Annotated in this window: 52 protein-coding genes (2 of these 52 running past the window's edge); 20 read left to right on the forward strand and 32 right to left on the reverse strand. The window is 72.7% G+C overall.

Annotated features, from left to right (window positions below):
- Positions 1-288: the 3' portion of a family 16 glycosylhydrolase gene (locus ACLF3M_RS22450; RefSeq protein WP_430659217.1), read on the forward strand. It extends 744 nt beyond the left edge of the window; only the last 288 of its 1,032 coding nucleotides appear in the window; its start codon lies beyond the left edge, outside the window; its stop codon occupies positions 286-288.
- A 177-nt stretch (positions 289-465) separates the two neighbouring features.
- Here the strand turns inward: ACLF3M_RS22450 and ACLF3M_RS22455 are convergent, their stop codons facing one another.
- The 10 genes from ACLF3M_RS22455 to ACLF3M_RS22500 form a co-directional block, all read right to left on the reverse strand.
- A complete protein-coding gene (locus tag ACLF3M_RS22455) occupies positions 466-873 on the reverse strand; it encodes a four-helix bundle copper-binding protein (protein WP_430659218.1) in 408 nt (135 codons plus the stop codon).
- A gap of 65 nt (positions 874-938) precedes the next feature.
- Positions 939-1,283, reverse strand: coding sequence for a P-II family nitrogen regulator (locus ACLF3M_RS22460; protein WP_430659219.1), 345 nt, complete (start codon positions 1,281-1,283; stop codon positions 939-941).
- 13 nt (positions 1,284-1,296) lie between these two features.
- A complete protein-coding gene (locus ACLF3M_RS22465; protein WP_430659220.1) occupies positions 1,297-3,624 on the reverse strand; it encodes a DUF2309 domain-containing protein in 2,328 nt (775 codons plus the stop codon).
- Positions 3,617-4,999, reverse strand: coding sequence for a proton-conducting transporter membrane subunit (locus tag ACLF3M_RS22470; protein WP_430659221.1), 1,383 nt, complete (start codon positions 4,997-4,999; stop codon positions 3,617-3,619). Before ACLF3M_RS22470 ends, ACLF3M_RS22465 begins: the two co-directional genes overlap by 8 nt.
- Positions 5,000-5,075: 76 nt before the next feature.
- Positions 5,076-5,948: a LysR family transcriptional regulator gene (locus ACLF3M_RS22475; protein WP_430659222.1), complete on the reverse strand. Its 873-nt coding sequence runs from the start codon at positions 5,946-5,948 to the stop codon at positions 5,076-5,078.
- The gene (locus ACLF3M_RS22480) at positions 5,941-7,650 is read right to left on the reverse strand and encodes a methyltransferase domain-containing protein (RefSeq protein ID WP_430659223.1); all 1,710 of its coding nucleotides are present in this window, start codon (positions 7,648-7,650) and stop codon (positions 5,941-5,943) included. Before ACLF3M_RS22480 ends, ACLF3M_RS22475 begins: the two co-directional genes overlap by 8 nt.
- On the reverse strand, positions 7,647-9,449 hold the full coding sequence (locus ACLF3M_RS22485) for an ABC transporter transmembrane domain-containing protein (RefSeq protein WP_430659224.1): 1,803 nt from the start codon (positions 9,447-9,449) through the stop codon (positions 7,647-7,649). Before ACLF3M_RS22485 ends, ACLF3M_RS22480 begins: the two co-directional genes overlap by 4 nt.
- A 43-nt stretch (positions 9,450-9,492) precedes the next feature.
- Entirely contained in the window at positions 9,493-10,812 is a 1,320-nt protein-coding gene (locus ACLF3M_RS22490; RefSeq protein WP_430659225.1) for a TRAP transporter large permease, read from the reverse strand.
- Positions 10,809-11,321, reverse strand: coding sequence for a TRAP transporter small permease (locus ACLF3M_RS22495; protein WP_430659226.1), 513 nt, complete (start codon positions 11,319-11,321; stop codon positions 10,809-10,811). The genes ACLF3M_RS22490 and ACLF3M_RS22495 overlap by 4 nt, the downstream gene beginning before the upstream one ends.
- 199 nt (positions 11,322-11,520) lie before the next feature.
- Entirely contained in the window at positions 11,521-12,513 is a 993-nt protein-coding gene (locus ACLF3M_RS22500) for a TRAP transporter substrate-binding protein (RefSeq protein ID WP_430659227.1), read from the reverse strand.
- Between the two features lie 130 nt (positions 12,514-12,643).
- Here ACLF3M_RS22500 and ACLF3M_RS22505 point away from each other — a divergent pair, with 130 nt between their 5' ends.
- Positions 12,644-13,663, forward strand: coding sequence for a Gfo/Idh/MocA family protein (locus ACLF3M_RS22505; RefSeq protein ID WP_430659228.1), 1,020 nt, complete (start codon positions 12,644-12,646; stop codon positions 13,661-13,663).
- Here ACLF3M_RS22505 and ACLF3M_RS22510 read toward each other — a convergent pair.
- Together ACLF3M_RS22510 and ACLF3M_RS22515 are read right to left on the reverse strand one after the other, a co-directional pair.
- On the reverse strand, positions 13,660-14,949 hold the full coding sequence (locus tag ACLF3M_RS22510) for an MATE family efflux transporter (protein WP_430659229.1): 1,290 nt from the start codon (positions 14,947-14,949) through the stop codon (positions 13,660-13,662). The two genes, ACLF3M_RS22505 and ACLF3M_RS22510, sit on opposite strands and share 4 nt — an antisense overlap.
- Positions 14,950-14,951: 2 nt before the next feature.
- Complete coding sequence (locus ACLF3M_RS22515; RefSeq protein ID WP_430659230.1) at positions 14,952-15,308, reverse strand: hydroxyisourate hydrolase; 357 nt, start codon at positions 15,306-15,308, stop codon at positions 14,952-14,954.
- Between the two features lie 117 nt (positions 15,309-15,425).
- On the opposite strand from ACLF3M_RS22515, the gene ACLF3M_RS22520 reads away from it, so the two are divergent.
- From ACLF3M_RS22520 to ACLF3M_RS22530, 3 genes are all read left to right on the forward strand, one after another.
- Positions 15,426-16,403 (forward strand): Bug family tripartite tricarboxylate transporter substrate binding protein, encoded by a 978-nt coding sequence (locus tag ACLF3M_RS22520; protein ID WP_430659231.1) that lies wholly within the window; start codon positions 15,426-15,428, stop codon positions 16,401-16,403.
- A 16-nt stretch (positions 16,404-16,419) separates the two neighbouring features.
- A complete protein-coding gene (locus ACLF3M_RS22525; protein ID WP_430659232.1) occupies positions 16,420-17,334 on the forward strand; it encodes a BMP family ABC transporter substrate-binding protein in 915 nt (304 codons plus the stop codon).
- A 122-nt stretch (positions 17,335-17,456) separates the two neighbouring features.
- On the forward strand, positions 17,457-17,840 hold the full coding sequence (locus ACLF3M_RS22530; protein ID WP_430659233.1) for a response regulator: 384 nt from the start codon (positions 17,457-17,459) through the stop codon (positions 17,838-17,840).
- On the opposite strand, the gene mscL is transcribed toward ACLF3M_RS22530, so the two are convergent.
- Positions 17,837-18,283, reverse strand: coding sequence for a large conductance mechanosensitive channel protein MscL (mscL, locus tag ACLF3M_RS22535; protein ID WP_430659234.1), 447 nt, complete (start codon positions 18,281-18,283; stop codon positions 17,837-17,839). The two genes, ACLF3M_RS22530 and mscL, sit on opposite strands and share 4 nt — an antisense overlap.
- 33 nt (positions 18,284-18,316) lie before the next feature.
- Positions 18,317-19,627: a M20 family metallopeptidase gene (locus ACLF3M_RS22540; RefSeq protein ID WP_430659235.1), complete on the reverse strand. Its 1,311-nt coding sequence runs from the start codon at positions 19,625-19,627 to the stop codon at positions 18,317-18,319.
- A 138-nt stretch (positions 19,628-19,765) separates the two neighbouring features.
- On the opposite strand from ACLF3M_RS22540, the gene ACLF3M_RS22545 reads away from it, so the two are divergent.
- Complete coding sequence (locus tag ACLF3M_RS22545; RefSeq protein WP_430659236.1) at positions 19,766-20,452, forward strand: glutathione S-transferase N-terminal domain-containing protein; 687 nt, start codon at positions 19,766-19,768, stop codon at positions 20,450-20,452.
- An 85-nt stretch (positions 20,453-20,537) separates the two neighbouring features.
- Positions 20,538-21,803, forward strand: coding sequence for an MgtC/SapB family protein (locus ACLF3M_RS22550; RefSeq protein WP_430659237.1), 1,266 nt, complete (start codon positions 20,538-20,540; stop codon positions 21,801-21,803).
- 1 nt (position 21,804) lies between these two features.
- Here the strand turns inward: ACLF3M_RS22550 and ACLF3M_RS22555 are convergent, their stop codons facing one another.
- Entirely contained in the window at positions 21,805-22,302 is a 498-nt protein-coding gene (locus ACLF3M_RS22555) for a cupin domain-containing protein (protein ID WP_430659238.1), read from the reverse strand.
- 58 nt (positions 22,303-22,360) lie between these two features.
- Positions 22,361-22,936, reverse strand: coding sequence for an OmpA family protein (locus ACLF3M_RS22560; protein ID WP_430659239.1), 576 nt, complete (start codon positions 22,934-22,936; stop codon positions 22,361-22,363).
- Between the two features lie 141 nt (positions 22,937-23,077).
- Here ACLF3M_RS22560 and ACLF3M_RS22565 point away from each other — a divergent pair, with 141 nt between their 5' ends.
- Both ACLF3M_RS22565 and ACLF3M_RS22570 read left to right on the forward strand, forming a co-directional pair.
- On the forward strand, positions 23,078-23,269 hold the full coding sequence (locus ACLF3M_RS22565; RefSeq protein WP_430659240.1) for a hypothetical protein: 192 nt from the start codon (positions 23,078-23,080) through the stop codon (positions 23,267-23,269).
- Positions 23,270-23,335: 66 nt separating this feature from the next.
- Positions 23,336-23,989 carry a DUF2161 domain-containing phosphodiesterase gene (locus ACLF3M_RS22570; RefSeq protein ID WP_430659241.1) on the forward strand — a complete coding sequence of 218 codons (654 nt, stop codon included), beginning with the start codon at positions 23,336-23,338 and terminating at the stop codon, positions 23,987-23,989.
- A gap of 49 nt (positions 23,990-24,038) precedes the next feature.
- Here the strand turns inward: ACLF3M_RS22570 and ACLF3M_RS22575 are convergent, their stop codons facing one another.
- Positions 24,039-25,088 (reverse strand): sugar phosphate isomerase/epimerase family protein, encoded by a 1,050-nt coding sequence (locus tag ACLF3M_RS22575; RefSeq protein ID WP_430659242.1) that lies wholly within the window; start codon positions 25,086-25,088, stop codon positions 24,039-24,041.
- A 271-nt stretch (positions 25,089-25,359) separates the two neighbouring features.
- Between ACLF3M_RS22575 and ACLF3M_RS22580 the strand changes: the two genes are divergently transcribed.
- Complete coding sequence (locus tag ACLF3M_RS22580; RefSeq protein WP_430659243.1) at positions 25,360-26,550, forward strand: polysaccharide biosynthesis/export family protein; 1,191 nt, start codon at positions 25,360-25,362, stop codon at positions 26,548-26,550.
- A gap of 9 nt (positions 26,551-26,559) precedes the next feature.
- Here ACLF3M_RS22580 and ACLF3M_RS22585 read toward each other — a convergent pair whose 3' ends face one another.
- Positions 26,560-28,002 carry a dihydroorotase gene (locus tag ACLF3M_RS22585; protein ID WP_430659244.1) on the reverse strand — a complete coding sequence of 481 codons (1,443 nt, stop codon included), beginning with the start codon at positions 28,000-28,002 and terminating at the stop codon, positions 26,560-26,562.
- Positions 27,963-28,649 carry an isochorismatase family protein gene (locus ACLF3M_RS22590; RefSeq protein ID WP_430659245.1) on the reverse strand — a complete coding sequence of 229 codons (687 nt, stop codon included), beginning with the start codon at positions 28,647-28,649 and terminating at the stop codon, positions 27,963-27,965. Before ACLF3M_RS22590 ends, ACLF3M_RS22585 begins: the two co-directional genes overlap by 40 nt.
- Before the next feature lie 315 nt (positions 28,650-28,964).
- On the opposite strand from ACLF3M_RS22590, the gene ACLF3M_RS22595 reads away from it, so the two are divergent.
- Genes ACLF3M_RS22595 through ACLF3M_RS22605 form a run of 3 tightly spaced genes read left to right on the forward strand, consistent with a single transcriptional unit; the run spans position 28,965 to position 31,826 of the window.
- Complete coding sequence (locus ACLF3M_RS22595) at positions 28,965-29,951, forward strand: TRAP transporter substrate-binding protein (protein WP_430659246.1); 987 nt, start codon at positions 28,965-28,967, stop codon at positions 29,949-29,951.
- A 7-nt stretch (positions 29,952-29,958) separates the two neighbouring features.
- A complete protein-coding gene (locus ACLF3M_RS22600; protein ID WP_430659247.1) occupies positions 29,959-30,492 on the forward strand; it encodes a TRAP transporter small permease in 534 nt (177 codons plus the stop codon).
- Between the two features lie 2 nt (positions 30,493-30,494).
- Positions 30,495-31,826: a TRAP transporter large permease gene (locus tag ACLF3M_RS22605; protein ID WP_430659248.1), complete on the forward strand. Its 1,332-nt coding sequence runs from the start codon at positions 30,495-30,497 to the stop codon at positions 31,824-31,826.
- A gap of 48 nt (positions 31,827-31,874) precedes the next feature.
- Here ACLF3M_RS22605 and ACLF3M_RS22610 read toward each other — a convergent pair whose 3' ends face one another.
- The 3 genes from ACLF3M_RS22610 to ACLF3M_RS22620 all read right to left on the reverse strand — a co-directional run bounded on the left by ACLF3M_RS22610 (position 31,875) and on the right by ACLF3M_RS22620 (position 39,200).
- Positions 31,875-32,714, reverse strand: a complete 840-nt coding sequence (locus ACLF3M_RS22610) for a peptidoglycan-binding protein (protein ID WP_430659249.1) — start codon at positions 32,712-32,714, stop codon at positions 31,875-31,877.
- A 95-nt stretch (positions 32,715-32,809) separates the two neighbouring features.
- Entirely contained in the window at positions 32,810-37,615 is a 4,806-nt protein-coding gene (locus ACLF3M_RS22615; protein ID WP_430659250.1) for a DUF4011 domain-containing protein, read from the reverse strand.
- A 10-nt stretch (positions 37,616-37,625) separates the two neighbouring features.
- On the reverse strand, positions 37,626-39,200 hold the full coding sequence (locus tag ACLF3M_RS22620; RefSeq protein WP_430659251.1) for a Na+/H+ antiporter: 1,575 nt from the start codon (positions 39,198-39,200) through the stop codon (positions 37,626-37,628).
- A 134-nt stretch (positions 39,201-39,334) separates the two neighbouring features.
- Here ACLF3M_RS22620 and ACLF3M_RS22625 point away from each other — a divergent pair, with 134 nt between their 5' ends.
- A complete protein-coding gene (locus ACLF3M_RS22625; RefSeq protein ID WP_430659252.1) occupies positions 39,335-40,282 on the forward strand; it encodes a S1C family serine protease in 948 nt (315 codons plus the stop codon).
- 7 nt (positions 40,283-40,289) lie between these two features.
- Here the strand turns inward: ACLF3M_RS22625 and ACLF3M_RS22630 are convergent, their stop codons facing one another.
- Complete coding sequence (locus ACLF3M_RS22630) at positions 40,290-41,096, reverse strand: dienelactone hydrolase family protein (protein ID WP_430659253.1); 807 nt, start codon at positions 41,094-41,096, stop codon at positions 40,290-40,292.
- 189 nt (positions 41,097-41,285) lie between these two features.
- Between ACLF3M_RS22630 and ACLF3M_RS22635 the strand changes: the two genes are divergently transcribed.
- Positions 41,286-41,690 (forward strand): hypothetical protein, encoded by a 405-nt coding sequence (locus ACLF3M_RS22635; protein ID WP_430659254.1) that lies wholly within the window; start codon positions 41,286-41,288, stop codon positions 41,688-41,690.
- Here ACLF3M_RS22635 and ACLF3M_RS22640 read toward each other — a convergent pair.
- The 6 genes from ACLF3M_RS22640 to ACLF3M_RS22665 form a co-directional block, all read right to left on the reverse strand.
- Positions 41,677-41,838: a hypothetical protein gene (locus ACLF3M_RS22640; protein WP_430659255.1), complete on the reverse strand. Its 162-nt coding sequence runs from the start codon at positions 41,836-41,838 to the stop codon at positions 41,677-41,679. The genes ACLF3M_RS22635 and ACLF3M_RS22640 overlap by 14 nt on opposite strands.
- Entirely contained in the window at positions 41,835-42,341 is a 507-nt protein-coding gene (locus ACLF3M_RS22645; RefSeq protein WP_430659256.1) for a DUF1003 domain-containing protein, read from the reverse strand. Before ACLF3M_RS22645 ends, ACLF3M_RS22640 begins: the two co-directional genes overlap by 4 nt.
- A 154-nt stretch (positions 42,342-42,495) precedes the next feature.
- Positions 42,496-43,248 carry an SDR family NAD(P)-dependent oxidoreductase gene (locus tag ACLF3M_RS22650; RefSeq protein ID WP_430659257.1) on the reverse strand — a complete coding sequence of 251 codons (753 nt, stop codon included), beginning with the start codon at positions 43,246-43,248 and terminating at the stop codon, positions 42,496-42,498.
- A 102-nt stretch (positions 43,249-43,350) separates the two neighbouring features.
- A complete protein-coding gene (locus ACLF3M_RS22655; RefSeq protein ID WP_430659258.1) occupies positions 43,351-44,859 on the reverse strand; it encodes a tripartite tricarboxylate transporter permease in 1,509 nt (502 codons plus the stop codon).
- A gap of 19 nt (positions 44,860-44,878) precedes the next feature.
- Positions 44,879-45,322 carry a tripartite tricarboxylate transporter TctB family protein gene (locus ACLF3M_RS22660; RefSeq protein ID WP_430659259.1) on the reverse strand — a complete coding sequence of 148 codons (444 nt, stop codon included), beginning with the start codon at positions 45,320-45,322 and terminating at the stop codon, positions 44,879-44,881.
- A 262-nt stretch (positions 45,323-45,584) separates the two neighbouring features.
- The gene (locus ACLF3M_RS22665) at positions 45,585-46,559 is read right to left on the reverse strand and encodes a Bug family tripartite tricarboxylate transporter substrate binding protein (RefSeq protein WP_430659260.1); all 975 of its coding nucleotides are present in this window, start codon (positions 46,557-46,559) and stop codon (positions 45,585-45,587) included.
- A 232-nt stretch (positions 46,560-46,791) separates the two neighbouring features.
- Here ACLF3M_RS22665 and ACLF3M_RS22670 point away from each other — a divergent pair, with 232 nt between their 5' ends.
- Positions 46,792-47,970: a M20 metallopeptidase family protein gene (locus tag ACLF3M_RS22670; RefSeq protein ID WP_430659261.1), complete on the forward strand. Its 1,179-nt coding sequence runs from the start codon at positions 46,792-46,794 to the stop codon at positions 47,968-47,970.
- A 237-nt stretch (positions 47,971-48,207) separates the two neighbouring features.
- A complete protein-coding gene (locus ACLF3M_RS22675; protein WP_430659262.1) occupies positions 48,208-49,191 on the forward strand; it encodes a ketopantoate reductase family protein in 984 nt (327 codons plus the stop codon).
- Here the strand turns inward: ACLF3M_RS22675 and ACLF3M_RS22680 are convergent.
- The gene (locus tag ACLF3M_RS22680) at positions 49,173-49,622 is read right to left on the reverse strand and encodes a hypothetical protein (RefSeq protein WP_430659263.1); all 450 of its coding nucleotides are present in this window, start codon (positions 49,620-49,622) and stop codon (positions 49,173-49,175) included. The genes ACLF3M_RS22675 and ACLF3M_RS22680 overlap by 19 nt on opposite strands.
- Positions 49,619-50,554 carry a hypothetical protein gene (locus tag ACLF3M_RS22685; RefSeq protein WP_430659264.1) on the reverse strand — a complete coding sequence of 312 codons (936 nt, stop codon included), beginning with the start codon at positions 50,552-50,554 and terminating at the stop codon, positions 49,619-49,621. Before ACLF3M_RS22685 ends, ACLF3M_RS22680 begins: the two co-directional genes overlap by 4 nt.
- Before the next feature lie 130 nt (positions 50,555-50,684).
- On the opposite strand from ACLF3M_RS22685, the gene ACLF3M_RS22690 reads away from it, so the two are divergent.
- Entirely contained in the window at positions 50,685-51,266 is a 582-nt protein-coding gene (locus tag ACLF3M_RS22690) for a cytochrome b (protein WP_430659265.1), read from the forward strand.
- A 55-nt stretch (positions 51,267-51,321) separates the two neighbouring features.
- Positions 51,322-53,202 (forward strand): DUF1963 domain-containing protein, encoded by a 1,881-nt coding sequence (locus ACLF3M_RS22695; protein WP_430659266.1) that lies wholly within the window; start codon positions 51,322-51,324, stop codon positions 53,200-53,202.
- 9 nt (positions 53,203-53,211) lie between these two features.
- Here the strand turns inward: ACLF3M_RS22695 and ACLF3M_RS22700 are convergent, their stop codons facing one another.
- Positions 53,212-53,436, reverse strand: coding sequence for a hypothetical protein (locus ACLF3M_RS22700; RefSeq protein ID WP_430659267.1), 225 nt, complete (start codon positions 53,434-53,436; stop codon positions 53,212-53,214).
- Positions 53,437-53,546: 110 nt separating this feature from the next.
- Between ACLF3M_RS22700 and ACLF3M_RS22705 the strand changes: the two genes are divergently transcribed.
- Positions 53,547-53,567: the start of a DUF1491 family protein gene (locus ACLF3M_RS22705; RefSeq protein WP_430659268.1), read on the forward strand. It continues 312 nt past the right edge of the window; the window shows 21 of its 333 coding nt (coding positions 1-21); the start codon lies at positions 53,547-53,549; its stop codon lies beyond the right edge, outside the window.

Genomic DNA, 53,567 nt, shown 5'->3' on the forward strand with positions numbered 1-53,567 from the left:
CCGGTGACGACCACGGACCCGACGCCCGCGCCGGCGGAGCAGGTGGACTGGAACGCGATCGCCGCGCTGGTGCAGGCTAACTACGAGGCGACGGGCCAATGGTACGTGCCGAGCACCTCGACGCCGACGACTACGACGACGACGCCCAGCACGTCCACGACGACGCAGCCCGCGCCGGTGACGGAGACGCACACCGACACGTCTTCCGCCACGGCGCCCGTGGACTGGAACGCGCTGGCCGCGCAGGCGCAGGCGAACTACGAGGCGACGGGCACCTGGTGGATCTGACCCGACCACCCCCTCCTCCGCTTGCGGGGGAGGGATGGGGAGGGGGCCGGTGCGACCCGACCTAGCCCGCGATCGCTCTGAGTGTGCACGCCGCAGGCGGGCATACGAAGAGCGTGAATCGCCGGGCCGGAGAAAGCTGGACCCGCATTGCCCTGACACCGTCAGGGCAATGCGGGTCTAGTGCCGCCGCATGCTGCCCGCCGCCTCCGCGCAGGCGCGCTCGCAGCGGCGGCACGCTTCGGCGCAAATCCGGCAATGCGCGTGGTGGCCGGCGTGCCGCTCGCATTCCTCCGCGCAGACCCGGCAGGCCGTCTCGCACGCCGCGAGCATTGCGACGATCACCCCCTCGTTCGAGCCCGTGCGGCGCGACGCGACCGACGCCGTCGCGCCGCATACATCCGCGCAGTCGAGATCCAGCCGGATGCACTGCGTGAGCTGCTGGACCATCCCCTCGCCGAGGCAGGCATCGGCGCAAGCGGTGCAGAGCTGAGCGCAGTCCAGGCATTCCTCGATGCAGCGGACCAGGGCGTCGTTGGCGTTGCCGCGCACCTGCGGGTGGGTGCGGATCATCTCCATGGCGTGCATGGGCGGGCCTCCTCGGGCTGAAATCCCCCAGGCAGGCCCAACACGACGCGATAGGCGCGGTTCGGTCAGCCGCCCTCGGCGCCGACGAAATGCTCGAGCCGCACGACCTCGGTGTCGGAGATGAACATCACCCCCGAGCCCTTCTGGAAGAGCGGCGTGAGGCCGGCGGCGATGCGCTTGATCACGGCCTCGGTCCCGACGGCCATGAACATCATCACGCTCGCCTGGTCGTTCCAGAGCAGCCGGCCTTCGTGGAAGCCGTGATGGCCCTGGCCCGCGACGTCGCGGAACAGCGTCCAGCCCGTGCAGCCCGAGCGTTCCAGCAGCTCGCGCACGAAGGCCTGGCGTTCGCCGGGCAGGATGATCTCGATCTTCTTCAGCTTGTGGAAAACGAGGGTGTCGTTGCTCATCTCTGGCGTTTCCTCAGGCGGCGATCAGATGGTGTTCAGGCGTGGCGGCCGGCGTCTCGTCACGCCAGCTGCCGTCGCGGTTGCGGCGCAGGAAGCGGCCGGTCTCGGGGTCGGCGACCAGCAGCGCGACCCAGCCGTTGCCGAACAGCGTCTGAAGGATGCGGTGCTTGGCGACCACCGCCTCGACGCGCGCCAGCGGCGCCTGCACGACCGTCATCAGCCGCAGCGGCTCATGGTACGGCACGCCGGTCGCGCTCATCACGGATTGCGCGGGGAGGCCGGTCATGAGGTCGGAGCCGTTGCCCTGCATCACGCCGAAGCCGCCGACGACGTTGTGCGTCACCTTCGACCCCGCGCCGAAGACCGCGTTGTCCACGGTGGAGAAGTAGTACTGCGTGTTGATCCACTCCGCGACGACCATCGGCGCGGTGAGGATCACCTCCAGCGCCGCGCCTTCCTTGTCGGCGCGCCAGTCATAGGAGTGCAGGAAGCAGCGGCCTTCGAGGTCGAGCCCCCGCGTGAAGGAGCGGTCGGCGACGATGAAGCCGGCGTTCCGCGCCAGCGCCCATTCCGCGCGCGGCTCCGCCCAGTCCGCGGCGCGCCGTTCCGCCGCGGCGACGGCATGTCCCGGCTTGCTGTTCGGCAGCCTCGCGAGCCGCTCCGCCGTCGCCTTCGCCCGCGCGGCCTCGAGGTCGCCGCGCAGCCGCGCAACGGTCGCGGCATCGGCGCGCGGGTCGTCCCAGATGGCCAGCCGGTCCGTCGTGGTGTCGTGCTCGGCGGCGAGGAAGACCGTCGCCGCGGGGATCGCGATGCCGCGCGCGGCCAGTCCCTGCCGCACCGCCGCGTCGTTCAGGATGGCCGCCATGATGCGCGCGTTCGGCCCGCCGCGATGGCCGCCGCAGGCGCCGCAATCCAGCCCCGCCACGAAGGGGTTGTTCACGGCCTGGCCGCCATGGCCGCAGAGCACCACGACCGGCGCGAAGCCCGTGGTCAGCCCCATGATGCGCAGCGCGCCCTCCGCCGTCGCGACCTGCTCGGCGGGGCTCAGTCCCGTCGTCACCCCGTCGTCGCAGGCGAGCGCCACCCGCGGCGTGGTCGGCGCGGGCGGCACGACGCGCTCGGCCAGGCGCTTCACCGCGCCGCCGAAGCCGCCAGGCGCAACGGTGCGCGCGACCATTGCCGCGCCGAAGGCGGCACCGGAGGCCTCCACGAAGCCGAAGGCGCCGGCCAGGCTCTCCTTCAGCGCGCGCAGCCCGCCCTTCGCACCCTTCAGCCGTTTCAGCCCGGCGAGCCGCGCCGCAGCCGCATCCTCGGCGCCCGGCGCGGCGACCTCCGGCACGACATGGCGGGGCTGCAGCAGCACGGGGCAGGAGGCATAGGCCGCGTCCTCGCCGAAGGGCCGCACGGCGACGGCGGCGCCGAAGAAGCCGGCGAAGCCCAGCGTCTCCCACGGGCCCGTCCGCTCGAGGTGCCGGCGCAGGACCTCGGACCGGACGTCGATGCAGAAGACGAGCTGAGCCTCCGGCTTCGGTGCCGCCGCGGCCGCCTTCGCGGCCAGCCTTGCGGCCAGGCCGCGCCGCCAGGTCTCCTCCCAGGCTTCCAGCCAGATCGCCGCGGCCGGGCTTTCCGCCGGCGTCGGCGCGGCGGCCGGCGCCTCCTCGAACTGGCGCGCGAGGAACAGCCGCAGCGCCAGCAGGTCGGCCAGCGTCGCCGCCGGCTTCACGCGTTCCTGCGCCCGCCACTTCACGAAGCCCGCCCAGCCCGCAAGGGCCGTCAGGTGCCGCGTCAGCAGGACGGTGCGGTATTCCTCCGGGACGTCGGCGATCAGCGCCGCGATCGCCCTCAGGGGATCGGCGTCGAGCGCCGCGGCCTCCGTGCCCTTCGGCACCTCCGCGTCGAGGGGCAGCAGGGCGCGGACGGCGCGCCACAGGCCCTTCTCGCGGCCCGGCATCGGCCAGGCGGCCTGGCCCTCGTCCAGGAAGGCGGCGAGCCAGCGGATCAGCGCGCGGTTGACGGCGGAGGGCGGGGCCGCGCGCTGCGCATTCCCGGGCACGTCGAGAGCACCGGGCGCGGCGGCTCCGGGCTGGCCGTGGCGGGCGGCGACCTCGGCCAGGATGGCGCCGTCGATGCGGCCGTCGGCGAGCGCGGCCTTCAGCACTTCGGCGGCCGGCCAGGCGCGGGCGCCGAACAGGCTCGCCGCGGTCCGGGCGGCGTGCTCGAAGGGCTGGTCCTCCAGGCCCTGCAGCGGGTTGGCCGCGATGAAGCGGGTCAGCGGCCAATAGGGCGTGACGTGACCGGCGGCGATCTCGATCTGCGCGGAGAGTCGGGCGAGCTCAGGCATGGTAGGCCTCCCGGCGGTCGGTGATGGCGGCGGCGGCGGGCTGGCTGAGGCCGAGAACTCGGACATAGAGGGCGGCGGAGCGCCGGTGCAGGCCCGCCTGCACCGCGATCCCCGCGAGCAGGAAGGCGCCGGCGACGAGGGCGTGCAGCGCGGTCAGCGGCTGCGCCGAGGCGAGGCCCGGCGTGCCGGCCAGCAGCGCCTCGATCCCGCGCACCAGCAGGCCGTAGAGCAGCCCCGCGACGCCGAGCGCGGCGGGCACGCCGAGCCAGCGCATCGCGCCCTTTGCCGGCGCGGCGAGGCTCGCCTGCGCGGCGGCGAGCGCGGCGAACATCACCAGCAGCGCGCCCGTGCCGGCGCCGAGCTTGCCGCTCGCCAGCGCGAAGCCCGCGCCGCCGAGGATCGCGGCGACCACCGCCGGCCCGATATCGGCGGCCTTCGGCGAAGCGGGCCGCGAAGCGATGGCCAGCCCCGATCCCGCGCCCAGGAAAAGCGAGGCCTTGTAGAGCCCGTGCAGCACCAGATGCGCCATGGCCGCAGCGTGGAAGCCGAGCCCGCACTGCATCAGCATGAAACCCATCTGCGCCGTGGTGGACGCCGCAAGCCCCCGCTTCACGTCGGACTGCACCAGCGCCGCGAGCTGGCCGAACAACGCGCTCGCCGCGCCGGCCGCGAAGACCAGCAGCAGGATCGCCGGCGCGGCCTCGAAGGCCGGGGCGAAGCGCGCGACGAGGATGCCGCCGGCGTTCACCAGGCCCGCATGCATGAAGGCTGAGACCGGCGTTGGCGCCGTCATGGAGCCCATCAGCCAGCGATGGAAGGGAAACAGTCCGGACTGGATCGCCGCCGCGAGCCCGAGCGCCGCGCAGCCCAGCCCGACCAAAAGGCCGTTCGCCGTGCCGGCCTCGGCCGCGATGCCCGCGATGGACAGGCTCCCCGTCGCCGCGGCGAGCAGCGCCAGCCCGACGACGAGCGCCGCGGCCCCTCGCAAGAACCAGACCCGGGCGAAATCGCCCGCCGCGCGGGCCTGCGGCCAGTCCCGGACATGCCCGATCGCATCCGCCAGCAGCCAGCCCATTGCCACCCAGAGCCCGGCGAAGAGCAGGACCGCATCGGCGGCCAGCAGCGCCAGGACGATGGCGGCCAGGGCCGAGAGACGCGCGAAGAAGGCGCCGAACCGCGCCTCGCCGGCCATGTGCCGCAGCGAAAAGGCGTGCACCACGGCGCTGACCAGCGTCGCCGCCGCGCCAAGGAACAGCGCCATCGCATCCACGCGGAACGGGCCGGCCACCCAGGGTTCCGCCCCGGCGCGGAGGCCCAGCAGGATCAGCAGCAGGCCGCAGAGCGGCCAGAGCGCGAGGGAGAGGTGTCGCGGCATTCGAACCCCGGCGTTGAAGTCCGGCGGCTTCTGCCGCCCCAGGATGAATGCGTAAATCGAATTATTTTGATCGTTCTTATCGATGATGCCGATAAGTCGGAACCCGGGCCTCGATGAAGCTGGCGAGCGCCCTTGCGGCGGGGTCGGCGCGCGGGGCGGCCAGCAGGGCGATCTCGACCTCCGGCAGGGCCGGCCAGCCGGCATCGGCGTCGAGCCCGATCAGCTCGTCCGGCACCATGGTCCGCGGCAGGACGGTGACGCCGAGCCCGGCCCTGACGGCGGCGATCGTCCCGGCAAAGGACGGGCTGGTATAGGCGATGTCCCAGGGCAGCCCGGCCTGGTCCAGCGCGCCCACCGCGCGGCGGCGATAGACGCAGGGTGCGGGCGAGAGGACCAGCGGCACGCGATCCCCCGAGCGGTCGGGCATGCTGCGGTCGCGGGCGACGAAGACGGGGCGCTCCCGCCAGAGCGGCCGCGCGCCGGGGTAGGGCTCGGCGGGGTCCTGCTTGACCACGATCAGGTCGTGCTCGCCGCGCTCCAGCGCCTCCACCAGGCGGAGCGTGAGGTCGCAGGTGACGTGCAGGCGCAGCTGCGGGTGCTTGGCCGCGAAGGACGCCAGGATCTCCGGCAGGTAGAGCGTCGCGAAATCCTCGGGCGAGGCGAAGCGCACCTCGCCCGCCACGTCGGGCTCCCGCAGCCGCGCGACCATGGCGTCCGAGAGGTCGAGGATGCGCCGCGCATCGCCGAGCAGCGCCTCGCCTTCCGCAGTCAGCGCGACGTTGCGCCGGTCGCGGTCGAAGAGCCGGACGCCGAGGATTTCCTCGAGCCGCCGGATCTGCATCGAGACCGCGGATTGCGACCGCCCGATGCGCTCCGCGGTGCGGGAGAAGCTGCGGGTTTCCGCGAGTTCCAGGAAGGCGCGCAGCAGCGCGGTGTCGAGGTCAGGCATTGCCGCGCCATTCCGGCAATTGCGTCTCCTGCCGAAGCCGCAGGCGGCGGAAATCCAGCGCGGCGAAGAGGTCGTCGAGGTCCGGCGCCCGGTCGGGCGGCAGGGGCAGGGTGCTGCGCGCTTCCTCGGCGAAGCGGGCGCGGATCGGCGCGTCGCCCTCGACATAGCCGCGCTGCCACCATTCCAGGATGCGCGGCTTCGCCTCGGTCAGCGTCGGCGCGGCGACGATCAGCCCGCTCTTGCGCCGGTTCACCGCGGCGCCGGCGGGCAGCAGGTTCCAGAGGTCGTTGCAGGCCCAGGCCGACCAGGGCAGGCAGTGGTCGATGTCGACCGAGCCCGGCCGCAGGGGCTCGCCCGTCCAGACGCATTCCAGCGCCTCGCCGCGCTTCAGCCGCGCCGCCGCGATGTCGCGCACCAGCACGGTGTCGCGGTCGGGCTCGAGCCAGCGCAGCGCGGACAGCACGGCGTCGCTGTCGAGCGTGCGTCCCGCGCGTTCGGCATAGCCGCGTGTCAGCCGCACCCATTCCGCCAGCAGCATCGGCTCGATCCAGGCCGCCATGCGCCGCAGCGCCTGCCAGACCGCGAGCGGCGCTCGGAGGTTGCCGTAGGTCCAGAAGGTCTCGGCGTTGAGGACCAGCGCATCGCCGCGCGGCATGCGGCCGTAGCTTGCGGGGAAGACGGGCGTGTCGTCGGCGAAGGTCAGGTGCCGCGCCGGCATGGTCGCGATGACCTGCGCGGCGTCCGCCAGCGCGCGCCGCAGGGCCGACGCCGTCTCGCCGCCGAAGGCCGCGCCCGGCCTCAGGTCGAAGGGCGCGAGTGGCGCCAGCGCGCGGAAGGCATCCTTCACGAAGCCCATGCCGCTGCCCACCGGCATCTGCGGCAGCCCGCGCTCCACCAGCGGCTTGAACATGCGCAGCCAGAACAGCGCGACCAGGCCGAGCGGCAGCTCGACATGGTCGTCCGCTTCCCGCGCGACGTTGGGCGAGGCATCGGCGATCCGCGCCAGGCAGCGGAGAAGCGCGAGCTTGTAGGTCGCCGACTTCTCCTGCCGCAGGATCACGCCGCGCAGCAGCGGCAGCGCGGTGCCGCCATCGTCCGGCAGGTCGAGGATCACGGTCTGCCAGCGCACATCGGGCCGACCCTGCCGGTCCTCCGCGCGCTCCGTCGCGACGCGCAGCGCCAGGCCATGATCGAGGCCCAGCCGCTCAACCTCATGCGCATCCACCGGCCACATCGGCCGGTCCTCGGGGGCCGGGCCGTGGCGCAGCGTCAGCATCATCCGCCCGCCCGGCTTCAGCAACGTGGCGAGCTTGCGCATCGCGCGCGGCCGGTCCTCGGGCGGGACATGCATCCAGACGCCACTGAGCCAGATCAGTCCGAAGCCGAGGCCGAGGCGATGGACGGAAGACAGCGCGGGCAGCCTGTCGTCCAGCCAGCGGATCGCGGGCTCGGGGTGCAGCCGCGCCGCTTCCGCGCGGAGCGTCGCCGCGGGCTCGACGGCCACGACCTCCCATCCCTTGCCGGCGAGCCAGGCGGCATCGCGCCCGCTGCCCGAACCGACATCCAGCGCCAGTCCGGGTGTGCGCGGCAGGAAGGGGATGGCGTCGCGGTGGATCTCCTCGAAGCCGAAGGCCTCGTAGGCGTCCGCGAATTCGCGGAAGCCCCTGACATAGGCCGCGATCGTGTCCCGCGCCGACGTCACGCCGCGTCGGCGAATTGCAGCGCGGCCAGGCGCGCATAGAGCCCGCCCTCCCTCACCAGGCGGTCATGCGGGCCTTCAGCGACGATGCGGCCGTCGTCGATGACCAGGATCCGGTCGGCGCGGCGCACCGTGGCCAGGCGGTGCGCCACCACCAGCGTGGTACGCCCGCGCGACAGCCGCTCCAGCGCGGCCTGCACCAGGCGCTCGCTCTCCGCGTCCAGCGCGCTCGTCGCCTCGTCCAGCAGCAGGATCGGCGCGTCCTTCAGGATGGCGCGCGCCACCGCGATGCGCTGGCGCTGCCCGCCCGACAGCGTCACCCCCCGCGTGCCGAGGCGCGTGTCGTAGCCCTCGGGCAGGGCGGCGATGAAGTCGTGGGCGGCGGCGGCCTCCGCGGCGCGGCGGATCTCGGCGTCCGTGGCGTCGGGCCGGCCGTAGCGGATGTTCTCGCGCGCGGTGGCGGCGAAGATCAGCGGGTCCTGCGGCACCAGCCCGATGCGCGCGCGCACGGCTTCCGGGTCGGCGTCGCGAACGTCCACGCCGTCCACCAGGATGCGGCCGCCCTGCGGGTCGTAGAAGCGCAGCACGAGCTGGAAGATCGTCGTCTTGCCCGCGCCGGACGGGCCCACCAGCGCGACGGTCTCGCCCGGCTCGACGCGCAGCGACACGCCGTCCAGCGCGCGGTGCTGCGGCCGCGTGGGATAGGCGAAGACCACGTCCTCGAAGGCCAGGCGGCGCTGCGGCGGGTCGGGCATGGGCACGGGGCTGGCGGGGGCGGCGATGGCGGGCTCAACCGCCAGGATCTCGAGCAGCCGGTCGGCCGCCGCGGCGGCGCGCTGGATCTCGCCCCAGAGCTCGCTGATCGTCGCACCCGCGGTCGCGGCCATGATGGCGTAGAAGACGAAGGCCGCGAGGTCGCCGCCGCTCATCCGGCCCGAGATCACCTCGAGCGCGCCGGCATAGAGCGCGGCGGTGATCGTACCGAAGCCCAGCAGGATGACGGCGAGGATCAGCAGGCTGCGGGTGGCGATGCGGCGGAGCGCGGCGGCGACGGATTCCTCGGTCTCCTCGGCGAAGCGCTCGCGCTCGGCGGCGACCTGGGTGAAGGCCTGCACGACGCGCAGGCCGTTCAGCGTCTCCTCCGCCCGCGCGGCCAGGTCGGCGACGCGTTCCTGCGCGCTGCGCGACAGCCGCCTCTCCCGCCGGCCGAACAGGACCAGCGGCACCACGATCATGGGCAGTACCACGACGACGGCGGCGGCAAGCCGGGGCGAGGTCAGCGCCATCAGCACCAGCGCGCCCGACCCCGTCAGCAGGTTGCGCAGCCCCATCGACAGCGCGGAGCCCACCAGCCCCTGCAGCAGCGCCACATCGGCCGTCATGCGCGACAGGATGTCGCCGGTGCGCATGGTGTCGAACCAGGCCGGGCTCAGCGTCAGCACGTGGTGGTGCACGCGCTTGCGCAGGTCGGCGGCGACGCGCTCGCCGAGCCAGGTGATCATGTAATAGCGGCTGGCGGTGGCGAGCCCTAGCGCGATGACGATGAAGCCCATCAGGGCGGAGGCGGCGTTCAGCGCCTCGGCGCCCCCGGCGCTGGTGCTGCGGTTGACCAGCAGCGCCAGCCCCTGCCCGATCGAGAGCGTCAGGGCTGCCGCGAGCAGCAGGGCGACGACGGCGAGGATGGTGCGCAGGAGGTAGGGGCGCAGCATCGGCAGCAGCAGCCGCAGGGAGGAGAGCGGCGCGGCGCGGGGGGAGGGGCCAGGGGACGGGCGAGCGGAGGGGCGAGGGGCGGAAGCGGTCACCTCCACAACTTGGACGCGAGCCCCGGCCTCCGCAACAGGTCCCCTATTTCAGGAAGTCCGGCTCCAGCAGGCGGGGCAGCAGCAGCGCCATGTCGGGCCAGACGATCAGCAGCGCGAGCACCGCCAGCATCGGCACCAGCATGATCATCGTGTCCTTCAGCGCGTCGGTGATCCGGATCCCCGCCACCGCGCAGGAAATCATCAGGCAGAGTCCGTAGGGCGGCGTCACCAGGCCGAAGGCCAGCGACACGATCGAGACCATCGCGAAGTGGATGGGGTGCATGCCCGCGTGCTCGGCCATGGGCTGCAGGATGGTGCCGACGATGATGATGGCCGGGATCGCGTCCAGGAAGCAGCCCACGACGAGGAAGACGAAGGCGATGAAGAAGCCCGTCGCGATCGGCCCCATGTCCCAGGCGATGACGCCGGACAGCATCGCCTCGGGAATCTTGTAGTAGGCGAGCAGCCAGCCGAAGGCCGACGCGGTGCCGACGCAGAAGAGGGTGATCGCGGACAGGCGCCCGGTCTCGGAGAAGGCCAGCCGCAGCCCCTTCAGGTCCATCTCGCGGTAGACGAGGATCGACAGCGCGCCGGCATAGAGCACGGCGATGCAGGCGGCCTCCGTCGCGGTGAACCAGCCGAAGATCTTGCCGCCGATGATGATGAAGGGCGTCATCAGCGCGGGGACGGAGACGAGGAAGGAGGCGACGAATTCCTTCAGCGTCGCGCGTTCGTAGGTGGGGTAGCGCCGGATCTTCGCATAGGCATGGACGGTGGCCATCTGGGCCAGGCCGATCAGCAGGCCCGGGATGACGCCGGCCAGGAACAGCCCGCCGATCGAGACCGTCAGCACGCCGCCCCAGACGATCATCAGGATGGACGGCGGGATGATGACAGCCAGCACCGCCGAGACCGCGGTGATCGCGACGGAGAAGCTGTCGTCGTAGCCCTCCTTCCGCTGGGCATCGATGAAGATCTTGGACTGGCTGGCCGCATCGGCGGTGGAACTGCCGGAGATGCCGGCGAAGAAGATGGACAGCACCACGTTGATCTGCGCGAGGCTGCCGGGGAGGTGCCCGACGATGGCGCGGGAGAAGCGCACCAGGCGGTCGGTGATGCCGCCGATGTTCATGAGGTTCGCGGCCAGCAGGAAGAAGGGCACCGCGATCAGGATGAAGCTGTTGAAGCCGTTGAAGGTCTCCTGCAGGAGGATCATCGGCCAGAGCCGCTCCTCGATGATCAGAGGCGGCAGGCAGGCCAGGCCGAGCGCGATGGAAACCGGCACGCGCAGCAGCAGTAGCGAGAAGAAGGCGCCGAACAGCATCCAGGCCGCCTGGCCCGAGGAAAGGATGGCGCCGCTCATGCCGCGGGCTCCTCGCCATGCACCAGGACCTGGAAGCTGTCGTACATCCGCTCGCCCTGGAACAGGATCCAGGTCGCGCCGGCGATGGGCCAGGCGATGTGGATGGTCCAGAGCGGCAGCTCCGCCAGCTCGCTGACGCGGTACCACGCGAAATCCGTGAACTCGATGCCCCACCACAGGAAGACGAAGGCGAAGACCAGGATGAAGATCCCCGCGACGATGTCTGCCGCAGCCTTGGAGCGGCCCTTGAGGTTGGGGAAGAGGTCCACGTTGAAATGCGTGCCCTCCCGGATGCCGACCATGGCGCCGATCATCACCATCCAGACCAGCAGGAAGCGGGAGAGCTCCTCGGTCCAGATGTAGCGCGGCAGGAGCTCGGTGAAGCGCGCGAAGATCTGCAGCGTGACCGGGAAGACGATGGAGGCGACCGCCAGCGTCATCAGGATGTCGAGCAGCCAGGCGTACCAAGCGGTGAAGCGGCGGAAGAGGCCGCGCGGGCCTGATGGCATTCGGGTGGTCCTTGGAGTGTCGTCACTTCCCCCACCGCGCGCCCCCCTCCCCCGCAGGCGGGGGAGGGATGGAGTGGGGGTGCCGAGGATGAGGGCGCGCTGAACGAAGCACCCCCTCCCTGACCCTCCCCCGCTTGCGGGGAAGGGAAACCAAGGAGCGGGGGAGGGAGCCGCCTGGCGGGGGCGGGAAGGCGAAACTCTACGACGTCAGCGACGCGATCCGGTTGTGGATCCCCTCCGCGTCGATCTCGCGCGCATAGGCCGCCATCACGGGCTGCACCGCCGCGTTCATCTGCGGGCGTTCCGTGAAGGGCACCTTGCGCAGCCGCCCCGCCGCGGCGAGCGCGTCGATCTTCTGCGCGTCCTCGCCGCTCTCGGTCTGGCGGCCATAGACGCCGGCCTCGCGGCCCGCGCGGCGCACCGCGTCCTGCAGCTCGCGCGGCAGGCGCTGCAGCGTCTGCACGGAGAAGCAGAGCGGGCGGATGGTGATGGCATGCTCGGTGATCAACAGGTTCGGCCCGACCTCGTAGAAGCGCATCTGCTCGACGCCCGCGGCCTCGTTCTCGCCGGCCTCGATGACGTTGTTCTGGATGGCGTTGTAGACCTCGTTGTAGGCGATGACCTGCGGCGCCATGCCGATGGCCTGGAAGGTGCGGCTCCAGATCGGGGCGCCCTGCACGCGCACGCGAAGCCCGCGCAGCTGCGCCATGGTGGTCGCCGGGCGGTTCGAGAAGATGTTGCGCACGCCGCCGCCGGCATAGCCGATCAGGATCACGCGCGCGCGCCGCTCCACCTCGTCGGCCACCGGCTTGAAGAGGTCGGCGTCGAGCACCTGGTTCCAGTGGTTCAGGTCGCGGAACAGGAAGGGCGCGTCGATATAGGGTGCGGCGCGGCTGAAGGTGGACATGTGGGCGGGGCTCACGATCGCGAAGTCCACCGCGCGGCCGGCCGACATGTACTCGAAATACTGCTTCTCGAGCCCGAGCGAGCTGTCGTTGTGCATCACGAAGTTCACGGGCCGGCCGTAGTACTGCAGCACCAGCTCCTGGAAGCGCTTCATGGTGCGGTTGAAGACGTGCTCGTCGTTGAACTGGCTCGCGCCGTGCAGGGTGATCGGCGCCTGGGCGCGGACCACGTTGGGCACGGCGAGCAGGCTGGCGCCGGCGGCGCCGAGCAGGGCACGGCGTTGCATGGACATGTCTCCCTCGATGCGGCCGGCGTTTCCCGGCCTGCGGAGGAGGAGCCTAGACCGATCCCGGCACGGTTGGGAACCACCTGGTTACGGGCTAGCCTGCCTGCCTGGATGAGGGAGGGCGCGTCGCATGATCGGCGTCGGCGTGGTCGGGCTCGGGATGGCGGCGAAGCCGCACATGCTGGCGCTGAAGGAACTGGAAGCAGCGGGGCGCATCCGCATCCTCGGCGGCTTCGCGCCGAGCGCCGCGCGGCGGGACGCCTTCGCCGGCGCCTGGAGCGCGCCAGTGTTCGACAGCCTCGACGCGCTGCTCGGGGCGCCCGGCCTCGACCTGGTGGTCGTGCTGACGCCGCCCGGCGCACATCTGCCGGTCGTCGAGGCCGCGGCGCGGGCGGGCAAGCACGTCATCGTGGAGAAGCCGCTCGAGCTCGACCTGCCGCGCGCCGAGGCGCTGGTGGCCGCGGCGGCGCGCGCGGGCGTCAGGCTCGGCGTCGTCTTCCAGCATCGCTTCCGCCCGGCCTCGCTGCGGCTGCGCCAGGCCGTCGCGTCGGGCGAGCTCGGCGCGCTGCTGTCGTGTTCCGCGACGATCCGCTGGTGGCGCGACGCCGCGTATTTCGCGCAGGCAGGGCGGGGGATGAAGGCGCGCGACGGCGGCGGCGTGCTGCTGACCCAGGCGATCCATACGCTCGACCTGCTGCTGCACCTCGCGGGCCCCGTGGCGCAGGTCGCGGGCTTCGCGCGCACCTCGCCGCTGCGCGCCATCGACACCGAGGACATCGCCGCCGCCGCGCTGCGCTTCGCCAATGGCGCGATCGGCGCGGTCGATGCGACGACGGTCGCCGAGCCCGGTTTCCCCGAGCGCATCGAGATCGCCGGCACCGGCGGCAGCGCGCTGCTGGTGGCGGAGCGGCTGGAACTGCATACCAAGGGCAGGCCGCCGGAGGTCGTGGATTTCGGCATGGCGGGCGGCGGCGGCGCCGATCCCATGGCCTTCGACCACGGCCCGCACCGCGCCATGGTGGCGGAGATGCTGGACGCGATCGAGCAGGGCCGAGCGCCCATGAATGACGGCGCTTCGGGCCTGCCGGTGATGCGCCTGATCGCGGCGATCCTGGAGAGCTCGGCGAGCGGCAAGGTGGTGACGGTCTAGCGCCACACCCCCGGCCGCACCGCGCCAGCCGAGAAGACGCCATAGGATACCAGGCCGAGCGCCACCGCCGCGAACTGGCCGTCCAGCCCGAAGGGCCCGGCCAGCAGCGCGCCGCCGCCGACCGCGATGCCGAAGCGCGAGAAGGCCGCCAGCACCGGCCCCGCCATGCGCCCCGCGCCCTGCGCCGCGAAATAGAGCGCCATGCCGAGGCCGAAGGCGGCATAGGCCGGCCCGATCAGCCCGATCGCGCGCGTCGCGATGACCGCGACCGCGGGATCGGCGGTGAAGGCCGCGACGAAGGCCTGCGGGAAGATCGTCGCCGCCAGGCCGCAGGCGCCGGCGATCGCGAAGGCGAGCCCGCCGCCCGTCCAGGCGATGCGCCGCGCCTCCGCCCAGTCGCCGGCGCCAACCGCGCGCCCGACCAGCGCGGTCAGCGCGGAACCCACGCCGAAGACGATGGGGATCATGACGAATTCCAGCCTGACCGCGATGCCGTAGCCCGCCACTACCGCCGCACCGCGCGGCGCGAGCTGCGCGGTGACCATGATCGTCGTGAGGTTGGCCAGCACCGCGAGCCCGCTCGCGACCAGCCCGACCGACAGGATCCGCCCGAACAGCGCGCGTCGCGGCCGGGCGCGGAGATCCGGCGCGAAGCCCGCCCCGCCGCGCAGCACCAGCCGCGCCATCGCGATCGCGCCGGCCCAGAAGCAGGCTGCGAAGGCGATGCCCATGCCCGCCAGGCCGAGCCCCGCGGGCTCCGCCAGCAGCCAGGCGACGGGCGGATAAGCCAGCCAGGCCAGCTGCATCACCCGCGCCGCCCGCGCATGCTGCCCGCCGCCGCGCAGCACGGAAGCCAGCGTGTTGACCATCCAGAAGGGCAGCGCGCCGGCGCCGAACAGCCAGGCGGCATAGGCGGCCGCAGCGTCCGCTGGCCCCGGGCCGCCGACCAGCGCCAGCACGGTGCGCGGCGCGAGCAGGAAGGGTAGCGCGAAGCAGGCGGAAGCGGCGGCCGCGATCATGACGGCATGCGGCACCAGCGCCGCCGCTTCTTCGCGCCGGCCGCCGCCAAGGGTGCGCGCGATGGCCGATGCGATGCCGCCGCCGATCCCGCCGCCCGACATCATCGTCATCAGCAGCGCGAAGGGCAGCACCACCGCCCAGCCCGCCAGCGCCTCGGTCCCCTGCCGTGCGGCGAGCCAGGTCTCGAAGAGCTGGGACGCGACCTGCAGGACCGACGCGCCCGCGGTCGGCGCCGCGAGGGCGAGGATCGCCCGGAGACGACGCACCCTCAAGCGCCGCGCCAGACCGACAGGCCGAAGGGCGTGAACTTGATCGGCAGGTGGTAGTGCTGCGCGACGTCGAAGACCCGGAAGCGGAAGGGCACGACGTCCAGGAAGGGCGGCGCCGTCACGCCCGTCGCGGCGTGGAACTCGCCGACATGCATCAGCACCTCGTGCTCCCCTTCCTCGACCCCGGCGCCGCCGGCGACGGGGTGGTCCAGCGTGCCGTTCGCGCCGATGTGGCCCTCGGCGATGGTGATGCGCTCGCCGTTCGGCATGACGCGGTCGATGCGCACCGCCAGCCCCTCCGCGACCCGGCCGCGCGCCACGTCAACCGCATGCACCGAGATGCCGCCTGCCGGCATGAAGACCCCCGAGGAACGGTCGCGCCATCCTGCCCCGGCCGTCCGGCCTCGGCCAGGGCGCGCATGACAGCGGCGCAAGGCTTGCGTTGGTGTCGCAATCGTCTTGGGAGACATCGCATGCGCCGTCGCCACCTGCCGCTTCTCGCGGCAGCTTCCGCCCTGGCCTTGGGCAGGCCCGCCCTGGCCCAGGATGGCTGGCCGAGCCGCCCCATCCGGATCGTGGTCACCTTCCCGCCGGGCGGGTCATCCGACATCGTCGCCCGCGTGCTGGCCGACGTGCTGTCCCAGCGCCTGCCGCAGCGCGTGATCGTGGACAACCGCCCGGGTGCCGGCGGCACGCTCGCCGCGGCCCATGTCGCGCAGCAGCCGCCCGACGGCTACACATGGCTGCTCTCCAACACGGCGCCGATCGTGCTCTCGCCGCCGATCTACCCCAATGTCGGCTACGACCCCGTCACCAGCTTCACCCACATCGCCTATCTCGGCTCCGCCACCACCGTGATCGTGGTCAATGCGCGCGTCGTGCCGGCGACCGACATGCCGGGCCTGATCGCCTGGATCAAGGCGCAGCGGGTCCCGCCGGGCTACGGCACCTCCGGCGCCGGTTCCGTCGGCCACATCTTCGGCGAGCAGTTCCAGGCCCGCACCGGCACGACGCTGACCCACGTCCCCTATCGTGGCAGCGCGCCGATGCAGGCCGACCTGCTCGGCGGCGCCATACCGTTGTCCTTCGACACCCTGCCGCAGAACATCGAGCACATCCGCGAAGGCCGGCTGCGCGCCATCGCCGTCACCTCCGACCGGCGGCAGCGCACCGCGCCGGAGATCCCGACCACGGCCGAGGTCGGCTATCCCGGCCTGCTCGCCGACAACTGGGTCGCGATCTCCGCCCCCGCGCGGCTGCCGCCCGCGATCAGCCAACGGATCTTCACGGAAGTCAGCGCCGCGCTGGAACTGCCGATCGTGAAGCAGCGCATGGACGAGCACGGCTTTGACATGCGCGCCATGACCCAGCCCCAGTTCAGCGCGATGGTGGAGGAGCAGGTGCGGGTGATCGGCGGCGCCGTCCGGGCGCTCGGCATCACCGCGCAATAGGGCCGCGCTCTCCCGCATGGCTCGCACGCCTCGCGTCGTCGCGGTCTTCTTCGGCCGCCGTGGCGCGGGCAGCTTCAACGCCGCCGGCGTCACCGGCCTGTCGCGCGCGGCGGAGCGCGGCGGCTTCGTCCCCGACGCGGTGTGGGAACCCGATCCCGCCCGCCGCGCGGAGACCATCGCTGCGGCCGCCGCGCGCGCCGACCTGATCATCGCCCATGGCGGCCAGGGCGAGGCCGGCGTGCAACAGGTCGCGCCGCGCTTCCCCTCGGTCGCCTTCGCGGTCACGCAGGGGCGCATCGCCGGCCCCAACATCGCCTGCTTCGAGGTGCTGCAGGAGCAATCCGCCTTCCTCGCCGGCGCGCTGGCGGGATGGTGGACCCGCAGCGGCACCGTCGCGCATCTCTCGGGCGAGCGGGTGCCGCCGGGGCTGCGCGGCCGCGCCGGATTCGCGGCCGGCCTAGCGCATGCCCGGCCCGGCGCGACGCTGCTGACCGGCTTCTGCGGCGACCAGCACGATCCTGGCCTTGCCGGAAGCTGGACCGCGGCGCAGTCCGCTGCCGGGGCGGATCTGCAATTCGCCATGCTCGATGGCGGGCGGCCCGGCGCCGTCGCGGCCTGCAGGGCACACGGCCTGCGCGCGATCGGCAATGTGCGGGACTGGACGGTCGAGGACGACGTCTTCCTCGCCTCCGCCGTCGCCGACAACGGCGTGGCGCTGGAAGCCGCGATCGCCGGCTTCCTCGGCGGCCGCTTCGAGGACCGGCGCATCGGGCTCGAGGAACCCGCCGCGGTGCGGCTTGCGCTGGCGCGCGACGTGGACCCCGCCCTGGCCAATCGGCTCGACGCGCTGCGCGACGCCATCAGGTCGCGCGCGATCGTCGTGCCCGAGGCGTATGACGGGCCGGAATGGCGCCCCGCCGCCGCAGCCTGACGGGTCGCGGCCGATTTCCACGACACTGTGAAAGAGTGTTGCGGATTGCGTACGATGACTTCACACTTGCTGCGCCTCCGCCGGGCTTGCCGACCGGCGATGGGCTGCGGGGACAGGGCGGGGTGCGGCCTCTGGACGTGCTTGTGCTTGGCGAGGAGGCGGAGGTCGCCGGCGAGATAGCCGACGGCCTGGCGCTGGACGGGGTCGCCTGTCATGTCGCGGGCAGCGCGGCCGAGGCGCTGGCGCTGGTCGCGAAGGCCGCAGGCGCGATCGGCGTGGTGGTCACCGACATCCGGCTGCCCGGCAAGGATGGGCACGCGCTGGCCGAGCGGCTGGCCGGCCTGCCGGCGGAGCGGTCGGTCGAGCTCGTCTTCGTCACCGGCCCTGCCGAGCCCGCGGAGATCGGCGGCGCGGTGCTCCGCAGGCCCTTCCGCTGGGCCGAGATCAAGGCCGTGCTCGGCGCCGCGATGCGCCGCGCGGCGGCGAGGCGGGAGGAACTCGGCTAGATCCTCGGCCGCGCCTTCAGCTCGTCGCGGATCTCGGCCAGCAACGCCTCGGTCGGCGTCGGGGCCTTCACCGCCTCCTCCCGCACGCGCAGCTTCGTCAGCACCTTCAGCAGCCAGAAGATGGCCAGCGCCACGATCAGGAACTTGATGATCGCGTTGATGAAGACGCCGATCGCCAGCACCGAGGCGCCGCCCTGCCGCGTCGCCTCCAGCGACGGCCGGCGCTCCCCGCTCAGCACGATGAAGAGGTTGGAGAAGTCGATGCCGCCGATCAGCAGGCCGATGATCGGGTTGATCAGGTCCTCCACCAGGCTGCCGACGATGGTGGTGAAGGCGGCGCCGATCACGATGCCGACCGCGAGGTCGATCACGTTGCCCCGCATGACGAAGGCCTTGAACTCGCGCAGCCAGGCCGGCTCCTTGATCGGGATCGGCGACTCCATGGGCTCCTCCGGCTTCGTTCCGATGTCGGCAGACTATTCGGCAGGCGCCGCGCCGCACCAGAGGGCGATCAGCAGCGCGACCACCGCGACGCCGCGCCGGTAATCCGCGGCGTCCACCCATTCGTCGCGCCCCCCGTTCTGCGTGAGGTCGCCGCAGAGCGGCCCGAGCCCGACGCAGGGGATGCCGGACTGCACCATGGGATTGCGGATGTCCGACGAGGTGTGCAGCGGGTTGATCTCCGGGGCGGCGCCGGTGCCGGTCCGCACGGCCTCGCTCGTCACCGTCCAGAGCGGGTGGTCGAGAGCGACCTCCGCCCCCGTCACGCCGGAGACGAAGTCAAGCCGGGGCGGCGTGTCCTTCAGGAACGGATCGGCGGCGGCGGCCTCGGCGATCGCGGCCTCGACCTCGGCCTGCACGTCGCTCAGCCTCTCGCCCGGCGGGAAGGCGAGCGCGCAGGACAGCTGCACCGCCGGCGCGACGCGGCTCGCCCGCCCATCTCCGAGCGTGCGGATGTCGCCGATCAGCAGGTTGGTGGACCGCCCGATCGCGGCATCCAGCGCGGGGTGGTGGACCCGCGCGCCGCGGCGGTCATCCAGCGCCCGCAGCGCGGCCACGACGAGCATCGCCTTCTCCACGGGATTGACCGCGACATGGGCGAAGGCGGCGTGGCCGGGCTCGTTGGTCGCGGGGAGCCGGCCCGGAACCGTCACCTTGAAGATGAGCTGTCCCGCGGCCAGCGCCTTCACCTCCCGCATGCCGACGCCGCTTTCGGCGGGATGCAGGTAGACCGCCGCATCGGCCGTCACGCCGCCATGAAGCAGCGCATGCACGCCGCGGGCATGACGCTTCGACGGCGTGCTGGCAAGGATGACGTCGCCCTTCGGCTTCAGGCCCGCCGCGCGCAGCACGGCGATGGCCTGCACCATGGTCGCGACCCCCGCGAGGTCGTCGGCGACGCCCCAGCCATGGATACGCCCGCCCTCCACCTCGCCGGACAGCGGGTCGTGGCGCCAGCCATGCTGCGCCTGGAAGGGCTCGCCATCGGGATGGGCGAAGAAGATCACGCTGCGCCCGCCTCCCGTGCCGGGCATCCGCGCCAGCACCGCCACACGCTCCTCCGTCGCCATCGCCGAGTCGGAGGCGAATTCGTCGCGCAGCCTGATATCCGCGGGGCGGTAGCGCCGGCGCTCCACCGCGCAGCCCAGCGCCGCGCAGGCCTCGGCGACGCGGGCCTGCACGGCGTCCTCGCCCTCGGCCTGCAGGCGGATCAGGTCGCGCAGGAAGCCCAGCGCGGCGTCGCCGCCCACCTCCGCCGCGCGCTGCACGAGCGCCACCTGGTCCATGCCCCGTCCCTTCCCGGCCTCGGCGGGATGGTCGGGCCCGTCACGGCATCCGTCAACGCGCGGCTTGCCGAACCACCCGCCGCACCGTCATGCTGCGCCCGGGCAGGCAACCGCCGGAGGAGCGGTCGGACGCGCGCGATGCGGCTGGTCATCGGGGCCAAATGGTCCTCGACATGGACGATGCGGGGCTGGCTGGCGTGCAGGCTCTCGGGCCTGCCGTTCCGGACGGAGACGCTGTTCCTCTCGCGCCCCGACAGCAAGGCGAGGCTGGCCGAGGCCTCGCCCACCGGGCTGATCCCGGTGCTGGAGCATGACGGCTTCCTCGTCACCGACACCATGGCGATCGCGGAGTACCTGTGGGAGCTCGCGCCGGGCTGCGACATCTGGCCCGCGGATCGCCGCGCGCGCACCGTCGCGCGGATGTCGGCGTCCGAGATGCACGCGCATTTCGCGGAGCTGCGCGCGGCGCTGCCGATGAACCTGGTCAAGCGCTGGCCGATCGCCAACGGCATCCCCTCCAACGTCAAGCTGCTGGGACGGCCGGGGGTGGAGGCGCAGGTCGCCCGCGTGCAGAAAAGCTGGCGGCAGACGCGCGCGGCCTGGGGGCAGGGCGGGCCTTATCTCTTCGGCGCGCGCTTCTGCTTCGCCGATGCGATGTGGGCGCCGATGGCCAGCCGCTTCCGCACCTATTCCGTGGCACTCGCCCCCGACGCGCAGGCCTATGCCGAGGCCGTGCTGTCGCACCCCTTCGTCGCGGAATGGGTCGCGGGGGCGGAGGCGGAGGCGCGGGAGATCGGCTGGGACGCCTGCGCGGCCTGGCCGTGATTTCGGTGCCTCGGGCGCCGGCGCGCCTCCGGCGCCTGGCGTTCGCGGCCCCGGCCGGCGTCGGCCGCCTCTCCGGACGCGTTGAATGGGAACCGACCCCGAGACCCTGATCCGTCGCCTCGCCGTGGCGCTGGCGATCGGCCTGCTGGTGGGCGCCGAGCGCCACTGGCGCGAGCGCGACGAGGCCGCGGGCAGCCGCACCATGGGCGTGCGCACCTTCGGCCTGATCGGGCTGTTCGGCGGCGTCATGGCGGCACTCGGCGCGGAGCTCGACGGCATCGGCACCGCGCTGATGGTCGCGGGCGGTTTGGGCGCGCTGGTCGCGACCGTCCTGCCCTTCGCGCTGCGCGAGGCCGCCGCCGCCGGCAGCGTCGGCGCCACCACCCCGGTCGCGGCGCTGGCGACCTATGCGCTCGGCGCGCTCGCCGTGCTGGGGGCGCCTCAGGCCGCGGGCGCCGCGGCGGTGGCGATGACCGCGGTGCTCGCCGCGCGGGAATCCCTGCACGAGCTCATGGCGCGCATCACCTGGGCGGAGCTGCGATCGGCCATCGTGCTGCTGTCCATGACGCTGCTCGTGCTGCCGCTGGTGCCCGACGCGCCGGTCGCCTGGCTTGCCGGCGTCAACCCGCACGAGGTCTGGATGCTGGCCATCCTGCTCGCCGGCGTGTCCTTCGCGGGCTATCTCGCGGAGAGGCTCGCCGGCGCGGGGAAGGGGCTGCTGCTGGCGGGGGCCGCGGGTGGGCTGGTCTCCTCCACGGCGGTCACGCTCGGCAATGCCGGCGCGGCAGCGCAGGGCGGGTCCGCGGTGCCGCTTGCGGCAGGCGCGCTGGTGGCGGGCGCGGTCGCCTGCCTGCGCACGCTGGTGCTGGTCTTCATCGTCTCGCCCGACACCGCCTGGCGGCTGGCGGCGGCGCTGCTGGCGGCGGCCGCGGCGATGGGCATCGCCGCCACCTTGCTCGCCCGGCGCGGCATGACCGCGCTGGAGGACGGACGACGGCCCGACAATCCCTTCGAGCTGAAATCCGTGCTGCGCATGGCGCTGCTGCTGGGCGGCGTGGGCGCGGTGGCGAAGCTCGCCGCCACGCATTTCGGCCAGGCCGCCGTGGTCGCCGTCGCGGCGCTGACGGGGCTGGCGGATGTGGATGCGATCGCGCTGTCCGTGCCGCTGCTGGCGCCGGCCACGGTCACCACGTCGCTCGCCGCGACCGCGGTCGCGGTCGCCGTCGCGTCGAACATCGTCGCCAAGGCGGGTTACGCCGCCGCGCTGGGCCGCAGGGCCTATGCGGTGCCGTATTGCGCGGGCTCCGCCGCCGCGCTGGCCGCCGGCGGCGTGGCACTGTTCCTGGTCTGACTCAGAACCCGCCCTTGCGGTGGATCGGGTCGATCCACAGAACCTTCTCCGGCTTCTCCACGGGCTCGATGTCGAGGTTCACCACCACCGCCTCGTTGTCCGACCGCACGAGCACGCATTCCAGCGTCTCGTCCGTGGAGGCATTGATCTCCTGGTGCGGGACATAGGGGGGGACGAAGATGAAGTCGCCGGGGCCGGCCTCGGCGACGAATTCCAGCTTCTCGCCCCAGCGCATGCGTGCCCGGCCGCGGACGACGTAGATCACGCTCTCCAGCGCGCCGTGGTGATGCGCGCCGGTCTTGGCGTCGGGGTGGATGTGCACCGTGCCCGCCCAGATCCTCTGCGCGCCGACCCGCGCGGCGTTGATCGCCGCCGCGCGGTTCATCCCCGGCGTCTGCGCGGTGTTGGCGTCGAGGCTGTCGCCGGGGATGACGCGCACGCCGCTGTGCTTCCAGCCGTCGGGCGGGACGGAATGATGCTCATGGCCATCATGCGGCATGGCGAGTTCTCCTGCTGCGCCGTGGCAGGGAAGGCCGGCGCGGCGCGCGAGGCAAGCCTCAGCGCTGCAGCAGAACGTCCACCCGGCGGTTGCGCTGCCGGCCTTCGGGGTTGTCGCGGCCCTCGATCGTGTTGGGCGCAACCGGGTCGGATTCGCCGCGGCCGCTGGCCTGCATCGGCGGCAGGCCCTGCTCATGCGCCTCGAGCCACTGCTCCACGCTGCGCGCGCGGCGTTCCGACAGCGCCTGGTTGTAGCTGTCCGAGCCCACGGAATCCGTGTGACCGACGATGGAGACGCTGCTCGGCTTCCTCTCCCGGATGATCGCGGCGACGCGGTTCAGCGCCTCGGCGGCCTCGGGGCGCAGCTCCGCCTTGTCGAAGTCGAAGAGCACGTCGTTGCGGAGCGTCAGCCGCGTCACGCGCGGGCCTTCCTCGACGACGACGACATTGGCGCCCTGCACCTCCACGGCCTGGCCGGGCGCGACGGTGCCGATCGGCACGCCGCCCTGCTCGATCACCGCGGGACGGGGCGGCGCCTGGCGTTCGATGGTGACGGCGCCGGTCGCGGCCTCCTGCGCGGCGGCGAGGCCGGGCGCGAGCAGCAGCGCGGCGACGGCGAGGCGGTGGCGGGGCATCTCGGTCTCCTCCGTTGCGGGACGGAGACAACGCACAAGGGCCCGTCCGGTCCCGTCACGAGAAAATCACCAGAGGCGAAGGACACGCCGGGGTCTGTCGATGGTTATGGCCCCGCATCGCATCGAGGAGAGGAGCAGAAGATGTCACGCGTCCTTCGCAGCCTGACCATGGCCGCCGTGCTGGCCGCCGCCGGCGGATTGGCCTCCGCCTGCACCTATGTCGAGCGCGAGCGTCCGCCGCAGCAGGCGACCGTCGTCGTGCCGCAGCAGCAGCCCGCGACCACCTATGTCGCGCCGGCCCAGCCGACCGTGACGGTCCGCCCGGGCTACTGAGCGCCGGCGCGCCGCGCCTATCGCGGCATTGACGGCCGCCGTGCCGCGCCGGCATCCCGGCGCGGCATGGCGCGTTTTCGCGAATCGTCGCTCTACGCCGCGGTGAAGGCGCATCTCCTCGGACTCGGGCTCGATCCCAAGGGCGAGGTGATGGGCTGCGACGTCGTCGCGATCCGGGCGGGCGATCCGCCCTTCCTGGTGATTGCGGAGATGAAGGCGGGCTTCACGCTGGAACTCGTGCTGCAGGGCGTGGACCGCGCGCCCTGCTGCGACGAGGTCTGGCTGGCGGTGCGGATGACGCGCAGCGGGCGCGACCGAGACCGCCGCGCGCACCGCCTCTGCCGCATGCTGGGATTCGGGCTGCTGGCGGTGACGGTCTCGACCGGCCGCGTTGAGGTACTGGCCGAGCCCGCGCCGTACCGCCCGCGCCGCAACCTGCCGCGCCGGGCCGGGCTGCTGAAGGAACACCGGCGCCGCCAGGGCGATCCCACCCCTGGCGGCGGCAACCGCCGTCCCGTGATGACCGCCTATCGCCAGGCCGCGCTGCGCTGCGCCGAGGCGCTGCGCGACGGCCCGCGTCGCCCGCGCGAGGTGAAGGCGCTGGAACCCGACGCGCCGGCGATCCTGCTGCGCAACGTCTATGGCTGGTTCGAGCGCGTCGAGCGCGGCGTCTACGACCTGACGGCGAAGGGCCGCGCCGCGCTGGCCGGCCCGGCCTGAGCGCGCCGCGCCGCACGGCGCCGCCTGCCGGCGAAGCCTCCGATCGCGGTCACGGGTCGATCCCGAGGATGCGCCGCGCCGTCGCCCGGTCCATCCCCTGGCGCAGGGCGGCGTCGAAGGGCGCCGGCGTCGTGGCGATCATGTGCCGCCGGATGAAGGGCGCGCCTTCCGCCGCGCCGTCCTCCTTCCGCTTCAGCCAGCACTCCCACTCCAGCACGCACCACCCGTCGTAGCCGGCGGCGGCGAGGCGGGAGAACACGCCCCTGAAATCCACCTGCCCGTCGCCTGGCGAGCGGAAGCGCCCGGGCCGCTGCGCCCAGTCCTGAAAGCCGCCATGGACGCCGCTGCGCGGGCTCGTCACGAACTCCGCGTCCTTCACGTGGAAGGCGGCGATGCGATCGGCGTAGAGCTCGATGAAGCCGAGATAGTCCATGTGCTGCAGCAGCATGTGGCTGGGATCGAACAGGATGCGCGCGCGCCGGTGTCCGTCCACCAGGCCGAGGAAGCGGTCGAAGGTCACGCCGTCATGCAGGTCCTCGCCGGGATGCAGCTCGAAGCAGAGATCGACGCCATGCGCCTCGGCATGGTCCAGCAGCGGCCGCCAGCGCCGCGCGAGTTCCTCGAAGGCCGCGGCGATCAGCGCCGGCGGGGCAGGGGGCCAGGGGTAGGCGTAGGGCCAGGCGAAGGCGCCGGAAAAGGTCGCGACGCGACGTAGGCCGAGCCGCGCCGCGGCCTCGATCGCCAGCCGAAGCTGGTGTTCCGCCCAGGCCCGATGCGAGGCGGGATCGCCGCGCAGCGCCGCCGGCGCGAAGACGTCGTTCAGCGCCGCGAAGGCCGGGTTCACCGCCAGCAGCTGCCCCGCGCGATGCGCCGCCAGCTCCGTGACCTCGACGCCGAGCGCCGCGAGCCCTGCGATGTAGTCGCGGCAATACGCGTCGTCGGCCGCGGCGCGTTCCAGCTCGATCAGGCGGGGATCGTGCACCGGCACCTGCACCCCCACATACCCATGCCCGGCGAGCCAGCCGACGACGCCGTGCAGGCTGTCGAAGGGCGCCGTGTCGCCCATGAACTGGCTCAGCATCACCGCGGGTCCGCGCATGATCCGTCCCCTTTCCCGCGGCCAGCATGGCGCGGGGGAGGTCGGCAGGGCTACCCGTCCGGTGGAGGCGCCTGGTTCATGTGGCGCGGCTACGCCGTGCCGAATGAATCCGGCCCATTGCCGGCTTCGGCTTTGACCGAATCGAAGTGGATGGTGACAAGTGGTTGACTGCGATATGCAGACCAGGGCGGGACGCCTGGCAGGGGCCAGGCGTCTGTCGCCCGGCAAGCGAGCGTGAGTCTTCCCCCGGACCACCGCCCGGACCGAGGCCGTGACGTCTAGAAGATCCCTGCTGGTCCTGGCGCCGACGGCGCTGCTCGCGGCGGGCTGCGCGAATTTCCTGCCCTCGGCCGGACCGCGCTTCAACCAGTTGCCGGAAAGCGCCGGCGTGCGCGCCATCGAGGCCGATGGCGGCCAGCGCGTCTGGTACGCCTATGTCCCGCTGACGCCGAACGTGGTCTCCCGCCTCGAAGCCGAGGAGAGGCCGATGGTGTTCGGCCGCCAGACCGTTGCGGAGCGCGCCTTCGACCCGCGCATCGGCATCGGCGACACGCTGCACATCACGGTCTTCGAGGCGTCGTCGGGCGGGCTCTTCATCCCGCCCCAGGCCGGCGCGCGGCCCGGCAACTTCATCCAGCTGCCGCCCCAGCAGGTCGGCCGCGGCGGCACCATCACCGTGCCCTATGCCGGCGCGGTGCGGGCCGAGGGGCTGACCCCGGCCGAGCTCTCCAAGCGGCTGGAGGATCGCCTGGCCGGCCGCGCGCTGGAGCCGCAGGTCATCGTCCAGCTCGGCGACCGGCGGTCCAACCTCGTCAGCGTCATGGGCGACGTCTACACCTCGCTCCAGTTCCCGCTCGATCCCGCGGGCGAGCGGCTGCTGAACGCGCTCTCGCGCGCCGGCGGCCCGCGCTTCCCGGCCTACGAGACGGTGATCACGCTGCAGCGCGGGCGGCTCGTGGACCGCGCGCTGCTGTCGGACATCGCGGGCCGGCCGGAGCAGAACATCCAGCTGCGCGCCGGCGACGTCGTCTTCGTCAGCCGGGAGCCGCGCTACTTCCTCGCGCTCGGCGCGACGGGGCCGATGGCCTCCCTCAGCCCGGTGAACCGGCGCATGCCGTTCGAGGATACGCGGCTGAACCTCGGCGATGCGATCGCGCGGGCGGGCGGGCTGCAGGACGACCGCGCCGACTCCCGCGCCGTCTTCGTCTTCCGCAACGAGCGCGCGCGGGTGCTGGCGGCGATCGGGCTGCAGGTGCCGCCGGGCAACGAGGAGCTGCTGACGGTCTACCAGGCCGACATGTCGGAGCCGAGCGGCCTCTTCCTCGCCAATGCCTTCCCGATGCGCAACCGCGACACGATGTTCGTCTCGGCGGCGGCGGCGACGGACGTGCAGAAGGTCGTGAACCTGCTGCTGCCCTTCGCCAACACGGGCATCGCGATCGGGGCGGTGAGCAACCGTTGAACGAGGCGGCTACGCGGCTCCGGCGTGGAGAAGCCGGCGTTGGACGTAGCGCCCGGTGCCGATCGCGTCGTCCTGCAGCGTGCCGTCGCGCAGCGCGAAGCGGCCGCGAACCAGCGTGTGGACGACGCGCCCCGTCAGTTCCTGTCCTTCATAGATCGAATAGCCCGCGGAGGAGACCACGCCGTCCCGCGTCACCGTCCAGCGCGCGGCGGGGTCCACGATGGCGAGATCGGCATCCAGCCCCGGCGCGATCGCGCCCTTGTCGTTCAGCCCCATGATCCCTGCCGGGTTTGTCGCAGTCAGCGCGGCGATGCGCGCCAGGCTCAGCCCGCGCTTCGCATGCCCCTCGCTCAGCAGCACCGGCAGCATCGTCTCCATCCCCGGGCAGCCCGGCGAAGCCGTCCAGATCCCGCCCTCCTTGGACGAGACGTCGCGATGCACATGGTCCGTCGCGACGGTGTCCACGCTGCCGTCCAGCAACCCGCGCCATAGCGCTTCCCGGTCGGACGCTTCGCGCAGCGGCGGGTTGATCTTGCCAATCACGCCGCCTTCCCACCCGATGTCATGCGTGAGGTAATGCGGGCAGGTCTCCACGAAGACCCGGGCGCCGGCGGCGCGCTGGCGCAGCGCCGCGTCCAGCGCCTCGGCCGAGGAGGTGTGCACGACATAGAGCGGCGCGCCGGTGATCCGTGCGACGTAGGCCGCGCGCTGCACGGCGTCGGCCTCGACGAAGGGCGGGCGCGTGGCGTTCCAGGCCGACAGGCCGCCCTTGCCCTCGGGGTCGGCCTTCATGACGCGGTCGCGCAGCACCCAGGCCATCTCGATGGTCTCGGGATGCGGGCAGACCATGCCGCCATGCGCGGCCGCGGCCTCGCAGAGCCGCAGCAGGAAGCCGTCGTCGATGTCGGGCAGGCCGAGCCGCTTCCCCTCGCCGCCGCGGTTGTTCATGAAGATCTTGAAGCTCGGCGCGCCCCGCTCGCGCGCCAGCATCGGCACTTCCGCCAGCTGCGCCTCGGTCGAGACGATGGGGTGGTAGCCGAAGTCGATCCGCGATCCCGCCTGCGTGACCTCGATCACCCCGTCCAGGATCTCCGCGAAAGGCTCGGTGGCCATCAGATACGGGACGAAGCAGGTGATCCCGCCCGCAGCCGCCGCGGCGCTCTCCCGATCCGCATCTCCGGGCACGCGCGGGCGGGAGATGTCCTTGCCGTGGCCGAGATGCAGATGCGCGTCGATCGCGCCGGGCAGCACGGTCAGCCCCTTCAGCGCCACGCGCTCCGCTGCCGGCACATCCGTGCCCGGCGCCAGGATGGCTGCGATCCTGCCGCCCGCGGTCGCGATGTCGCAGGCGACCGGCGCCGCCTGGCCCGGCAGCACGGCCCGGCCGCCGGCCAGCAGCAGGTCCATCATCGTCAGGCCGCCGCGCGCAGCGCGCCGAGCGCCGCCAGGCATTCCTCCGATGTCATGACATCGGCGTATTTCGACGCCATGTCGAAGAGGTTCACGGCGTGCGAGACCCTGCTGCGGTCGTAGACCGCGTCATGGGGCACCACGACCTTGAAGTTGTAGGCGAAGCCATCCACGACCGATCCGCGCACGCAGCCGCTGGTCGTACAGCCCGTCACCACCAGCGTGTCGGCGCCGAGGTCGATCAGGTAGCTCGCCAGCGGCGTGCCGAAGAAGGCCGAGGGGTGCTTCTTCGGCAGCAGGATCTCCGTCTCCTGCGGCTTCACTTCCTCCACAAAGTCGTAGCCGTTGCGCGCGACGGTCATCAGCGCCGGCACCTTCTGCGCGAGCCGCCCCTGGTCGAAGCTCTCCTTCGGCGAGACATGGGGATAGAGCACCGGCCAGCCGCGCGCGCGGAAGGTCGCAAGCAGCCTGCGGATGTTGCCGACGGCCTGCCAGCCCCACTCCCCGCAGGAGGTCGGGAATTCCCGGATCGCCTCGTCGAACGGCATCGGCCTTGTGCCGACCGTGCGGTACTGGACGTCGATGATCAGCAGCGCCGGGCGCCTGCCGAGGCCGGAGGCGCGGCCGAAGCCGGCGGCGTTGTAGGCGCGCTGCTCCTCCTCGGGAATGATGCCGTCCCAGGGCTTCATGGCGGCGTCTCCGCTGCGGTGGGTGGAAAGACTAGCAGCGGCGCCTGCCGGCACACAACTGGTATCCCAGTTGCCCTCGCCCGGCGCTGCGGCGCGGCACCTTCGATTCGCCTGACAGGGCAGGGGGCCGGCGTGGCGATGCCCGGTCCCGGCGGCCGGATGAACCCCCGGCGCATCTCCTCGGCCACGATGCCAGCGCCACCGTCCGCCCGCCAAGCCGCCATCCCTGCCGCGCTGCCAGGGTGACCCCCTTGCCGCGGCGGCGCGTCGCGGCGATTGTCGGATCCGGGAGAGTTTCACCTCGGGAGAATCAGCATGCCGACCCGTCGCCAGGTCCTGGGCGCGACCGCCGCCCTTGCCGCCGCCGCCATCATCCGCCCCGCCTTCGCGCAGGCCAATCGCTGGCAGTGCGCCACCGCCTATCCCGACGGCAACTTCCACACCCGCAACATCCGCACCATGATCGACGAGATCCAGGCGGCGACGAACAACGCGCTCCAGATCCAGCTGCATTCCGGCGCGTCCCTGCTGCCCATGCCGCAGATCAAGCGCGGCGTGCAGACCGGCCAGGTGCAGGTCGGCGAGATCCTGCTGACCGCCTATTCCAACGAGGACGTCTTCTTCGACGCCGACGCCATCCCGCAACTCGTCACCAACTTCGCCGAGGCCAAGAAGCTCGCCGATTTGCAGAAGCCCTATATCGAGGCGCGGCTGGCGCGGCAGGGCATGAGCCTGCTCTACATGGTGCCCTGGCCGCCCGCGGGCCTCTACGCGCAGCAGCCCATCCCGACGATCGAGGGCCTGCGCGGCCTGCGCTTCCGCACCTTCTCCCCGGCCACCAACCGCTTCGCCACCATCGTCGGCGCGCAGCCGACGCTGGTGCAGGCCGCGGAGCTCGCCCAGGCCTTCGCCACCGGCGTCGTGCAGGCGCAGATCACCTCCGCCCAGACCGGCGTCGACACCTCGGCCTGGGACTATGCGCGGGTCTTCACGCCGCTCGGCTTCTCCATGACGAAGAACGCCGTGATGGTGTCCCGCCGCGCCCTGGACGCCCTGCCGGCCGCGCAGCAGCAGGCGGTGCGCGAGGCCGCCGCGAAGGCCGAGACCCGCGGCTACCAGCTGGCCGAGGAAGCGCAGCGCAGCACGGAAGCGACGCTGGGCAGTCGCGGCATGCAGATCGCCCCGCCGACGCCGGAGTTCCTGGAGGGGCTTCGCCGCGTCAGCCGGCAGATGACCGACGAATGGGTGCAGCGCGCCGGCGAGGACGGGGCGAAGCTCATCGAGGCCTATCGCCGCGCCTGAGGGCCGCGTGATCCGACGCGCGCTGGACGCGCTCTATCTGCTCGGCGGCATCGCGGGGGGCGTCTCGCTCGCCGCGATCGCCGGCATCATCGCGGCCCAGGTGATCGGGCGGCAGTTCGGCCTGGTCTTCGCGGGCGCGGACGATCTCACGGCCTTCGCGGTGGCGGGCTCGGCGCTGCTGCCGCTGGCCTATGCCTTCCGCCACGGCGCGCATATCCGGGTGGACCTGATCATCGGCCATCTGCGGGGCAGCGCGCGTTTCTTCATGGAGGCGCTGGCGCTGGCGCTCACCGCCGGGCTCTGCGGCTTCATGGCCTGGGCGATGGCCGACCTCGCCTATGATTCCTGGCAGTTCGAGGACGTGGCCCAGGGCACCGTGCCCTGGATTCTGTGGTACCCGCAGGCCGCCTGCGCCGCCGGCTGCATCCTGTTCGCGGTCGCGTTGCTGGACGACCTGGCGGTCCACCTGGCCGGCGGCACGCCGTCCTACCGCCGCGCGGCGGAGGCTTCGGCGCTGCAGCGCGCGACCGAGGAGATCTGACGATGGAACTCGCCCAGACCGAGGCGGGTCTCATCCTGCTCGGCGCGCTCTTCGCGATCCTCGCGCTCGGCGTCTGGATCGGGCTCGGCCTTCTCGCGACAGGGCTGGTCGGCATCGTCGTGATGCCGATGCTGCTGCCGGGCATGGCGGCGTTCCCGGCGGAGAAGGTGGCGGCGAGCGCGATCTGGGCCTCCGTTGCGTCCTGGACGCTGGCCGCGCTGCCGCTCTTCATCTGGATGGGCGAGATCCTGTTCCGGACGCGGTTGAGCGAGGACATGTTCAAAGGGCTCGCCCCCTGGGTGCAGCGCCTGCCGGGGCGGCTGATGCATGTCAACGTCATCGGCTGCGGCATCTTCGCCGCGGTTTCCGGCAGCAGCGCCGCGACGGCCGCGACCATCGGCAAGATGTCGCTGCCTGCGCTGCTCGCGCGCGGCTATCACGCGCCGATGGCGATCGGTAGCCTGGCCGGCGCGGGCACGCTCGGCCTGCTCATCCCGCCCTCGATCGTAATGATCGTCTACGGCGTCGCGGCCGAGGTCTCGATCGTGCGGCTCTTCATCGCGGGCGTGCTCCCCGGGATCATGCTCATGGCGCTGTTCAGCGGCTACATCGCGGTGTGGTCGCTGCTGAACCCTGCGCTGACGCCGCCCGCGGATCCGCCCATGCCGTTCGGGGAGAAGCTGAAGGCCTCGGGCCAGTTGATCCCCGTGGTGCTGCTGATCGCCTTCGTAATGGGCAGCATCTATTTCGGCTGGGCCACGGCGACGGAGGCCGCGGTGTTCGGCGTGGTCGGCGCGCTGATCCTCTCTGCCTGGGGCGGCACGCTGAACTGGACCAGCTTCACCGACAGCCTCATGGGCGCGGTGCGGACGTCGTGCATGATCAACCTGATCCTGGCAGGGGCGGCCTTCCTGACCAAGGCGATGGCCTATTCCGGCATCCCCGCCGCGATGGCGGCGTGGGTCGGCGCGCAGGGCTTCAGCCCCTTCGCCATTATCCTGGTGCTGACCCTGATCTACCTGGTGCTGGGCTGCTTCATCGACGGGATCAGCATGATCGTCCTGACGGTCTCCGTCGTGCTGCCGATCATCGCGCAGACCGGCTTCGACCTCATCTGGTTCGGCATCTTCATCGTGCTTGTGGTCGAGCTCGCGCAGATCACGCCGCCCGTGGGATTCAACCTCTTCGTGCTGCAGGGATTGACGGGCAAGGACATCCTGACCGTGACGCGCAACACGATGCCCTTCTTCTTCCTGATGTTGGCCGCCGTCGCGCTGGTCACGGTATTCCCGGCGATCGTGACCTTCCTGCCGAACACCATGTTCGGGACCTAGGCACGGAAAAGGGGGGGGCGGTCGCCCGCCCCCCCCGTTTTCATCCGCTCAGCGGCCGCCGCTGTTGCGGTCGTTCTGGTTGCCGCTGAAGTTCGGGTTCGGCGAGTTGCTGCTGGTGTTCGGCGGCGCCACGCCGGGGCTGGCCGGCGTCGTCACGCGCGGCTGGCCTTGCGCGTTGAGCGGCGCGCCCGAATTGGACGACCCCGTCAGTCCGTCGGTCGATCCCGTCGCCGGGCCGGGGCTGGTGCCGCGCGCCACGCCCTGGGTGGTCGTGCCCGGGACCGTCGTGCCCTGCGTGCCCGTCACCGGCGCCTGCGCCGTCGTGCTGCCGCCGCCCATGTAGGCGCGGTCGGAGGACGTCCCGCGGCTCCCGCCGCCCGCCGCCGCGCCGCCGGCCGTCCCGGCGCCGAGGCTGCTCAGCATCTGCCGGTCCGGCGTGCCGGTCGCGGCCATGTTGTTGCGGCGCTGGTAGTCCATCACGGCTTCGCGCGTGCGCGGGCCGTACACGCCGTCCGCCGGGCCGACGTCGTAGCCCTGCGCGTTCAGCGCCTGCTGCAGGCGACGCGTCTCGCCGTTCGAGGCGCTCGCGGTGCCGCGGCTGCGTGCGCCGCTGCTGCGGCTGTCGCCGGGGACGCGAACCTCAGGGTTGTCCCACGGCGGACGGCCGAGGTTCACCTGGTCCGGCGTCGTCGTCGCGCCGGTGATCGCGCCCGCGGCGCCGCCGATGCCCGCGCCCGCCAGCGCGCCAACCGGGCCGCCGACCGATCCGATCACCGCACCCGTGCCTGCGCCCGCAGCTGCGCCGCCCGTCGTCCGATCCTGCGGATTGGTGCCGCATGCCGCCACGATCAACCCCAGCGCCAATGCGCCCGGAAGTCTTGCGTTCATGATGTCGCTCCTCGCCTCGGGACCACTTGCGGGTCCGATGGGCGGGCAACGCCCTCCCCGCAGGGTTGGTTGCGCGCGGGGGACGGAGCGCCGAATCAAGTCCGCAGAAGGATTGTTCCCGACCCGACGAGGGAAGCGACGCGCGCCGAGATCGCGGGCGCCGCATTCGCGTCCAGTCCCAGCATGCGCACGGCGCCCGCCGCGAGTTCCTGCTCGGTCGAGAAGGGCGCGGCCGCCAGCAGCGCGCGGCACGCCGCCTCCACCTCGGCCGGCGCGATCATCGCGGGACGGCGCAGATGCGGCGCGGCGGCGCGGCGGTCGCGCGGGACGACCGGCGCGGCGCCTTCCGCGCTCCAGAACCCGTCGCGCTGCGACACGCCCTGCAACTGCCCGGCCAGCCGCAGCGCCTGCTGGATCGCTGCGCGGTCCGCGGCGCCGAGTGAGGGCTTGCCCCACAGGATGCGCATGCGTTCCGCGATGGCCTCCGCCGTGACGGGCTGCTCCGTCGCGACGATCGCGGCGATGATCCCGGAGAGCGTCGCGAAGGGCACGGCGGGGATGCCGGACTCCTTCGGGACCTCCAGCACCGCCTCGGCATACGGCTTGGCGAGGCCGGGATCGGGTTCGGCACGCGCGGGAGAAGGCGGCGTCGGCATCGGCGGCGCCGGCGCGACCGGTGCGGCCTCGGCCGGCGGCGGCGGTGGCGGCGGTGGCGGCGCCGCGACGGGTCGCGTCTCGACCGGTGCCGGCGGCATCGGCGGGGGCGGCGGCTCGGGCTCGGCACGGCGCGCCTCGACCGGTGCCGGGGGTGGTGGCGGTGCGGGCGGCGGCGGTTCGGGCTCGGCGGGGCGCGCCTCGACCGGTGCAGGGGATGGCGGCGGCGGTGCCGGCGGCTCGGGCTCAGCGGGGCGCGCCTCGACCGGTGCCGGGGGTGGCGGCGGCGGCGGTGCGGGCGGCGGCGGCTCGGGCTCGGCGGTTTGCGCGGCGAACAGCGCGTCGCGCAGCCGCGTGCGCTCCGTCTCCGGCCGCTGCAGCCAGGCCAGCGACCAGGCGCGGTGCAGCTTCCACCCCATCATGCCGAGCGCCGCGGCGCGGCCGCGTTCGCGGTCGCGCGCAGCGCGCACGCCGGCCCAGTCCCCGGCATCGGCCTCCACGCCGAGCACGAAATCCGTCCCCTCCCGCGCCGCGACGTCGAGGAAGAGGCCGGAGATGCCGACCCGCGCGACGGCTTCGCGGCCCGCCGCCGCGATGTCGGCCGCGATGACGCGCGACAGCGGCGCGGCGGGCTCCGCCCCCTCCACGCGCCGCATCTCGCCCGCCGCCGCGACGCGCAGGAAGGTCTTCAGCGCCGCGACGCCGCGCCCCGCCGCGCGGTCGAGGTCGATGTCGTCCGCGGTCAGGCCGCTGAACACGACGCAGCGCTTCTTCGCGCGCGTGATCAGCACGTTCAGCCGCCGCTCCCCGCCATCGGCCGAGAGCGGGCCGAAGCGCATCGCGACCTTGCCGTCGGCGCCGCGCGCATAGCCCACGCTGATCATGATGGCGTCGCGCTCGTCGCCCTGCACGTTCTCCAGGTTCTTGACGAAGAAGGGCTCGTCCGGATTGGCGGCGAAGAAGGCGTCGCAGGACGGATCCTCGCGCCGCAGCTTCTCGAGCGCATCCAGGATCGCGTCGCGCTGGCGGATGCTGAACGCCGCCACGCCGAGCGTGTCGCGCGGCGTCTCCCTGGCATGGCGCATCACGGCCTGTGCCACCGCCTGCGCCTCGGCCTCGTTGACGCCGGCGCCTTCCTTCCATTCGCCGTCCACGCGCACCAGGTTCAGCCCGAGCGTGGCGGAACGCGCGCGCGGCGAGGGCAGTACCATCAGCCGGTTCTCGTAGAACTCGGCGTTCGAGGTCGCGATCAGGCTCTCGTGCCGGCTGCGGTAGTGCCAGCGCAGCATCACGTTCGGCACGCCGCGGGCATTGGCCAGGCCGAGGATGGATTCGACCTCCCGCGCCGCGACCGGCCCCTCGTCGAAGGCCTCCCCGGCGTCGTCCTCGCCGGTCAGGCGCTGGAAGAAGCGGGTGGGCGGCATCTGGCGGTCGTCGCCGACGACGACGACCTGCCGGCAGCGCGCGATCGCGCCGAGCGCGTCCACGGGCTCGATCTGCGACGCCTCGTCCATCACCAGCAGGTCGAAGCTCAGCGCCGGGCGCAGCCCGCCCGGCGGCGCCAGGAACTGCGCGACCGACATCGGCGACATCATGAAGACCGGCTTCGCCGCCTGGATCGCCGGCCCCGCGCGGTTCAGCAACTCGCGCACCGGCAGATGGCCGCGCTTCTTCTCGAACTCGCCCTTCAGGACGTCGTAGCCCGGCATGCCCGCGCGCACGCGGGCCAGCGCCTGGCCATGCGTCCAGGCCGCCTCCTTCCGCGCCAGCTCGATCCGTGCGCGGTCGGCCTCGGCGAAATCGGCGACAAGGCGGGAGAATTCCGCGCCGTCGAAAGCCGCGAGCTCCGGCCGCGCGCGCATCGCCGCCTTCATCAGCGCCTCGTCGAGCGCGTAGTCGAAGGCCGCGATCGCCCCCTCCGGCGCCAGCCTGCCATCCGCCAGCCGCTCCGCGAGGGGCGCGAGGTCGGGGCCGGCTTCCCGCACCGCACGCTGCCAGCCCAGCCATGACGCCAGCCCGTCCGGCGCGGCCGCCCAGTCCACCAGCCGAGACGACAGCTCCGCGAAGGGCGCGTCGGCGATGCCGGTCAGCGCCGACAATTCCTCGAACGCCGTAATCGCCGCGCGCAGCGGGTCCTCGTCCAGCGCGACGCGCTTCTGCAGCGCCACGAAGCCGTCGGGATGCGCGTCGCGCCAGGCCAGCAGGCCGGCAAGCGCGGCGGGATTGCCGATCCAGAGCTTGCCGAAGGCCGCGCGGCCGAGCGCATCCTGCGCGGCCAGCAGCCGCTGCGCTTCCTGCGCGGCGATGGCGAGATCCATCGCCGGCAACGGGTCCGCGGCATCCGTGACCTGCGCCGCCTTCGCCCGCGCCGAGCGCACCGAGGGCGACAGGAAGCCCAGGATCCCGCCCCCCTGCGCCAGCGCGGCGCGCGCCTCCGCCAGGCCCTCGACATCGAAGGCGCCGGGCTTGATCTCGCGGTTCTGCTTCGCCGCGGCGACCCGCGTCGCCGCCTCGGCCAGCGCGCGCAGCGGCGTGGGATCGGCCCAGGCGGGGTGCGACAGCGTCGAGGCGTCGTAGTCCGGCGCGCTGTCCATGTGCTCCAGCACTTTCAGCAGCGCGCGCGCGCCTCCCGCGCCGGGCGGCGGGAGGCCGAGCGCCGCCGCCGGGCCGGCCGCCGCGCGCGCGCCTGCCGCGAAGGCGCGGATGTAGCCCGAAAGCCGCGCGCGCAGCCGGTCCTGGTCGGGCGGCGTGATCGCGCGCGTCACGCCCTTCCACGGGCTATCCGGCCCGCCTTCCGCGGCGCGCGCGGCGAGCTCCATCACCGCCGCGCGGCCTTCGGCGATGCGCGTCGCGTTCCACCCCGCGGCGTCCAGCGCGAAATCCGGCGGCGGGACCTCGCGCGCGCGCAGCGCGACCAGATTGCCCACGACCTCGTGCAGCCTGCGGCCGGATTGGCCGACCTCGGCGGCCATCGCCGCGGCATGGCCGTTCAGCCGCGCGCGCAGCGACCCCAGCCGCTTGACCAGCGTCTCGCGCTCCGGCCGCGCGGCATTGGGCAGGGCGAGGGTCGCGCGGAGCTCGTCCAGCACCGCGCGCTTCGACTGCTTCTCCGAATGCAGCTCGAGGCAGGCGGGCCCGAGCCCGACGCCGCCGAGCCGGCGCTGCACGACTTCCAGCGCGGCGAGCTTCTCCGCCACGAACAGCACGCTGCGCCCGTCCAGCACGGCCTGGGCGATGATGTTGAGGATGGTCTGCGACTTGCCCGTCCCCGGCGGACCCTGGATGACGGTATGCCCGCCGCGACGCACGGCCTCGGCGGCCAGCGCCTGGCTGCCGTCCACGTCCATCACATGGTCCAGCCGCTCGACCGGGATCTCGCGGTCCACCTCGGCGTCGTCGGGGAAGGGCGGCGGCGAGGCCAGCATCTCGCCGCCGACCAGCGCCCGGATGACCGGGTTCTCCACCAGGCCCGGATTCACCGACGGATCGAGGTCCCGCCACATCAGGAATTTCTGGAAGCTGAACAGCCCGACGGCGAGGCCGTCGGGATCGGCGGTCCAGCCCTCGCGGTCGCCGATCGCGGCCCGCACCGCCTCGGCCCAGCGCGTTGGGTCGTAGGCGTCGGCGGGAAAATCCGGCAGCGTCACCTTGAACTCGGTCGCAAGCTTCTCGCGCAGCGACAGGTTCTCCTGCACCTCGAGCCCCGAGGCGCGCAGCCGGAAGCGCTGCGACACCCCCTCGCGCTCCAGCGTCACGGGCAGCAGGACCAGCGGTGCCAGGCGTTCCGTGGCCGGCGTCGCGGGATCGCGCCAGGCGAGCGTGCCGATCGCGAGCGACAGCGTCGCGACGCCCGTCTCCTCCCGCGCGGTGCGGGCATCCGTCATGAGGTCGCGCAGCCGCCGCGCCAGCTCCTCCGGCACCAGGCGCGCGCGGAGCAGCATGTCGGTCCGCGCCTCCTCCCGCGTCTTGGTGGCGTCCGCCGCCGCGACGCCCTCGGCGCTGCGCTTCGTGCCGCGCCGGCGCCTCGGCTTCGCCTCGGCCTCGCCGGCCGCCGGTTCCTCCCCCGCGGCCTCGAAGGCGAAGGCCTTGCCGTCCTGCAGCTGTTCCAGCACGAAATCCGCGTCCTCGTCGTGCAGCAGCACGACGCCGCGCGAACGGCCGGGCTTCGGCAGGGCCAGCAGCCGGTTGCGCGTGGACAGGTCCAGCAGCCCGCGGCGCGCCTCGTTCAGTCTCGCGGCGAGGTCCATCCCGCTTTCCTCAATGGCCCGGCCCGACGCCGAGCAGGCGCAGGATCCGAAGCTCCTCCAGGTCGATCTCGGACTCGATGGCAGCGAGAAGCTCGTCCGACAAGCCGTCGTCGCGATGGTGGTCCAGCAACGCCAGGCGGCCGGCCCGCAGGGCGGCAAGCCGGATGCGCATCCGCGCCTCCAGCTCCGACTGGCCGCGCCCGTCGGCGACGCCGTGGAAGACGCGCGCCTTCTCCCGATACTCCTCGAGCAGGTCGCGCGCCACCGCGCCTTCCAGGATATCCTCGGCGCGCCGCTCGATCTCGGCCAGCGTCGCCCGCGCGACGGCCCGCCGCGCCACCGCCTCCTCCCGCGCCATGCCGAGGGGGCGCTTCTCCTCGACCTGCAGGCGCCGGATGACCCATTCCAGCGTCGTGCCCTGCACGACCAGGGTCGCGAGGATCGCGCAGAAGGACAGGAAAACCAGCAGGTCGCGCTGCGGGAAATCGAGCGGCAGGGCCAGCGCGGCGGCCAGCGACACCACGCCCCGCATCCCCGCCCAGGACACCACGAAGGTTTCCCGCCAGGACGGGTGGGGGTCGTGGCGGCGGATCGCGGGGACCAGGCGCGGGACGTAGGTCGCGGGGAACACCCAGACGAAGCGCGAGACGATCAGCGCGACGGAGATCGCGGCCGCGAGCATCAGGAGCTGCCCGTCGCCATACTGCCCGATGCGCGAGAGGATGCCGCGAAGCTGCAGCCCGACCAGGATGAAGACCAGGCTGGTCAGCAGGAATTCCGTGAAGCTCCAGACCGCGACGGAGGCGACCCGCATCTCCGGCGTGATGACGCGATGCTGGCGTTGGCCCAGCACCAGGCCGGTGGTGACGACGGCCATGACGCCGGACAGGTGCAGCTTCTCCGCCGCGAGGAAGGACGCGAAGCAGGCGATGAAGCTCGCCGCCGTGACCAGCATGGGGTCGCGCAGGCGCGCGAAGCTCTGCTCCACCAGCCAGGCGATGGCGAGCCCGACGCCGAGGCCGCCGGCCGCGACCAGGACGAAGCTGCCGGCCGCTTGCTCGAAGGCGACGCCGCCGGCGGCGAAGGCGGCGATGGCGAAGCGGTAGAGCACCAGCGCCGTCGCGTCGTTCACCAGGCTCTCGCCCTGCAGGACGACGACGATGCGGCGCGGGATGGGCAGGCGCTGAAGCACCGCCTCGGCCGCGACGGCGTCGGGCGGGGCGATGATGGCGCCGAGCGCGACCGCCGCCGCCCAGGGCAGGTCCGGGATCAGCAGCTTCGCCACCACCGCGATCGCCAGCGTCGTGAACAGCACGCAGCCCACCGCCAGCAGCAGGATCGGCCGCAGATTCGCGCGGAAGGCCCGCCAGTCCGTTCGCCAGGCGCTCGCCATCAGCAGCGGCGGCAGGAAGAAGGCGAGCGCCAGGCCGGGGTCCAGCGTGACCTGCGGCAGGCCCGGGATGAAGGCCAGCGCCATCCCGCCCACCACCAGGATCACCGCATAGGGGACCTGCCAGCGCCGCGCGAGCAGGGCGAAGACGATGCAGGCCGAAATCAGGGCCAGCACGGCCTCGACGATCTCCATGCGTTGCAGCATAGCCCGCGATCGTCCTCCGTGTGCAGACCGAAGACCGCACACGGAGGACGCGAATCGCCGGGCCCGGCCGATCCGCCCGGCACGCCCTTGGGGAAGTGTGCAGGGCTGCCCAAATGGGAGGCATGCTCGACGCCCCGATCCCCCCCGATGCCGCCCTGCTCGATGCCTATTCCGCCGCCGTGACCGCGGCGGTGGAGCGCGCCGGCCCCTCCGTCGTGAACGTCGCGGTCCGCAAGGGCCGGGCGGGCGGCGCGGGGTCCGGCGTGATCGTCTCGCCCGACGGGCTGATCCTGACCAACAGCCATGTCGCGTCGGGGGCGGAGGCCCTGACGGTCGCGACCGCCGAGGGCCGCCGCTTCCCCGCCCGCCTGCTCGGCGACGACCCCGACACCGACCTCGCCCTGCTCCGCGCCGACACCGACGCGGCGCTGCCGGCCGCCTCGCTCGGCGACAGCGCGGCGCTGCGCCCCGGCCAGGTCGCGATCGCGATCGGCAACCCGCTCGGCTTCTCCTCCACCGTGACCGCCGGCGTGGTCAGCGCGCTCGGGCGGACGCTGCGCGGGGCCGGCGGGCGGCCGATCGAGGACCTGATCCAGACCGACGCCGCGCTCAATCCCGGCAATTCCGGCGGCGCGCTGGTGGACAGCCGGGGCGAGGTCGTCGGCATCAACACCGCCATGATCGGCGGCGCGCAGGGCCTCTGCTTCGCGGTCGCGGCCAACACGGCGCGGCTCGTACTGGGTCAGCTCGTCCGCTTCGGACGGGTGCGGCGCGCCCGGCTCGGTCTCTCAGGCCAGCTCGAAGCGATCCCGCGCCGCTTCGCCCGCGCGCATGGCCTGGACCAGGCGACCGCCGTGCTGGTGACCGAGGTCCAGCGCGGCAGCCCCGCCGACAAGGCGGGCGTCGAGCGCGGCGACCTGCTGGTCTCGGTGGGCGGCGAGCCGATGCTCGGCGTGGACAGCCTGCTGCGCTGGCTCTCGGGCGAGCGGGTGGGGACGCCGGCCGAACTCGTGCTGCTGCGCCGCGGCGACATGAGGCGCCTGACGGTCACGCCGGAGGAGCGGGCCTGACCGCGGCTCAGTCGCCGAGGTAGCGGCCGATGAAGGCGCGGATGCGGACGACCGCATCCTCGGCGGCGGCCGGGTCGTGCAGGAAGCGGCGGTCCCCGAGGAACAGGTCGATGCCCTCGCGGTCGAAGCCGGACTGTGCGCCGCGGTAGACCACCAGCTCGAGCGGCTTGTCGCGTCTGCCCTCGCGTCGCGCCGCCATCCGCGCACAATGCGCCGCCGGCGCCATGGTGGGCGGAAAGACGTCTTCCGAGCCCACCAGCAGCAGGAGCGGCGCTTCCATGTCGCGGAGCGGATTGGGCTGGCGGCAGCCCGGGTGGAGGGCGACGGCCACGCTGAACGGGCGGCCATGCGGCTCCGGGCTGCCATGCACCAGGAGCAGCGCCGCCGATCCGCCCTGGCCCCAGCCGAGCACGCCGATCCGATCGGGCCGCACCTCGGGGCGGGTTGCGACCAGCCAGGCCTGCGCCGCCTCGGCATGGATGGGCTGCCAGGCCGCAGCCGCCGACATCTCGCCGCGGCAGGTGGTGTCGAAGCCCGGCACATCGAAGCGATGGAGCAGCAGCGCGACATAACCCCAGCCGCTGAGCCGCTCGGCCCATCGCTCCTCGTCCGCGGTCACGCCCAGGCAATCATGCAGCAGCACGACTGCGGGGAAGGGGCCGGGCCCGGGCGGCCGCAGCAACTCGGCACCGAGCACGACCTGCCTGTAGTCGGGACCGGGCACCCAGATCGCGACCCGCTCCGCCGCGGGCTGCGCGCGCGGGGCAGGCGGGGCCGGGCACAGCAGCAGCATGGCGAGGAGTAGGCGCTTCATCGGCCTCTGCTCCAGGGCAGGAGGGCGCGCAGCTTCGGGGGCCTGCGCCACGCTTACGCCGCACCCCCCGGCGCCGTCCAGCGCCCGCCGGCGCTGCCGCCGGCGGATGCCCCGCAATTGCTGCCGGCGCGGATCCCTCGCGGATCAATCCTTTGCGCGCGGAACGGAAAAACGGTCTAGGGTGTCCGGGTGGGGGAGAATCGGCTGCTTTCGAGCGTCTTCACGGGCTGGGCCGTCGCGCAGCCCGCGATGCTCCCGATCCTCGCCGTCGCGCGCCCGGGGCCGCTGGCCGAGCCGGTATCCTTGCTGCTCGCCCTGCCGCTGACCCTGCTCTGGTTCGGCCTGCCGGCGCTGCTGGCGCTCTGCCTCTGGGTGATGCCGCTTGCGACGCTGATGGTGCGACTGGGCCAGCAGAGGAGCGCGCCGCTGGTGCTCGGCGTGGCGGGGGTCGCCGTCGCCCTCGCCTTCGTCCGCCACCAGAACAACGAGGAATACGGCATGGCGGTCGCGATCGGCTTCGCGGCGTCCCTGGTTGCCTGGGCCTGCCGCGCCATCATCCGCCCGCCCTGGGATGCGCGGCCTACTTCCGGCTGATCACCGCCACCACCAGCACCGCGGCCGCGAAGATCGCGACCGAGACCATGCCCTGCACCACGCTGAAATTCTCCGCGTCCGGCGCGACGAGGAGCGCGGCGACCGCGCCCCCCGCGACCAGCAGGCCCCGCACGATCAGGCCGATCATCGCCGCGCCTCCAACTGCTCGATCCGGTCCACCATGCGCCTGAGCAGCTCCGTCATCTCGCGCAGCTGCTGCTCGCGCAGCAGGTCCATCTTCTCGTGCAGCAGCGCGATCTCGGCCTCGGCGCGGATGTTGACCTGGTAGTCCGCCACCGCGCGGCCGCGGTCGAGGTCGGCCTGCCGGTTCTGGCTCATCATGATGATCGGCGCGGCATAGGCGGCCTGGAAGGACAGCACGAGGTTCAGCAGGATGAAGGGGTAGGGGTCCCAGGCATTGCCGCCGGAGACCACGTTCGCCGCGACCCAGGCCGCCAGCACGCCAGATTGCAGTGCGATGAAGCGCCACGACCCCATCGTCGCCGCCACCGCATCGGCCGCCCGGTCGCCGAGCGGCTTCTCGTGCGGCGCCGGCGGCCAGTTGCCGCGGCGCTTCTTCGCCGTCGCGATGACGCGGCGGACATGGTCTGGGCGGCTCGGGGGCTCGTGCGGGGCGGCGCGGCTGTTCATGCGCCGAGCCTAAGGCATCGAGCCTTATCTGTGGATCAGGCGCGATGCCTCAGGCTGTTGTCCACAAAGCGGATTCACGCCTTCAGGCGATCCCGCCTTTCGGCGATCTGCTTCGGCGAGCCAGCCTGTCGGCGCGCTTGCCTTGCCCATTCCGTCAATGGCTGAAGCGCCGCGTCCCGCCGTCCACGTGGATCACCTGCCCGGTGATGTAGCGGGCGCGCGGCGAGCAGAGGAAGGCGACCAGCACGGCCAGGTCCTCGGGCTCCCCGATATAGCCGACCGGGACTTCCTTCTCGACCCAGGCGCGGCGGGCTTCCTCGGTCGGCATGATGCGGGTGTCGATCTGCTCGGAATGGATGCGGCCGGGGGGGATGGAGTTGATGGTGATGCCGTCGCGCCCGACCACGCGCGACAGCGCCTTGGCCCAGATATGCACCGCCCCGTTCGGCGCGCTGGCGGCGTTGATATTGTGCGGCTCGTCCTGGCCGGTCAGGTTGATCACCCGGCCGAACTGCCGCGCCTGCATGACGGGGATGAAGGCGTGGGTGAAGCGCCGCGCCGCGTGGAAGTTCAGCTCCATGCTGTCCATCCAGACATCCTCGGGCCCGAGATCGGCCTGCGGGCGCGACCCGCCGGCATTGTTGACCAGGATGTCGAGCCCGCCGAAGCGCGCCGTCACCGCGTCCCGCGTGCGCTCCGCCGCGCCCGCCGCGGTGATGTCCTCCACGATCACCAGCGGCTCGGCCGAGGCCGGCAGCTCTGCCGCGAGCTCGTCCAGCAGGTGCTTCCGCCGCGCCAGGATCGCGACCTTGCAGCCTTCCTCGGCCAGCAGCTTGGCGATGGTCCGCCCGAGCCCGGCCGAGGCGCCGGTGACGAGGGCGATCCTGCCGGTGAGTTTCAGATCCATGGGCATCCTCCTTGGCCGCGGATGATGCGCCCGCCCCCCGCAAAGCAGAAGGGCCGCCCCCTGCGGAGCGGCCCTTCCTGGTCGTGTCGATTCGGAGAGCGTTCAGCCGCCTTCTGCGAGTGCCGCTTCCTTCTTGCTGCGCAGGTTCGGCAGCAGCATCGCGCCGAGCGCCAGCGCGCCGATCGCCAGCAGCGACGCCGAGATCGGCCGCTCGATGAAGACGGTGGGATCGCCGCGGCTCAGCAGCATGGCGCGGCGCAGATGCTCCTCCATCATCGGGCCGAGCACGAAGCCGATCAGCAGCGGCGCCGGCTCCATCTTCAGCTTGGAGCAGAGGTAGCCGAACAGCCCGAACAGCACGGTGAGGTAGACGTCGAAGACGTTGTTGTTCAGGGAGTACACGCCGATCGCGCAGAAGATCAGGATCGACGGGTACATGTGGCGATAGGGCACCTCGAGCAGCTTCACCCACATGCCGATCAGCGGCAGGTTGATGACCAGCAGCATCAGGTTGCCGACCCACATGGAGCAGATCAGGCCCCAGAACAGGTCGGGCTGCGCCTCCACCATGCGTGGGCCGGGCTGGATGCCCTGGATGATCAGCGCGCCGACCATCAGCGCCATGACCGCGTTGGCAGGGATGCCGAGGGTGAGCAGCGGGATGAAGCTGGTCTGCGCCGCCGCGTTGTTCGCGGCCTCCGGACCGGCCACGCCCTCGATCGCACCGCTGCCGAATTCGTGCCGGTACTTCGAGACCTTTCGTTCCAGCATGTAGGAGCCGAAGGCCGCGAGCGCCGCGCCGCCGCCCGGCAGGATGCCGAGGATGGAGCCGATCAGCGTGCCCCGGATGACCGGCGCGATGGCGCGCTTGGTTTCGGCGCGGGTCAGCCAGAGGCTGTCGACCTTGTTGGTCAGGACCGACCGGCTCTCCGGCCGCTCGAGGTTCAGGATGATCTCGGCGATGCCGAACATGCCCATCGCCACCGGCACGAAGCCGATGCCGTCGGAGAGTTCGGGGATGCCGAAGGTGAACCGCTGCTGGCCGGTCTGCACGTCCGTGCCGACCAGGCCGAGCGCGACCCCCAGCACCACCATGCCGATGGACTTGATGACCGAGCCCTGCGCGAGCACGGCCGAGATGATCAGGCCGAGCAGCATGAGGGAGAAGTAGTCGGCCGGCCCGAAGGACAGCGCGACCGAGGTCAGCAGCGGACCCGAGGCCGCGACCAGGATGGTCGAGAAGGTGCCGGCCGCGAAGGACCCGACCGCCGAGATCGTGAGCGCCGCGCCCGCGCGCCCGTTGCGGGCCATCTTGTAGCCCTCGAGCGTGGTGACGACCGACGACACCTCGCCCGGCAGGTTGAGAAGGATCGCGGTGGTCGAACCGCCGTACTGCGCGCCGTAGTAGATGCCGGCGAGCATGATGATGGCGGTCGTCGCCGACATACCGAAGGTGATCGGCAGCAGCAGCGAGATCGTCGCCACCGGGCCGATGCCCGGCAGCACGCCGATGGCGGTGCCGATGAAGGCACCGAGTAGCGCGAAGAGAAGATTGTCGAAGCTGAGCGCGACACCGAAGCCGTGCATCAGGTTGCCAACGAGGAGCTCCATGGTCGTCTTTCCTCCCGCCTTAGAAGGACGGCCAGATGTTCACCCGGATATCAAGTTCCCGGATGAACACGAACCAGCAGAGTGCGATGAGGAAGATCGTCAGCCCCGCCACGCCGAGCGGACGGTGCGTCCGGTCGCCGAGCGCGGAGACGACCACCGTCGCGGCGATCGCCAGGAAAAGCCCGCCCTTTTCCAGCAGCAGCGCGAAGACGCAGAGCGAGGCGAGGATCAGCACCAGTTCGCGCCAGGCCCAGCGTTCCAGCGGATCCGGGCCGTTGAACATGCCGATTGCCAGGACCAGCACGCCGAGGCCCAGCTGGATCCAGAACACCATCATGGGCATGTAGCCCGGGCCCATGCGGCGGGCCGTGCCCAGCGTGTGGTCCTGGTTCAACCAGAGACCCACCGCCGCGATGATGATCAGGAGCAGCCCCGACCAGACGTCCTTCGCGTTGATCTTCATCCCCACCTCATTCCCGCTCCCGGCACGCTGGCCGGAAGTCATCCTTCCCTATGACCCCGGGGGCGCCCTGCGGCATCCCCGGACCAGAACCGGATCCTTCGGGCGGTCTGGCGCCGCCCCTCGGAACCCTTACCCCGGCACTGTTGGCATTCCTTCGCCTCTCACGCAATCGAGAGGCGCCGCAACCCGGAACAGGCCAGCCCCGTATCGGTGCCGGCCCGACATCCGGTTGGCCCGCCGGAAGCCCGGCGGAAGGACGCCATCAATCCACTGCCGCGCCGGATGCCCGCACCACGGGCGCCCAGCGCTCGACCTCCTCCGCGACGAAGCGCGTGAATCTCTCCGGCGTCATCTCCCCGGGATCGCCGCCCATCTCCGCGAAGCGGGCCTGCGATTCCGGCGCCGAGACGACCGCCATCGTCTCCCGGTTCAACCTCTCCACCACCGCCGGCGGCATCCCCGCCGGACCCGACAGCGCGAACCAGGAGGTGCTGACCAGATCCACGCCCTGCTCGCGAAAGGTGGGCACCTCGGGGAAGGCGGGGTGGCGGCGCTCGCTGCTCATGGCGATCGCGCGCACGCTGCCCTGCCGGATGTGGCCGGCCGCCGAGGGCAGGCTGTCGGACATCATCGGCACCTGGCCCGCGATGACCGCTGTCATCGCCGGCCCGGCGCCGCGGAAGGGGACATGGGTGAAGTCGATCCCGACCTGCTGGCCGAAGCGCACGATCAGCAGGTGGTTGGAGGAGCCGGAGCCCGAGGACGCCATGTCGAGCCCGCCGCGCCGGGCGCGCGCCGCGCTGATCAGGCCCTGCAGGTCGGCGATGCCGCTGTCCCGGTTCACCACCCAGACCGAGGGGTTGGTGATCACCATCGCGATGTGGCTGAAGGACCGCACGGGATCGTAGCGCAGGTTGCGATACAGCGCGGGGCTGATGGCGTGGCTGGCGATGTTGCTCATCACCAGGGTCTGCCCGTCCGGCGCGGCGTCGGCGACCATCTGCGATCCCGTGGTGGCACCGGCGCCCGGCCGGTTCTCCACGATCACCGGCACGCCCAGGCGCTGCGTCAGCCCGTCGGCCAGGAGGCGCGCCGAAAGGTCCGTGCTGCCGCCCGGCGCGAAGGGGACCACCAGCCGGACCGGCCCGTTCGGGAAGGACTGCGCGACGCCCAGCGACGGCGCGGCCAGCACGGCCATGCCCGCGAGCAACCCGCGACGCGTCGTTCCCTCGGACATTCGGCCTCCCTGCTTCTTGGTTCGGCTATTGCACGCGATTACAGCGCCCTGCAAGGCGCCTGCCTTGCCATGGCCGCATCTTCACCCAAGGATGCGACGCATCTGCGTGATGTCTTGCGAAGCGCGAAGGCGGCCCGCACCGCGGGCCGAGGCCGCGAACGCGGCCCGCCGCCAATGCGGCGAGCCAACCGCGCGGCGGCGCGCGCCGGCGCCTGAGGACAAGGAAACCATCGTGACCATTCCGAACGACCCTACACGCCAGATCCGCGAGGCCGCCGCCGCCATCGCACCGCACCTCGTCGCGATGCGCCGCGACATCCACGCCCATCCCGAACTCGCCTTCGAGGAAACACGCACCGCGGGCATTGTCGCGGCCGAACTCGCGCGTCTCGGGATCGGGCACCGCACGCAGGTCGGGCGCACCGGCGTGCTCGGCGTCATCGAGGGCGGGCGGCCCGGCCCGACGCTCGCTATCCGAGCGGACATGGATGCGCTACCGATCCACGAGGAGACCGGCCTGCCCTTCGCGAGCCAGGTGGCCGGCAAGATGCACGCCTGCGGGCACGACATCCACACCGTCACGCTACTCGGCACCGCGGCGCTGCTGAAGGAGATGGCGCCGAAGCTTGCCGGGCGCGTCGTGCTGGTCTTCCAGCCCGCCGAGGAGATCCTGGAGGGCGCGGCCGCGATGATCGCCGACGGCGCGGCGGAAGGGATCGACATGGCGCTCGGCTTCCACAACCACCCCGAGATGCCGGTCGGCCGCTTCGGTTTTGCGCGCGGCGCGTGCCTGGCTGCGGCCGACCGCTTCGACCTGCATGTCCGGGGCAAGTCCGGGCATGCCGCGCACCCCTACGCCGCGGTGGATCCGATCGTCGCCGCGTCGTCCTTCGTGTCGCAGGTGCAGACGGTCGTCAGCCGCGAGATCAGGCCGCTGCATCCCGCTGTCGTCACCATCGGCATGTTCCAGGCCGGCATGACCTACAACATCATCCCCGAGCGCGTGCACCTCAGGGGCAGCGTGCGCACGCTGCACGACGACGCGCGGGACACCGCGGAAGCCGCGATCCGGCGGCTTGTTGAAGGGCTGGAGAGGGGGATGCGCGTGCGCTGCGAGATGGACTACCAGCGCAAGGTCCCGCCGCTGATGAACGACGACCGCGTGCTGGAGCCGACCATGGCGGCGGTCCGCGCGCAGTTTGGCGATGTCGTGGAGGAAGGCGAGGCGAGCATGGGCAGCGAGGACTTTTCGGAGTTCGCGGCCCGCGCGCCTTCCTTCCAGCTGCGCATCGGCTCCGGCGCCCCGGGCCGCGACGACCGCCTGCACAACGACCGCTACCAGCCGGACGAGCGCTGCATCGAACTCGGGGTGCAGGCGCTGAGCCGGGCAGCACTGGAGTTGCTGGCGTAGGCCGGCGGCGTAGAGTGTAGGCGCAGAGCACCACCTCCCCCGCTCAGCGCCTCCCTCCCCCGCAAGCGGGGGAGGGATGGGGTGGGGGTGCGGAATTCAGCGTCGCGCCGACCAGATCAGCGATGCGTCGGACGATCAGCGGCGCACTGCACAAAGCACCCCCACCCTGACCCTCCCCCGCGAGCGGGGGAGGGAAACAGATGGGCGGGGGAGTGAACCCCGGCGAGGAACTCCCCCATGAAGATCACCGTCTACGGCGCCGGCGCCATCGGCGGCCATCTCGCCGCCCGCCTCGCGCTCGGCGGCGCCGATGTCTCCATCGTCGCGCGCGGCGCGCATCTCGACGCGATCCGCGCGAACGGCCTGACCGTCCATACCCCCGACGGAACCCACCACTCCCGCCCGCGCGCCTCCGACGACCCCGCCGATCTCGGGCCGCAGGACGCGGTGATCGTCACCGTGAAATCCCCGGCACTCCCCTCGGTCGCCGCCGGCATCGCGCCGCTGCTGCGTGCCGACACGCCCGTCGTCTTCGTCATGAACGGCATCCCCTGGTGGTATTTCGACCACGAGGGCGGCCCGCATGACGGCCGCCGCCTGCCCGAGGCCGATCCCGGCGACGCGCTGCGCAACGCCATCGGCATCGATCGCACCATCGGCGGCGTCGTCTATTCCGCCGTCACCGTCACCGCGCCCGGCGTGGTGAAGTCCGAGCATTCCAACATCCGCCTCTTCCTCGGCGAGCCCGATGGCCGCGTCAGCGAGCGCGCCAAGGGCATCGCCGCCATCGTCGAGGCCGGCGGCATGACTTGCCCCGTCACCCCCGACATCCGCACCGAGGTCTGGTCCAAGCTCGTCGCCAACCTCGCCGGCGGGCCCTTCGCCGTGGTCACCAGGCTCGGCGTGCGCGACACCTTCGCCGATCCCGTGGTGGCCCAGGCCTGCCTGCAGTGCGCGGAGGAAGCGCGCGCCATCGCCGCCGCCCTCGGGCGCCCGCTGCCGCCCTCGGCGGCGCAGCGCGTGGTCTCCAACACCATGGTGCACAAGCCCTCCATCCTGCAGGACCTGCTTCTGGGGCGGCCGATGGAGATCGACACGCTCTTCACCCTGCCGCTGGCGCTCGCGCGGCTGGCGGGGGTGGAGACGCCGCGGCTCGACCTGATGGTGGCGCTCGCGAAGCAAGCCGCGCGCGCCGAAGGGCTCTACCCGCCGATCGGGTAGGGCGGGGGCGCCAGGTCGGGTTCCACCCAGCCTCGCCGCGCCGCGACGGAGAACAGCACCGCGTCCGACCAGGAGTGCGCGAGCCACCGCTTGCCCGCGCCGACGACGCCGCCATCGAGCAGCGCGTTGACGCGCGCATGCCCGGGAAGGGTCGCGTCGTCTTTCGACAGCGCGTCGCGGATCGCGGCGAGGAAGGCGCGCGTGATGGTCTCGTGGTAGCCGCGCGTGTCGCTGTTCGGCACGCCATGGCTGTCGTTGAGCCGCATGATCAGCCGGCGCAGGTCGCGCTCCGGCACAATGTCGGGGCGCAGCAGGATCAGCGCCGCGGTCGCGGCGACATGCCCCTCATGCGTCCAGCGGTCCTTCGGCAGCGTCGCCTCCAGCAGGCCGCGCAGATGCGCCTGCAGCGCGGCATCGTCGGCGAACCTCATGCGGCCCTCGGCATCTCGTCCTGGCCGAGCACCCAGCCTTCCCAGCGGCGGATCCAGGGATCGTCCGGGATGTGGTCGGCCCGTGAGCCGTCCAGCACCGCGACCAGGCAGAGCAGGCCGAGCACGCAGTCCAGCCGGTCCTCGCCCGCGGCATCGGCGCCGAAGCCGTCCTCGATCGTGGCGGCCAGCGCGGCGGAGGGCGCGACGCGCAGCCGCGCCATCGCGGCGCGGAGCGGATCCGCCAGCGCAATCCGCGGCGCCTGCGCGCGCTTGCTGCCCGAAAGCCGCAGGCCGAGCTGGCGCAGCGCCTCGGCGGGATAGACCTCCGCCAGCACCGCCCGCCCGGGCGCCAGCAGCCCGTGTATCCCGCCGGCGAAGGGCCAGAGCGCCACCGGTGCGCCCCTCGCCAGCCCGGGTGCCAGCCAGTCCCGCCAGGCCGCGATCGCCGCCTTGCCCGACTGGTTGGCGCCCAGCGTCCAGAACACCGGCGCGCCCGCCGGCCGGCTCGCCGTCGCGCGGTCGCAGAGCCGCGACAGCCCCATCGGCCCATCGAGCCCAAGCGCCGCGGCATGCGCCGCCCGCGTCATCCCCTTTACGCCCCGCGCGGGATAGAAGGGCCTGGCCGGCGAGACCGTCGCGAGGGTCGGGCTGACCTCGAAGAAGCCGGGATCGCGTGCCAGCCCGGCGAGCAGCGCGGGAAAGCCGGGCTCGGCCCGCCCGGCCGCCCAGCCCCGCGGCACGCCGAGCGGCAGGTCGAGCCCGAGCGCCACCGGCACGCCATCGGCCATCAGCCAGGGCAGCAGCGCGCCGGTGTCGCCGACCAGCCGCGGCGCCTCCGCCCGCCAGCCCCGCGCGCCGCGCCGCGCCACCGCGATCCAGCGCTTGCGCGGGTCGAGGCTCCAATCCGCATGCGCCGCGATCATCCCGTCCATCATTCCCCCCTGGCCCGCCGCACTCGCGTCGTCGTCGCCCTCATCCGGCCCGCCCCTCGTCAGGCCCGGTTTCGCTTCCACTTCCACCCGGGCGTCATGGCATAGTGCAAGGCCGCACCGGAGGGACAGCATGGACCAGGGAGAGTTCGCCGCGCCGATCCGCGGCCAGGACGCGCTGCATCCGGACGGCCAGTACTCCGCGCTTTCCAAGCTGTTCCACTGGGTCACCGCGCCGCTGCTGCCGCTCGCGCTCGCGACGGGCTTCGTCATCGGGCACATCAAGGACAGCGACAAGATGCCCTTCTACGCCCTGCACGAGAGCACGGGCGTCGTCATCTTCACCCTGGCCGTGCTCCGCCTGTCCTGGCGGCTGATGAGCCCGCCGCCCGCGCTTCCCGGCCACATCTCGCCGGGCCAGCGGCGCGCGGCGGCCGCCGTCCATCACGCGCTCTACGCCTGCCTGATCGTCCAGCCCATCCTCGGCTTCGTGGCGACCAACGCCTTCGGCTTCCCGCTGCAGGGCGAGACCGCCTTCCTCGGCTTCATCGACTTCCCGAAGTTCATGGAAACCCAGGAATCGCTGGGCAACGCGACCATGAAGGTGCACGAGGTGGTCGGCCTGCTGCTCGCCATACTCCTGCCGCTGCACGTGGCCGGCGCGGTGTTCCATCACGCCGTGCGTCGTGACGGCACGCTGTTGCGCATGCTCTGATCGCGCCGCATCGTCGGTGACGCGGGACCGAGGGACGCGGGACACAGGGGCGGGCATGGGCTGGCTGGACAGGCTGATCGGCAGGCGGGCGGGGGCGGCCGACAACGTCGCGCTCGAGCGCCTGCGCGACCTGTCGCAGCACCACCAGCAGCTCCACCACCGCGACCCCGAGACGGAGGTGCACGAGGACCGCCTGTCGGTCCGGCTGCGCCCGATCGTCCCGCTGCCCCGCGGCCGCCAGCGCCGCAGCTGGTTCGGCGGCTATCCCCGCCTGCCGGGCTCGGTGAACTGGCCGATGAGCGACGGGGCGCCGATGCGCTTCCTCGCCCAGATCGACCTCGGCGAGCTGCCCACAGGCCTCTGGGGCGGGATCGGGCCGCGGTCGGGCTGGATCGGCATCTTCATCGGCACCCGCGACGGGCGCCCCGCGGCCACCGTGCTCCAGCTCCGCACGCTGGCCGCCGAGCGCATCTCCCCCCCGCTCTGGCGGGCGGAGCACATGACGCGCCTGCCTTTCAACGACGCGCCGGAGGGCTTCGTCCTCGATCCCCCGGACTGGCCGGTCGAGGTCATCGTCCAGCCCGCCGACGCGCCCGACCTCCATCGCCCGCGCCGCGCCCGCTTCGAGGATCCCGACCACCTGCCCTTCTACGGCCAGGTCATGCCCGACATCGGCCGGGCGCTCTACCAGCCGCATGACTGGGCGACGCTGAAGCTGCTCATCGCGGTGCTGCGCAACCAGGCCCAGCACCGCCGCGACCAGGCCGTCGGCGTGCTCGGCCGCGCCGCCCCGCGGAAGGAGGCCGATGACCTCGCCGGCCCCGAGGTGATCCTGGCCGAGGCTGACGAGGCCGCGCGCCGCTTCGCCGACCTCGATCCCGACCTGCCCTGGAACGAGGAGACCTGGCGGCCCTTCTCCGTCCTCGCCGCGACCTGGCGCAAGCGCCTTCATCGGCGCGCGCTGGACGGCAACGAGCCGCTGGCCAGCCTCGCCTCCCGCGTCGCCAACTACGCCGAAGGGCTGATGCGCTGCGCCGAGCGCGAGGACCGCACCGACCGCGACGCCTTCCGCAAGCTCGCGGCCCTGCGCGATCCCTGCTTCGACCTCTGGCGCGAGATCCGCGGCGACGCCCGCCTGCCGCAGGGCACCGTCGCCGGCCAGCCCAACCGCGAGGGCTTCCGGCGCTTCCGCGCGCAGCAGCCCGCGATCTGGGACGGCTATGCGCAGCGCCTGCACGAGCTCCATGCCGCGCTGTCGGAGCTGCAGGTCGAGCTCGGCGTGCAGGGCGGCATCGCCACCGACACCTGGTTCGGCACCGTCTTCGGCCAGGGCATGCCGCCCACCCGCGAGGAGGGCGCGAAGCTCGTCACGGTCTGGCTGCGCACCGCGCAACTGCTGGCGCGCGAGGCCGGCGGCGGCAACCAGGCCGACGCGGCCAGCACCGTCGCGCGGACCGAGCTGGTGCGCGCGGATTCCGAGGATTCGCGCCTCGCCGCGCTGGCCGAGCAGGCCGCGGCGACGGAGGCCGCCGGCACCGCCTTCTCCTGGGCGGTCTGGCAGCCCCGGATCGAGGCGCTGCGCCCGTCCTCGGACGCGGCCTGGCGCAGCGTGCTGATGGCCTGGCAACAGCTGCGCGCCTTCCAGCTCGGCCGCGCCTATGCCCGCGGCGAGCCGCTGCCCGACGTGCTGCGCACGCACATGCTGGCGCGCTGGGCCTTCGACGCGCGCTACGAGATCGGCCGCATGGGCGGCCCGCCCTCGACGAAGGCCTATAACGGCCGCGGCGAGGAGGACCGGCTGCTGCTGCTGGAGATGCCGACCAGCACGCTGTTCGGCTGGGGCTTCGGCGACGAGGGCAGCCTGGCGCTGACCATCCGCCGCGACGAGCTCCGCCGCGGCGACTTCTCCAAGGTCGCCGCCGGCATCATGGCATAGGCCGCGGGTCTACTTCAGCGGCTGGTGCGCCTTGTCCAGCAGGCGCCCGAACCAGCCCTTCCTCTCCGGCGCCGCCGCCTTCGCCGCAGCTTCCTCCTTCGCGGCCTCCGCAGCCTCCTGCTTCGCGCGCCGTTCCTTCTCCACCAGCCACTTCTCGAGCGTCATGCCCGCCTTGGCGGCGCGCCGCGCCTCATAGGCGCGCTGGCCTTCGGTGAGTTCGCTCGGCTTGGCCATGGCGGGGTCCTCGATGCGCGCAGCTGTCCGGGGCGGGGTGTCGCGCGGCGGCGCGCGCCCGGCAAGACCCCGCCCTTGCATCCCCTCGCCGCGGCGACGAAGTTCCGCACATGGAACCCCGCGTCAAGGCC

It is taken from the genome of Falsiroseomonas sp. HW251 (assembly GCF_050563545.1).
Taxonomy (GTDB): domain Bacteria; phylum Pseudomonadota; class Alphaproteobacteria; order Acetobacterales; family Acetobacteraceae; genus Falsiroseomonas.

What these genes read in the sequence shown, in the direction of transcription:
- ACLF3M_RS22455 (WP_430659218.1), bottom strand. Translation starts at nt 873, where the DNA reads ATGCACGCCATGGAGATGATCCGCACCCACCCGCAGGTGCGCGGCAAC.
- ACLF3M_RS22460 (WP_430659219.1), bottom strand. Translation starts at nt 1,283, where the DNA reads ATGAGCAACGACACCCTCGTTTTCCACAAGCTGAAGAAGATCGAGATC.
- ACLF3M_RS22465 (WP_430659220.1), bottom strand. Translation starts at nt 3,624, where the DNA reads ATGCCTGAGCTCGCCCGACTCTCCGCGCAGATCGAGATCGCCGCCGGT.
- ACLF3M_RS22470 (WP_430659221.1), bottom strand. Translation starts at nt 4,999, where the DNA reads ATGCCGCGACACCTCTCCCTCGCGCTCTGGCCGCTCTGCGGCCTGCTG.
- ACLF3M_RS22475 (WP_430659222.1), bottom strand. Translation starts at nt 5,948, where the DNA reads ATGCCTGACCTCGACACCGCGCTGCTGCGCGCCTTCCTGGAACTCGCG.
- ACLF3M_RS22490 (WP_430659225.1), bottom strand. Translation starts at nt 10,812, where the DNA reads ATGAGCGGCGCCATCCTTTCCTCGGGCCAGGCGGCCTGGATGCTGTTC.
- ACLF3M_RS22495 (WP_430659226.1), bottom strand. Translation starts at nt 11,321, where the DNA reads ATGCCATCAGGCCCGCGCGGCCTCTTCCGCCGCTTCACCGCTTGGTAC.
- ACLF3M_RS22500 (WP_430659227.1), bottom strand. Translation starts at nt 12,513, where the DNA reads ATGCAACGCCGTGCCCTGCTCGGCGCCGCCGGCGCCAGCCTGCTCGCC.
- ACLF3M_RS22505 (WP_430659228.1), top strand. Translation starts at nt 12,644, where the DNA reads ATGATCGGCGTCGGCGTGGTCGGGCTCGGGATGGCGGCGAAGCCGCAC.
- ACLF3M_RS22515 (WP_430659230.1), bottom strand. Translation starts at nt 15,308, where the DNA reads ATGCCGGCAGGCGGCATCTCGGTGCATGCGGTTGACGTGGCGCGCGGC.
- ACLF3M_RS22520 (WP_430659231.1), top strand. Translation starts at nt 15,426, where the DNA reads ATGCGCCGTCGCCACCTGCCGCTTCTCGCGGCAGCTTCCGCCCTGGCC.
- ACLF3M_RS22525 (WP_430659232.1), top strand. Translation starts at nt 16,420, where the DNA reads ATGGCTCGCACGCCTCGCGTCGTCGCGGTCTTCTTCGGCCGCCGTGGC.
- mscL (WP_430659234.1), bottom strand. Translation starts at nt 18,283, where the DNA reads ATGGAGTCGCCGATCCCGATCAAGGAGCCGGCCTGGCTGCGCGAGTTC.
- ACLF3M_RS22540 (WP_430659235.1), bottom strand. Translation starts at nt 19,627, where the DNA reads ATGGACCAGGTGGCGCTCGTGCAGCGCGCGGCGGAGGTGGGCGGCGAC.
- ACLF3M_RS22545 (WP_430659236.1), top strand. Translation starts at nt 19,766, where the DNA reads ATGCGGCTGGTCATCGGGGCCAAATGGTCCTCGACATGGACGATGCGG.
- ACLF3M_RS22550 (WP_430659237.1), top strand. Translation starts at nt 20,538, where the DNA reads ATGGGAACCGACCCCGAGACCCTGATCCGTCGCCTCGCCGTGGCGCTG.
- ACLF3M_RS22555 (WP_430659238.1), bottom strand. Translation starts at nt 22,302, where the DNA reads ATGCCGCATGATGGCCATGAGCATCATTCCGTCCCGCCCGACGGCTGG.
- ACLF3M_RS22560 (WP_430659239.1), bottom strand. Translation starts at nt 22,936, where the DNA reads ATGCCCCGCCACCGCCTCGCCGTCGCCGCGCTGCTGCTCGCGCCCGGC.
- ACLF3M_RS22565 (WP_430659240.1), top strand. Translation starts at nt 23,078, where the DNA reads ATGTCACGCGTCCTTCGCAGCCTGACCATGGCCGCCGTGCTGGCCGCC.
- ACLF3M_RS22570 (WP_430659241.1), top strand. Translation starts at nt 23,336, where the DNA reads ATGGCGCGTTTTCGCGAATCGTCGCTCTACGCCGCGGTGAAGGCGCAT.
- ACLF3M_RS22575 (WP_430659242.1), bottom strand. Translation starts at nt 25,088, where the DNA reads ATGCGCGGACCCGCGGTGATGCTGAGCCAGTTCATGGGCGACACGGCG.
- ACLF3M_RS22585 (WP_430659244.1), bottom strand. Translation starts at nt 28,002, where the DNA reads ATGCCTGGCGGCGCTCGGCGCGCTGCGCGCGGCGGCCTGACGATGATG.
- ACLF3M_RS22590 (WP_430659245.1), bottom strand. Translation starts at nt 28,649, where the DNA reads ATGAAGCCCTGGGACGGCATCATTCCCGAGGAGGAGCAGCGCGCCTAC.
- ACLF3M_RS22595 (WP_430659246.1), top strand. Translation starts at nt 28,965, where the DNA reads ATGCCGACCCGTCGCCAGGTCCTGGGCGCGACCGCCGCCCTTGCCGCC.
- ACLF3M_RS22605 (WP_430659248.1), top strand. Translation starts at nt 30,495, where the DNA reads ATGGAACTCGCCCAGACCGAGGCGGGTCTCATCCTGCTCGGCGCGCTC.
- ACLF3M_RS22610 (WP_430659249.1), bottom strand. Translation starts at nt 32,714, where the DNA reads ATGAACGCAAGACTTCCGGGCGCATTGGCGCTGGGGTTGATCGTGGCG.
- ACLF3M_RS22615 (WP_430659250.1), bottom strand. Translation starts at nt 37,615, where the DNA reads ATGGACCTCGCCGCGAGACTGAACGAGGCGCGCCGCGGGCTGCTGGAC.
- ACLF3M_RS22620 (WP_430659251.1), bottom strand. Translation starts at nt 39,200, where the DNA reads ATGGAGATCGTCGAGGCCGTGCTGGCCCTGATTTCGGCCTGCATCGTC.
- ACLF3M_RS22625 (WP_430659252.1), top strand. Translation starts at nt 39,335, where the DNA reads ATGCTCGACGCCCCGATCCCCCCCGATGCCGCCCTGCTCGATGCCTAT.
- ACLF3M_RS22630 (WP_430659253.1), bottom strand. Translation starts at nt 41,096, where the DNA reads ATGAAGCGCCTACTCCTCGCCATGCTGCTGCTGTGCCCGGCCCCGCCT.
- ACLF3M_RS22640 (WP_430659255.1), bottom strand. Translation starts at nt 41,838, where the DNA reads ATGATCGGCCTGATCGTGCGGGGCCTGCTGGTCGCGGGGGGCGCGGTC.
- ACLF3M_RS22645 (WP_430659256.1), bottom strand. Translation starts at nt 42,341, where the DNA reads ATGAACAGCCGCGCCGCCCCGCACGAGCCCCCGAGCCGCCCAGACCAT.
- ACLF3M_RS22650 (WP_430659257.1), bottom strand. Translation starts at nt 43,248, where the DNA reads ATGGATCTGAAACTCACCGGCAGGATCGCCCTCGTCACCGGCGCCTCG.
- ACLF3M_RS22655 (WP_430659258.1), bottom strand. Translation starts at nt 44,859, where the DNA reads ATGGAGCTCCTCGTTGGCAACCTGATGCACGGCTTCGGTGTCGCGCTC.
- ACLF3M_RS22660 (WP_430659259.1), bottom strand. Translation starts at nt 45,322, where the DNA reads ATGAAGATCAACGCGAAGGACGTCTGGTCGGGGCTGCTCCTGATCATC.
- ACLF3M_RS22665 (WP_430659260.1), bottom strand. Translation starts at nt 46,559, where the DNA reads ATGTCCGAGGGAACGACGCGTCGCGGGTTGCTCGCGGGCATGGCCGTG.
- ACLF3M_RS22675 (WP_430659262.1), top strand. Translation starts at nt 48,208, where the DNA reads ATGAAGATCACCGTCTACGGCGCCGGCGCCATCGGCGGCCATCTCGCC.
- ACLF3M_RS22680 (WP_430659263.1), bottom strand. Translation starts at nt 49,622, where the DNA reads ATGAGGTTCGCCGACGATGCCGCGCTGCAGGCGCATCTGCGCGGCCTG.
- ACLF3M_RS22685 (WP_430659264.1), bottom strand. Translation starts at nt 50,554, where the DNA reads ATGGACGGGATGATCGCGGCGCATGCGGATTGGAGCCTCGACCCGCGC.
- ACLF3M_RS22690 (WP_430659265.1), top strand. Translation starts at nt 50,685, where the DNA reads ATGGACCAGGGAGAGTTCGCCGCGCCGATCCGCGGCCAGGACGCGCTG.
- ACLF3M_RS22695 (WP_430659266.1), top strand. Translation starts at nt 51,322, where the DNA reads ATGGGCTGGCTGGACAGGCTGATCGGCAGGCGGGCGGGGGCGGCCGAC.
- ACLF3M_RS22700 (WP_430659267.1), bottom strand. Translation starts at nt 53,436, where the DNA reads ATGGCCAAGCCGAGCGAACTCACCGAAGGCCAGCGCGCCTATGAGGCG.